Annotated in this window: 50 protein-coding genes and 3 pseudogenes; 21 read left to right on the top strand and 32 right to left on the bottom strand. The window is 72.2% G+C overall.

Annotation, left to right across the window (positions count from 1 at the left end):
- Both NOD94_RS18125 and NOD94_RS18120 read right to left on the bottom strand, forming a co-directional pair.
- A pseudogene (locus NOD94_RS18125) lies at nucleotides 1-310 on the bottom strand (hypothetical protein); the annotation flags it as partial.
- A gap of 66 nt (nucleotides 311-376) precedes the next feature.
- Nucleotides 377-772 (bottom strand): cell division protein SepF, encoded by a 396-nt coding sequence (locus NOD94_RS18120; protein WP_281207004.1) that lies wholly within the window; start codon nucleotides 770-772, stop codon nucleotides 377-379.
- Nucleotides 773-870: 98 nt separating this feature from the next.
- Between NOD94_RS18120 and NOD94_RS18115 the strand changes: the two genes are divergently transcribed.
- The 3 genes from NOD94_RS18115 to NOD94_RS18105 all read left to right on the top strand — a co-directional run bounded on the left by NOD94_RS18115 (nucleotide 871) and on the right by NOD94_RS18105 (nucleotide 3,308).
- Nucleotides 871-1,542 (top strand): TetR/AcrR family transcriptional regulator, encoded by a 672-nt coding sequence (locus tag NOD94_RS18115; protein ID WP_281207003.1) that lies wholly within the window; start codon nucleotides 871-873, stop codon nucleotides 1,540-1,542.
- Nucleotides 1,543-1,582: 40 nt separating this feature from the next.
- On the top strand, nucleotides 1,583-2,317 hold the full coding sequence (locus NOD94_RS18110; RefSeq protein ID WP_281207002.1) for a DUF2470 domain-containing protein: 735 nt from the start codon (nucleotides 1,583-1,585) through the stop codon (nucleotides 2,315-2,317).
- Between the two features lie 70 nt (nucleotides 2,318-2,387).
- On the top strand, nucleotides 2,388-3,308 hold the full coding sequence (locus NOD94_RS18105) for an NADP-dependent oxidoreductase (RefSeq protein ID WP_281207001.1): 921 nt from the start codon (nucleotides 2,388-2,390) through the stop codon (nucleotides 3,306-3,308).
- 130 nt (nucleotides 3,309-3,438) lie between these two features.
- Here NOD94_RS18105 and NOD94_RS18100 read toward each other — a convergent pair whose 3' ends face one another.
- The 8 genes from NOD94_RS18100 to NOD94_RS18065 all read right to left on the bottom strand — a co-directional run bounded on the left by NOD94_RS18100 (nucleotide 3,439) and on the right by NOD94_RS18065 (nucleotide 11,412).
- Nucleotides 3,439-3,792, bottom strand: a complete 354-nt coding sequence (locus NOD94_RS18100; protein WP_281207000.1) for a ferredoxin family protein — start codon at nucleotides 3,790-3,792, stop codon at nucleotides 3,439-3,441.
- Nucleotides 3,789-5,378 (bottom strand): FAD-binding protein, encoded by a 1,590-nt coding sequence (locus tag NOD94_RS18095; protein ID WP_281206999.1) that lies wholly within the window; start codon nucleotides 5,376-5,378, stop codon nucleotides 3,789-3,791. The genes NOD94_RS18100 and NOD94_RS18095 overlap by 4 nt, the downstream gene beginning before the upstream one ends.
- Complete coding sequence (locus tag NOD94_RS18090; RefSeq protein ID WP_281206998.1) at nucleotides 5,375-6,706, bottom strand: LLM class flavin-dependent oxidoreductase; 1,332 nt, start codon at nucleotides 6,704-6,706, stop codon at nucleotides 5,375-5,377. Before NOD94_RS18090 ends, NOD94_RS18095 begins: the two co-directional genes overlap by 4 nt.
- Before the next feature lie 199 nt (nucleotides 6,707-6,905).
- Entirely contained in the window at nucleotides 6,906-7,946 is a 1,041-nt protein-coding gene (locus NOD94_RS18085; RefSeq protein ID WP_348652339.1) for an ABC transporter permease, read from the bottom strand.
- Complete coding sequence (locus NOD94_RS18080) at nucleotides 7,943-8,764, bottom strand: ABC transporter ATP-binding protein (RefSeq protein WP_281206997.1); 822 nt, start codon at nucleotides 8,762-8,764, stop codon at nucleotides 7,943-7,945. The genes NOD94_RS18085 and NOD94_RS18080 overlap by 4 nt, the downstream gene beginning before the upstream one ends.
- Before the next feature lie 10 nt (nucleotides 8,765-8,774).
- Nucleotides 8,775-9,812 carry an ABC transporter substrate-binding protein gene (locus tag NOD94_RS18075; protein WP_281206996.1) on the bottom strand — a complete coding sequence of 346 codons (1,038 nt, stop codon included), beginning with the start codon at nucleotides 9,810-9,812 and terminating at the stop codon, nucleotides 8,775-8,777.
- A gap of 34 nt (nucleotides 9,813-9,846) precedes the next feature.
- Nucleotides 9,847-10,404, bottom strand: a complete 558-nt coding sequence (gene ssuE, locus NOD94_RS18070; protein ID WP_281206995.1) for an NADPH-dependent FMN reductase — start codon at nucleotides 10,402-10,404, stop codon at nucleotides 9,847-9,849.
- Nucleotides 10,405-10,464: 60 nt separating this feature from the next.
- Complete coding sequence (locus NOD94_RS18065; RefSeq protein ID WP_281206994.1) at nucleotides 10,465-11,412, bottom strand: TauD/TfdA family dioxygenase; 948 nt, start codon at nucleotides 11,410-11,412, stop codon at nucleotides 10,465-10,467.
- A gap of 984 nt (nucleotides 11,413-12,396) precedes the next feature.
- On the opposite strand from NOD94_RS18065, the gene NOD94_RS18060 reads away from it, so the two are divergent.
- The 4 genes from NOD94_RS18060 (at nucleotide 12,397) to meaB (ending at nucleotide 18,779) form a co-directional block, all read left to right on the top strand.
- Nucleotides 12,397-13,581: an ROK family protein gene (locus NOD94_RS18060; RefSeq protein WP_281206993.1), complete on the top strand. Its 1,185-nt coding sequence runs from the start codon at nucleotides 12,397-12,399 to the stop codon at nucleotides 13,579-13,581.
- 144 nt (nucleotides 13,582-13,725) lie between these two features.
- On the top strand, nucleotides 13,726-15,594 hold the full coding sequence (locus NOD94_RS18055; RefSeq protein WP_281206992.1) for a methylmalonyl-CoA mutase family protein: 1,869 nt from the start codon (nucleotides 13,726-13,728) through the stop codon (nucleotides 15,592-15,594).
- Nucleotides 15,591-17,777, top strand: coding sequence for a methylmalonyl-CoA mutase (gene scpA / locus NOD94_RS18050; protein ID WP_281206991.1), 2,187 nt, complete (start codon nucleotides 15,591-15,593; stop codon nucleotides 17,775-17,777). The genes NOD94_RS18055 and scpA overlap by 4 nt, the downstream gene beginning before the upstream one ends.
- Nucleotides 17,778-17,789: 12 nt before the next feature.
- Complete coding sequence (gene meaB / locus NOD94_RS18045) at nucleotides 17,790-18,779, top strand: methylmalonyl Co-A mutase-associated GTPase MeaB (protein WP_281206990.1); 990 nt, start codon at nucleotides 17,790-17,792, stop codon at nucleotides 18,777-18,779.
- Between the two features lie 89 nt (nucleotides 18,780-18,868).
- Here meaB and NOD94_RS18040 read toward each other — a convergent pair whose 3' ends face one another.
- Nucleotides 18,869-19,870: an asparaginase gene (locus NOD94_RS18040; protein ID WP_281206989.1), complete on the bottom strand. Its 1,002-nt coding sequence runs from the start codon at nucleotides 19,868-19,870 to the stop codon at nucleotides 18,869-18,871.
- 124 nt (nucleotides 19,871-19,994) lie between these two features.
- Here NOD94_RS18040 and NOD94_RS18035 point away from each other — a divergent pair, with 124 nt between their 5' ends.
- Together NOD94_RS18035 and NOD94_RS18030 are read left to right on the top strand one after the other, a co-directional pair.
- A complete protein-coding gene (locus NOD94_RS18035; protein WP_281206988.1) occupies nucleotides 19,995-20,450 on the top strand; it encodes an Lrp/AsnC family transcriptional regulator in 456 nt (151 codons plus the stop codon).
- Between the two features lie 304 nt (nucleotides 20,451-20,754).
- A complete protein-coding gene (locus NOD94_RS18030) occupies nucleotides 20,755-22,152 on the top strand; it encodes a protein kinase (RefSeq protein WP_281206987.1) in 1,398 nt (465 codons plus the stop codon).
- 42 nt (nucleotides 22,153-22,194) lie between these two features.
- On the opposite strand, the gene NOD94_RS18025 is transcribed toward NOD94_RS18030, so the two are convergent.
- Both NOD94_RS18025 and NOD94_RS18020 read right to left on the bottom strand, forming a co-directional pair.
- On the bottom strand, nucleotides 22,195-22,629 hold the full coding sequence (locus tag NOD94_RS18025; RefSeq protein ID WP_281206986.1) for a DUF2399 domain-containing protein: 435 nt from the start codon (nucleotides 22,627-22,629) through the stop codon (nucleotides 22,195-22,197).
- 49 nt (nucleotides 22,630-22,678) lie between these two features.
- Nucleotides 22,679-23,281 (bottom strand): annotated as a pseudogene (locus NOD94_RS18020) (DUF262 domain-containing protein); the annotation flags it as partial.
- Nucleotides 23,282-23,912: 631 nt separating this feature from the next.
- Between NOD94_RS18020 and NOD94_RS18015 the strand changes: the two are divergent.
- Both NOD94_RS18015 and NOD94_RS18010 read left to right on the top strand, forming a co-directional pair.
- Nucleotides 23,913-24,098 (top strand): annotated as a pseudogene (locus tag NOD94_RS18015) (RNaseH domain-containing protein); the annotation flags it as partial.
- A complete protein-coding gene (locus NOD94_RS18010) occupies nucleotides 24,038-24,535 on the top strand; it encodes an RNaseH domain-containing protein (protein ID WP_281207007.1) in 498 nt (165 codons plus the stop codon). The pseudogene NOD94_RS18015 and the gene NOD94_RS18010, both read left to right, overlap by 61 nt.
- On the opposite strand, the gene NOD94_RS18005 is transcribed toward NOD94_RS18010, so the two are convergent.
- Entirely contained in the window at nucleotides 24,439-25,770 is a 1,332-nt protein-coding gene (locus NOD94_RS18005; protein ID WP_281206985.1) for a class I SAM-dependent RNA methyltransferase, read from the bottom strand. The two genes, NOD94_RS18010 and NOD94_RS18005, sit on opposite strands and share 97 nt — an antisense overlap.
- Nucleotides 25,771-25,896: 126 nt before the next feature.
- Nucleotides 25,897-27,963: an APC family permease gene (locus NOD94_RS18000; RefSeq protein ID WP_281206984.1), complete on the bottom strand. Its 2,067-nt coding sequence runs from the start codon at nucleotides 27,961-27,963 to the stop codon at nucleotides 25,897-25,899.
- 198 nt (nucleotides 27,964-28,161) lie between these two features.
- Between NOD94_RS18000 and NOD94_RS17995 the strand changes: the two genes are divergently transcribed.
- Both NOD94_RS17995 and NOD94_RS17990 read left to right on the top strand, forming a co-directional pair.
- A complete protein-coding gene (locus NOD94_RS17995; RefSeq protein WP_281206983.1) occupies nucleotides 28,162-28,830 on the top strand; it encodes a TrkA family potassium uptake protein in 669 nt (222 codons plus the stop codon).
- Complete coding sequence (locus NOD94_RS17990) at nucleotides 28,827-29,489, top strand: TrkA family potassium uptake protein (protein WP_267011663.1); 663 nt, start codon at nucleotides 28,827-28,829, stop codon at nucleotides 29,487-29,489. The genes NOD94_RS17995 and NOD94_RS17990 overlap by 4 nt, the downstream gene beginning before the upstream one ends.
- A gap of 151 nt (nucleotides 29,490-29,640) precedes the next feature.
- Here the strand turns inward: NOD94_RS17990 and NOD94_RS17985 are convergent, their stop codons facing one another.
- The 7 genes from NOD94_RS17985 to NOD94_RS17955 all read right to left on the bottom strand — a co-directional run bounded on the left by NOD94_RS17985 (nucleotide 29,641) and on the right by NOD94_RS17955 (nucleotide 36,292).
- On the bottom strand, nucleotides 29,641-30,363 hold the full coding sequence (locus NOD94_RS17985; RefSeq protein WP_281206982.1) for a DUF3159 domain-containing protein: 723 nt from the start codon (nucleotides 30,361-30,363) through the stop codon (nucleotides 29,641-29,643).
- 2 nt (nucleotides 30,364-30,365) lie between these two features.
- Nucleotides 30,366-30,785: an OB-fold nucleic acid binding domain-containing protein gene (locus NOD94_RS17980; protein WP_281206981.1), complete on the bottom strand. Its 420-nt coding sequence runs from the start codon at nucleotides 30,783-30,785 to the stop codon at nucleotides 30,366-30,368.
- A gap of 24 nt (nucleotides 30,786-30,809) precedes the next feature.
- A complete protein-coding gene (locus tag NOD94_RS17975; protein WP_281206980.1) occupies nucleotides 30,810-31,496 on the bottom strand; it encodes a response regulator in 687 nt (228 codons plus the stop codon).
- Nucleotides 31,493-34,156, bottom strand: a complete 2,664-nt coding sequence (locus tag NOD94_RS17970) for a sensor histidine kinase KdpD (protein WP_281206979.1) — start codon at nucleotides 34,154-34,156, stop codon at nucleotides 31,493-31,495. The genes NOD94_RS17975 and NOD94_RS17970 overlap by 4 nt, the downstream gene beginning before the upstream one ends.
- A 219-nt stretch (nucleotides 34,157-34,375) precedes the next feature.
- Nucleotides 34,376-35,161, bottom strand: a complete 786-nt coding sequence (locus NOD94_RS17965; RefSeq protein WP_281206978.1) for a DUF3710 domain-containing protein — start codon at nucleotides 35,159-35,161, stop codon at nucleotides 34,376-34,378.
- A 1-nt stretch (nucleotide 35,162) separates the two neighbouring features.
- On the bottom strand, nucleotides 35,163-35,708 hold the full coding sequence (gene dut, locus NOD94_RS17960; RefSeq protein WP_281206977.1) for a dUTP diphosphatase: 546 nt from the start codon (nucleotides 35,706-35,708) through the stop codon (nucleotides 35,163-35,165).
- Nucleotides 35,708-36,292: a PaaI family thioesterase gene (locus NOD94_RS17955; RefSeq protein WP_281206976.1), complete on the bottom strand. Its 585-nt coding sequence runs from the start codon at nucleotides 36,290-36,292 to the stop codon at nucleotides 35,708-35,710. Before NOD94_RS17955 ends, dut begins: the two co-directional genes overlap by 1 nt.
- 58 nt (nucleotides 36,293-36,350) lie before the next feature.
- On the opposite strand from NOD94_RS17955, the gene NOD94_RS17950 reads away from it, so the two are divergent.
- A complete protein-coding gene (locus NOD94_RS17950; RefSeq protein WP_281206975.1) occupies nucleotides 36,351-36,821 on the top strand; it encodes a DUF3093 domain-containing protein in 471 nt (156 codons plus the stop codon).
- Between the two features lie 32 nt (nucleotides 36,822-36,853).
- Here the strand turns inward: NOD94_RS17950 and NOD94_RS17945 are convergent, their stop codons facing one another.
- The 4 genes from NOD94_RS17945 to NOD94_RS17930 form a co-directional block, all read right to left on the bottom strand.
- Nucleotides 36,854-37,786 (bottom strand): hypothetical protein, encoded by a 933-nt coding sequence (locus tag NOD94_RS17945; RefSeq protein ID WP_281206974.1) that lies wholly within the window; start codon nucleotides 37,784-37,786, stop codon nucleotides 36,854-36,856.
- Nucleotides 37,787-37,796: 10 nt separating this feature from the next.
- Nucleotides 37,797-38,093: a DUF4193 domain-containing protein gene (locus NOD94_RS17940; protein WP_249768165.1), complete on the bottom strand. Its 297-nt coding sequence runs from the start codon at nucleotides 38,091-38,093 to the stop codon at nucleotides 37,797-37,799.
- 383 nt (nucleotides 38,094-38,476) lie between these two features.
- The gene (locus NOD94_RS17935; RefSeq protein WP_281206973.1) at nucleotides 38,477-39,724 is read right to left on the bottom strand and encodes a HAMP domain-containing sensor histidine kinase; all 1,248 of its coding nucleotides are present in this window, start codon (nucleotides 39,722-39,724) and stop codon (nucleotides 38,477-38,479) included.
- 5 nt (nucleotides 39,725-39,729) lie between these two features.
- On the bottom strand, nucleotides 39,730-40,383 hold the full coding sequence (locus NOD94_RS17930) for a response regulator transcription factor (protein WP_281206972.1): 654 nt from the start codon (nucleotides 40,381-40,383) through the stop codon (nucleotides 39,730-39,732).
- Nucleotides 40,384-40,637: 254 nt separating this feature from the next.
- Here NOD94_RS17930 and NOD94_RS17925 point away from each other — a divergent pair, with 254 nt between their 5' ends.
- Nucleotides 40,638-40,805: a hypothetical protein gene (locus tag NOD94_RS17925; protein ID WP_281206971.1), complete on the top strand. Its 168-nt coding sequence runs from the start codon at nucleotides 40,638-40,640 to the stop codon at nucleotides 40,803-40,805.
- Nucleotides 40,806-41,000: 195 nt separating this feature from the next.
- Here the strand turns inward: NOD94_RS17925 and NOD94_RS17920 are convergent, their stop codons facing one another.
- Both NOD94_RS17920 and NOD94_RS17915 read right to left on the bottom strand, forming a co-directional pair.
- Nucleotides 41,001-41,801, bottom strand: coding sequence for an inositol monophosphatase family protein (locus NOD94_RS17920; RefSeq protein ID WP_281207006.1), 801 nt, complete (start codon nucleotides 41,799-41,801; stop codon nucleotides 41,001-41,003).
- 22 nt (nucleotides 41,802-41,823) lie between these two features.
- Nucleotides 41,824-42,984, bottom strand: coding sequence for a ferrochelatase (locus tag NOD94_RS17915; RefSeq protein ID WP_281206970.1), 1,161 nt, complete (start codon nucleotides 42,982-42,984; stop codon nucleotides 41,824-41,826).
- 196 nt (nucleotides 42,985-43,180) lie between these two features.
- Between NOD94_RS17915 and NOD94_RS17910 the strand changes: the two genes are divergently transcribed.
- Complete coding sequence (locus NOD94_RS17910) at nucleotides 43,181-44,446, top strand: MFS transporter (protein WP_281206969.1); 1,266 nt, start codon at nucleotides 43,181-43,183, stop codon at nucleotides 44,444-44,446.
- Nucleotides 44,388-45,725 carry a D-arabinono-1,4-lactone oxidase gene (locus tag NOD94_RS17905; RefSeq protein ID WP_281206968.1) on the top strand — a complete coding sequence of 446 codons (1,338 nt, stop codon included), beginning with the start codon at nucleotides 44,388-44,390 and terminating at the stop codon, nucleotides 45,723-45,725. Before NOD94_RS17910 ends, NOD94_RS17905 begins: the two co-directional genes overlap by 59 nt.
- 20 nt (nucleotides 45,726-45,745) lie before the next feature.
- Here NOD94_RS17905 and NOD94_RS17900 read toward each other — a convergent pair whose 3' ends face one another.
- A complete protein-coding gene (locus tag NOD94_RS17900) occupies nucleotides 45,746-46,615 on the bottom strand; it encodes a hypothetical protein (RefSeq protein WP_281206967.1) in 870 nt (289 codons plus the stop codon).
- Between the two features lie 538 nt (nucleotides 46,616-47,153).
- Between NOD94_RS17900 and sepH the strand changes: the two genes are divergently transcribed.
- Nucleotides 47,154-48,179 (top strand): septation protein SepH, encoded by a 1,026-nt coding sequence (gene sepH / locus NOD94_RS17895; protein WP_281206966.1) that lies wholly within the window; start codon nucleotides 47,154-47,156, stop codon nucleotides 48,177-48,179.
- Nucleotides 48,180-48,273: 94 nt separating this feature from the next.
- On the opposite strand, the gene NOD94_RS17890 is transcribed toward sepH, so the two are convergent.
- Nucleotides 48,274-49,110, bottom strand: a complete 837-nt coding sequence (locus NOD94_RS17890; RefSeq protein ID WP_281206965.1) for a sulfurtransferase — start codon at nucleotides 49,108-49,110, stop codon at nucleotides 48,274-48,276.
- A gap of 175 nt (nucleotides 49,111-49,285) precedes the next feature.
- Between NOD94_RS17890 and NOD94_RS17885 the strand changes: the two genes are divergently transcribed.
- Complete coding sequence (locus NOD94_RS17885) at nucleotides 49,286-50,110, top strand: VOC family protein (protein WP_281206964.1); 825 nt, start codon at nucleotides 49,286-49,288, stop codon at nucleotides 50,108-50,110.
- A gap of 62 nt (nucleotides 50,111-50,172) precedes the next feature.
- Here the strand turns inward: NOD94_RS17885 and NOD94_RS17880 are convergent, their stop codons facing one another.
- Together NOD94_RS17880 and NOD94_RS17875 are read right to left on the bottom strand one after the other, a co-directional pair.
- Complete coding sequence (locus NOD94_RS17880; protein ID WP_281207009.1) at nucleotides 50,173-50,334, bottom strand: hypothetical protein; 162 nt, start codon at nucleotides 50,332-50,334, stop codon at nucleotides 50,173-50,175.
- An 82-nt stretch (nucleotides 50,335-50,416) separates the two neighbouring features.
- The gene (locus NOD94_RS17875) at nucleotides 50,417-51,202 is read right to left on the bottom strand and encodes a hypothetical protein (RefSeq protein WP_281206963.1); all 786 of its coding nucleotides are present in this window, start codon (nucleotides 51,200-51,202) and stop codon (nucleotides 50,417-50,419) included.
- Between the two features lie 147 nt (nucleotides 51,203-51,349).
- On the opposite strand from NOD94_RS17875, the gene NOD94_RS17870 reads away from it, so the two are divergent.
- Both NOD94_RS17870 and NOD94_RS17865 read left to right on the top strand, forming a co-directional pair.
- Nucleotides 51,350-51,790, top strand: a complete 441-nt coding sequence (locus NOD94_RS17870; RefSeq protein ID WP_281206962.1) for a DUF6325 family protein — start codon at nucleotides 51,350-51,352, stop codon at nucleotides 51,788-51,790.
- A gap of 4 nt (nucleotides 51,791-51,794) precedes the next feature.
- Entirely contained in the window at nucleotides 51,795-52,115 is a 321-nt protein-coding gene (locus NOD94_RS17865) for an SHOCT domain-containing protein (RefSeq protein WP_348652338.1), read from the top strand.
- Nucleotides 52,116-52,324 lie beyond the last annotated feature (209 nt).

Here is a 52,324-nt window from a genome sequence, read left to right as displayed (position 1 = left end):
CGACGGCCGGGCGCGCCGATCCGTCGGCGGCGGCGGCCGTTCGCGCGCCGGCGTCGGTCGCGACCGCCGAGCGCGTCGGGCTTCCCGTCGCGGCGGCCGGGCCCGCGGGGCCGTCCGTCGCCACGGCAGAACGTGATGAGGTGTGCGTTGCCGCGGCCGAGCGTGCGGGGGCGTCCGACGCGGCGGCCGGGCGCGGCGAGGTGTCAGTCGCCGCCGCCGAGAGCGCGGGAGCAGCGGTCCGATCGGTCGGGCGTGTGGGGGTGTCGGTCGCGGCGGCCGGGGGTCGGCGCGCGTCCAGGGTGACGTCCATGACGGGACGGTACGGGCCGTCGGACCACCCGTGGACGCGGCGAACCGTTCCGTCGCCGTGACCTTCCTACGATCGGGGGACGGCCGCGGCCGCGATTCCCTCGACCTCCGTGCCGACCGGGGCCAGCAGGAAGACGTTCCGGTCGACCCGGTGCATCCCGCTGCCCAGTCCGAAGACCACGCCGCTGCTGAAGTCGAGGATCCGCTTGGCCACTTCGCCGTCCGCGCCCGTGAGGTCCAGCAGGACGGGGATCTGCGCGATCAGGTACTCCGCGACCTCGCGCGCGTCGGCGAAGATCTGGACCCGGATCACCACGAAGCGCCGCTGTTCCGCCGCCGCGGCCCCGGAACCCTTGGGGATGGTGCGGTGGTCCACCCGGGAGGGCCATTCGTTGCGACTGCGCAGGGGCACCACCTGCGCGAGTCCCTCCCACTGTTCGTCCGTGACGTCGTACCTGCTCACCGGGCCGCCTCGGCCGTGCGCTTCATGTGCATCCGCCCATCCTCTCGCGTTTCACCCGTTCAGCCCAACACCGACACGAAGCACGTAGGGTCGCCGTCATGACCAATGGCGACGAGGTCCGTACGGTACGCGACATCGCGGGCGCCGGTGCCGCCCGGCGGCCCGCCTCCCGACCTGGTCCCCGGGCGCCGATCCCCCTTCCCCGGCAGCGGGCCGACGCCGTGCGCAACAGGGCTCAGATCCTGGCGGCCGCCGAGCAGTTGTTCACGGAACGCGAACCCCGCAGCGTGACGATGGATCAGATCGCCAAGGCAGCCGGGGTGGGCCGCGCCACCCTCTACCGCCGCTTCCCCGACCCCGCCTCCATCGCCGCCGCGCTCCTCTACGAGGACGAGCGGATCCTCCAGGAGCGCCTCGCCTACGGTCCGCCCCCGCTGGGCCCGGGCGCACCGCCGGCCCTGCGGCTGGCGGCCTTCTACGCCGCCGCGGTCGAACATCTGGAGCGACACCTTCCACTGACCCTGGGCATCCTGCCGGGACCCGGCCGATTCGCCGCGGCGACGTACGGACAGTGGCGTGCCCACGTGCGGGGGCTGCTCGCGGCCGCGGGAGCCGCCGATCCCGAGGTCAGCGTGGACGTGCTGCTGAGTCCGCTGGCGCCGGAGGTCTACCAGTTCCAGCGGCACACCCTCGGCTTCCCGCCCGAACGGATCGCCGAGACGCTCGGGCGACTCGCCGGCGGGGTACTCCCGGACCACCGAATAGGTTAGGTTAGGCATACCTAACTCGCTTTGAGAGGGAGAGATCCGCATGCGCCTGCCCGGTGCCCCCGCCGCCACGCCCCCCGCCCGGCCGACCGAAGCCGAACGGGTCCGGTCCATCCTGGCCGCCGCCCACTCGATGACGGTGGTCGTCGACGGGGTGCGCAGCGAGGTGCGCCAACTGGACGGCGGCGACGTGCTCGGCCGGTTCCACTTGCATCCGGCCGCTCCGGCCGCCGGACACTCCACCCCCGCGGACGACGACCGCCCCGCCATCCGCCTGGAGTTCACCGACATCGCGCCCACCCCGGTGCGCGACCGGGTCCGGGCCCGCGTCACCGTGCTGGGCCACCTGCTCACCCCCTACGCCGACGAGAACTCGGCCGCCGGGGACAGCACCTGCGTCGAGTACGGCCGGGCGATCCTGGAAACCTCGGAGGGGACCTCGTACATCGGGCTGGAGGAGCTGGACGAGGCCTGGCCCGATCCGCTCGCCCCCTACGAGGCCGGCATGCTCACCCACCTCCTCGACGACCACCCCGAGCTGGTCACCCTGCTGCTGCGGCTGGTCCGGCCGCTGCCCTCGGCCGCCGTCGTGCGCGCCCTGCCCCTCGCCCTGGACCGGTACGGAATCACCCTGCGGCTGGAGGAGCGGCGCGGCCACCGCGACGTCCGGCTGGCCTTCCCCTCGCCGCTGGACGACGTGGAGCAGTCGGGCGCCCAGATCCAGGCCCTGCTCAGCGCCGCCCGCCGGCGCTCCCACCGCAACACGCTGCCCGCCTGAAGGGCGCACGCACGGCTCCGCGCCGGACGGAAAGCGGAATAGCCTCCGTGGCCCCCGGGTTGGGATGACCATGAAGGCAATCACTTATCACGCGTACGGAACCCCCACCCGGTTAGAGCTGGTTGACGCCCCGGAACCGAAGGTCGGCCCCAGCGAGGTGTTGATCCGCGTCAAGGCGGCCGGGGTCAACCCCGTCGACTGGAAGCTCGCCGCGGGATTCCTCGGGCACGTCCTCGAAGTGCGCCACCCCGTCATCCCCGGCTGGGACGTGGCCGGCATCGTCGAGGCCGTCGGCCCGGACACCGACGACTACGCCGTCGGGGACGAGGTCTTCGGCTACGTCCGCAAGGAATGGGTACAGCTCGGCACCTACGCCGAGTTCGTCGCCGCCCCCGTCCGCACCCTCGCCCGCAAGCCGCGCGGGCTGACCTTCGAGCAGGCCGCGGGCCTGCCGCTCGCCGGGCTCACCTCGTACCAGGCCATCACCCGCGCGGGCGTCGCCGCCGGGCAGACCGTCGTCATCCATTCCGCCGCCGGCGGCACCGGATCGCTGGGCGTACAGATCGCGGTCGCCCTCGGCGCCCGGGTCATCGGCACGGCCGGCGCCCACAACCACGACTACCTGCGCGGCCTCGGCGCCGAACCGGTGCTGTACGGGGACGGCGTCGCCGACCGGATCCGCGCGCTCGCCCCCGAGGGCGTGGACGCCGGGCTCGACTTCTACGGCGAGGGCGGCGTCGAACTCCTCCAGTCGGTGGTCCGCGAGGGCGGCCCGGTGATCTCCATCGCCGACAACGACGCCGGGTCCAAGGGCGCCAAGCACATCTGGGCGCGGGCCGACACCGCCCACCTCACGGCCCTCGCGGAACTCGCCGATTCGGGCCGGCTCACCGTCAACGTCGAGCACGCCCTGCCGCTCGCGGAGGCCGCCGAGGCCTGGGAACTGAGCGCCAGGGGCCGGACCCGGGGCAAGATCGTCCTCACCGTCTGAGGCGGAGGGGCCGAGGGGCCGAGGGGCGGGCGGGCGAACGGCCCTCGACCGCGCCCCCACCGCACCCCGACGGTCCGCCGGAACGCGACCGCGCTCCGGCGGACCGCGCTCCGGCGGACCGCGCCGCCCGTCAGGAGATGATCGGCTGCCCGGGGCCGCCCATCGAGGGGCCGACGGCCCGCAGCGCCCCGGGGGTGCGGCCGTGCCCCCAGCCGATCTCCCTCCGGTAGCTGCCGAGCAGGCCGCTGCCCGCCAGCGCGTCCTCGTCCCGTACGGCCGGGTCCTCGGACTGCGGCCGGGTGAGCGGGGACACGAACAGGGCGTCGACCGGGCAGTTCGCCTCGCACAGGAAACAGGTCTGGCAGTCCTCGTGCCGGGCCAGGAGCGGTATCCCGTCCGGGCCGCGCTCGAAGACGTCCGTGGGGCAGACCTCGATGCACTTGTCGCAGGCGATGCATCGCCCGGCGGACACCAGCTCGATCACACCGCCACCCCCGTCCCGCGCCCGGCCGCCGGCCCGGCCCACACCCGGTCGAGCCCGCCCGCCAGGATGCGGTGGTGCTGCGCCGGGTCCTGCTCCGGGTGGTCGAGGCGGCGGGCCATGCCGCGGGACTCGGTACGGGCCAGGGCGGAGGCGTACATCCACCGCGCGTGCGCGGTCATCGCCGCGGCCTGCCGGGCCTTGACCAGCCCGGCACCCTCGCCGTGGAGCCGGGCGCGCAGCTGCGCCCAGCCCGCGTCGAGGGAGCGCAGCGCCTCGCTGAGCCCCTCCCCGTGGCGGAGGTAGTTCTTGTCGTAGGGGAGCACCTCCCCCTGTACGAGTTCCACCGCCTCGCGGTGGTCGAGGGGCGCGGCGGCGTTCCCCGTCGGGCGGAGCCCCGCCCCACCGGCCCCGCCGACCCGCCGGGCGGCGGCGCTGCCCGAGCCGAGGGACCGCGCGTGCCGGGCGGCGCCCCGCCCGGCCCAGCTGCCGGAGGAGATCGCCCAGGCCGCGTTGTGGCTGCCGCCCCCGGTGAAGCCCCCGCAGATCTCCTCGCGGGTGGCCGCGTCCCCGGCGGCGTACAGGCCGGGGACCCCGGTGGCGCAGTCGTCGCCGGTGATCCGGATCCCGCCGGTGCCGCGCACGGTGCCCTCGGCCAGCAGGGTCACGGCGAACCGGTCGGTGAAGGGGTCGATGCCCAGCCGGTCGAAGGTGAGGAAGAAGTTGGGCTGCGCCCGACGCATCGCCGCCCGGGCGTGCTCGTCGGCCCGGTCCAGGCGGGCGAACACCCGGGCTCCGGTCAGGAGTTCGCGGGCGATGACCGAGCGGCCGCCCTGGGAGGCGGCGCCCTCCAGGGCCTCGCCGTCCTCGCGGTAGAAGGTGGCGAAGGAGTAGAACGCCGTCTTGGTGACGGAGGTGCCCTCGGGGGCGATGCCGTAGGCGTTGGAGAACTCCATGCCCGACATCCGCGCCCCGACCTCGGCGGCGAAGAGCGCGCCGTCGCCGGTGTTGGTGTTGGTCCCGAGGGCCCCGCTGAGGAAGGCGCAGCCGCCGGTGGCGAGGACCACGGCGCCGGCCCGGACGCGGTAGTCCTCACCGGCCTGGCGCCGGTGGCCCGCCGCTCCGGCGACGGCCCCGTCCCGGTCGGTGAGCAGTTCGGTGACGGGACTGTGGTCGAGGATCCGGACCCCGGCGCGGCGCACCCGCACGCGCATCCGCCGCATGTACTCGGGGCCCTGGAGGCCGCCCCGCAGCAGCTGTCCGTCGGTGCCGGTGGGGAAGGGATAGCGGCCCTCGACGGCCAGTTCGTTGATCCGGTCGTAGGTCTCGTCGAGGACCCGGGCCATCCAACGCCGGTCCGCGAGGTAGCCGCCGAGGCCCTCCCGGGAGGCCATGGCGGCCTCCCGGGCGGCGGGTTCGGGCGGGACGTACCAGACGCCGGTGCCGCCGGCGGCCGTGGCGCCGCTGGTCCCGCACCAGCCCTTGTCGGCGAGGACGACGCGCGCTCCGTCCTCGGCCGCCTTCAGCGCGGCCCAGGTGGCGGCCGGTCCGCCGCCGACGACGAGGACGTCGGTGAGGAGATCGCTCATACCGTCCCCTTCGCGTACCGGTTGGCGGGCCGGGGCAGGCCGTAGTTCTCGCGCAGGGTGGCGCCGGTGTACTCGGTGCGGAACAGTCCGCGCCGCTGGAGGATCGGCACGACGTGGTCGACGAAGTCGGTGAGTCCGGTGGGCAGCACGGGCGCCATGATGTTGAACCCGTCGGCGGCGCCCTGCGTGAACCACTCCTCCAGCTGGTCGGCGATCTGCTCGGGGGTACCGGCGAACACGCGGTGGCCGCGACCGGCCCCGAGCCGGGCGATCAGCTCGCGCAGGCTGAGTCCGTCGCGGCGGGCGAGTTCGGCGACGAGCGTGAAGCGGCTCTTGTTGCCGTTGATGTCCCGCTCCTCGGGCAGCTCGGGCAGCGGGCCGTCGAGGTCGGCGCCGGTCAGGTCGACGCCGAGCATCCCGGAGAGCTGGGCGAGGCCGTACTCGGGCACCTGGAGGTCGGTGAGCTGCTGCTCCAGGGCCTTCGCCTCGGCCTCGGTGGAGCCGATGACGGGGGCGATGCCGGGCAGGACGAGGAGGTCGCCCTCGGCGCGGCCGTGACGGGCCAGCCGGGACTTGATGTCCTTGTAGAACGTCTGGCCGTCGGCGAGGGTCTGCTGGGCGGTGAAGACGGCCTCCGCGTACTGGGCGGCGAACTCCTTGCCGGCCTCGGAGGATCCGGCCTGGACGAGCAGGGGGTGGCCCTGGGGCGAGCGCGGCACGTTGAGCGGGCCGGCGACGCCGAAGTGCTCGCCGCGGTGGGCGGCCGGGTGGAGCTTGTCGGTGTCGACGTAGATGCCGCGCTCCTTGTCGAGGACGATCGCGTCGTCCTCCCAGCTGTCCCAGAGCTTGGTGGCGACGTCGAGGAACTCGCGGGCCCGCTCGTAGCGCAGGCCGTGCTCCAGGTGCTCGTCCCGGTTGAAGTTGCGGGCCTCGTCGACGGTGCCGGAGGTGACGATGTTCCAGCCGGCGCGGCCGTTGCTGATGTGGTCGAGGGAGGCGAACTTGCGGGCGGTGTGGAACGGCTCGTTGAAGGTCGTCGAGACGGTCGCGATCAGTCCGATGTGTTCGGTGACGGCGGCTATGGCCGAGAGCAGGGTCAGCGGCTCGAAGCCGCCGAGGGCGTTGTAGCGGGCCTTGCCCCAGAGGGCGAGGCCGTCGGCGAAGAAGATGGAGTCGAGCCGTCCGCGCTCGGCGGTGCGGGCCAGTTCCTGGAAGTAGCGCAGGTCGGTGACGCGCTCCGGGGCGCTGTCCGGGTGTCGCCAGGCGGCGTCGTGGTGGCCGGCGTTCATCAGGAAGGCGTTGAGGTGGAGGGTGCGGGGTGCGGACATGTCTGTTCCCTGTGTTCGGTGGTGGGCGCGGGGCGGGGACGCCGGGGCGGGGCGCGGGTGCCGGGACGCGGTCCGTACCCGGTACGAGGGACCGGGTACGGGTACGGGGCGGATGCGGGTGCGGGCTCCGGGAGGAGGGGCCAGGACCGGGGCCGGACCCCGGGGTGCGGGGAGTCCGGCCCCGATCCTGGAGCGCGGGTCAGGCCGGGACGCGCCAGACGCTGAGGCGGCGTTCGATCGTGACCAGGACCTGGTTGAAGGCCACGCCGATGGCGGAGATCGTGATGATCCCCGCATACATCTGCGGGATGGCGAAGTTGTACTGCGAGGCGTTGATCAGGTAGCCGAGGCCCGCCTTGGCGCCGATCATCTCGGCGGCCACGAGGACCAGGATCGAGACCGCGCCCGCGAGGCGGATGCCGGTGAAGATGGCCGGGACCGACGACGGCAGGATCACCTTCTGGAAGAGCCTGGGCGTGGACAGGTCCATCGAGCGGGCCAGCCTGACCAGCGTGGGGTCGGCGTTGCCGACGGCGCTGATGGTGTTCAGCAGGATCGGCCACACGCACGCGTAGACGACGATCGACACCTTCGAGGTCTCGCCGATGCCGAGCAGCAGGACGAAGACCGGCAGCAGCGCGAGCGCCGCCGTGTTGCGGAACAGCTCCAACAGGGGGCCGAGGAAGGCCGCGACGGGCCGGTACCAGCCGATGAGCAGCCCGAGCGGGACCGCGACGACCACGGCGATGGCGAATCCGCCGAACGATCGGGTGAGGCTGGCCCGGGCGTGCTCCCCGAGCTGTCCGTCACCGAGCAACTCCCACCAGGCCACGGCGACTTCGGAGACCGGCGGCAGGAACGTGGCGTCGACCAGCCCGAGCCGCGGCGCCGTTTCCCACACGGCCAGGAGGCCGATGATGGCCGCCGACCGGAGCAGCGCGGCCCGCAGCCACCGGAGCACGGTGGCCGGCCCGAACGACGTCCCGGCGCGGGCCGCGGCCTTGACCGGGGCCGCGTCCCCCCGGGGGGCCGCACCCTCGCCGGAGGACGGCTCCCGGGACCCGCGCTCCTCGGCGGGCGCGGCCGGTGCGGGCGCCTCCGGAACGGGCGCCCCCGACACGGGCGAGTCCGACACCGACGCCGCCCGAGCGGCCGGTACGGGTGCCTCCGCGACGGCCGACGCGTTCGGGGCGGCGGTCTGCGCGGCCGCGGGCGCCGCGGCTTCGGTTCCGGTGCTCATACCGTGGCCTCTTCCTTCTCCAGTTGCTGGGCGCGGGCCACCTCGTCGTGGAGCAGGGTCCAGATCTCGTGGCGGTAGCGGGCGAACTCGGGGCTGGAGCGCAGGTCCTCACCGGTGGCGCCGGCGGCGCGGCCCCCGAAGGAGACCGGGACGACCTCCTTGATCCGTCCGGGGCGGGAGGTGATGACGGCGACCCTCTGCCCGAGGTACACGGCCTCCTCGATGCCGTGGGTGATGAAGACGACCGTCTTGCCGGTGGTCTGCCAGATCCGGCGCAGTTCGTCCTGGAGGGACTCGCGGGTCTGCGCGTCGAGCGCCGCGAAGGGCTCGTCCATCAGGAGGACGTCCGGGTCGTAAGCCAGCGAGCGGGCGATGGCGACGCGCTGGCGCATGCCGCCCGACAGTTCGTGCGGGTGCCGGTCCTCGAAGCCGGTGAGACCGACCAGGTCCAGGAACTCGCGCGCCTTCGCGGCCCGCCGGCGGCGCGGAACGCCGGTGGCCTCCAGGCCGAACTCGACGTTGCCCAGCGCCGTGCGCCACGGCAGCAGCGCGTACTGCTGGAAGACGATGCCCCGGTCCAGGCCGGGCCCGGTGACGGGCTTCCCGTCCAGCAGGATCCGTCCGGAGGTCGGCCGGGTCAGGCCGCCGAGGAGGTCGAGGAGGGTGGATTTGCCGCAGCCGCTGGGGCCCACGACGACCACGAACTCGCCCGCCTCGATCTCCAGGTCGATGCCGTCGAGGGCGGTGAACTCCTCCTTGGCCTTCTTGTCCTTCGTCGGGAAGGTCTTGGTGACCGACTCGAAGACGATCTTCGCCATGGTGGGGTCCTCAGCCCTTTCCGTTGCCGTTGAACTCGTTGGTGAACAGGTCCGCCGCCTTCAGCTGGCCCTTCTTGACCTCGCCCCGGTCGCCGAGCCAGTCGATCCAGAGCTGGAACTCCTTCTCGTCGATCCGGCCGGCGGGCGCCGCGACGCCGTAGGAGCGCCAGTACTGGAGGGTCGAGGTGTCCTCGTTGCGGCCCCGCTTCTTGACGATCTCCGTCATCCTGGCGATGACCTGCTCGCGGGGGGTGGTGCGGGACCACTCGATGGCCTTGCCGACACCGGTCGTGAAGGTGCGTACGGTGTCCGGGTTCTCCTTGATGAAGCGCTGGGTCATCACGTACGTGCCGCCGCTGAAGGCGCCCAGCAGGTCGAAGTCGCTGAACAGCGGGCGGATGCCACCGGCCGCGACGGCCTTGTCGCGCAGCACTCCGCTGAGCACGCCGACCTCGATCTGCTTCTGCCGCAGGGCCTGTTCGGTGTTGACCGGGGGCACGACCAGGGCCTCGACCTTGGCGGAGTCGGCCCGCGAGAGGCCACCGCGGCCCAGGTAGATGTCGAGGAGGGCCTGGGCGTGGGCGCCCAGGGTGTTCATGCCGACCTTCTTGCCGATGAGGTCGCGGGCGGAGCGGATCGGGCTGTCCTCCAGGACGTAGTAGCCCAGGTTGGTCTCCTTGTCGGAGCCGTAGTACGAGATGACGGCCTTGACGGGGGCCTTCCCCGCGGCGAGCTTGACGACGGCCCCGTTGAAGGCCCCGCCGAAGTGGGTCTGGCCGGTCGCGGCGGACTGGATGTCCTGCGGACCGCTGATGGTGTTGCCCACCCAGTCCAGGGTGAGGCCGCCCAGGAATCCGAGGTCGGCGGCGAGTTCGGGCAGCGTGACCGCCCCGACCGCGCCCTGGTACTTGAGCGCGGTGATCTGCTTGCCGGACCCGGACCCGCCGTTGGCGGTGGCCGTGCCGCAGCTCACCGCGGCCGCCGAGATGCCGAGCAGGGTGAGGAACTGGCGCCGGGAGGTGGTCTTCGAGGTGAAGGCTGCGGGCATGGCTGGTCCTTGTCGGTTCGTACGGGGTGCGGGGTTACGGGGCGGCGGTGAGGGCGGCGGCCCCCACGCCGCCGAGGGCGTCGGCGAACTCGTCGACGGCCTGGAAGAGGTCGAGTTCCGCCTCGGGAAGCAGCCGGTCGGGGCCGTTGCCGCGCTCGACGGAGGAGTCCAGGACGAACCGGCCCGCGGTGACGTGCCGGGCGCCGAGGGCGGCGAGCACCGGGCGCAACGCGTAGTCGATGGTCAGGACGTGGGCGAGGCTGCCGCCGGTGGCCAGCGGCAGTACGGTCTTGCCGGCCAGGCCGTCCTGCGGGAGCAGGTCGAGGAAGGCCTTGAGCAGGCCGGTGTACGAGGCCTTGTAGACCGGGGTGGCGATCACCAGGCCGTCGGCCGCGGCGACGGCTTCGAGGGCGCGGCGTATCTCCGGTTCGCCGCGGCGGGCGGCCAGCAGGTCGGCGGCGGGAAGGTCCCGCACCGCGAGGTGCGAGGTCTCGAACCCGGCGTGGGAGAGGCGGCGCAGGACGTGGTCGGCGACGACCGCGGTGCGGGAGTGGACGGAGGGGCTACCGGTGAGGGCGAGCAGTCTGGGCACGTGGGCTCCTTGGCGGCGGTGTACGGGGGCGTCTGCTTCGGCTTCGGCGTCTGCTCCGAATCAGGCGGAAGCGCCGACCTGGGCGTCGTTCGAGGCTCCGGACGCGATGCCGAACGCGGGGTCCGGGACGGACTCCGGGCTGATCAGGCGGGAGGGGACCCCGTCGGGGCCGACCGGGACGTCGCCGTCGACGGTGACGCGGCGCAGGGTGCGCTCGTGGTCGTCGGAGTCGTCGACGCCGTAGTGCTGGGTGGCGCGGTTGTCCCAGATCGCGACGTCGCCGTCCTGCCACTGCCAGCGGACGGTGTTCTCGGGGCTTTCGATGTGGGCCTGGAAGAGGTCCTGCAGGACGCGGGAGTCGCGGCCGGTCAGGCCCTGGATGCGCTGGACGAAGTTGCCGAGGAGCAGGGTGCGTTCGCCGGTCTCGGGGTGGACGCGGACCACCGGGTGCTCGGTCAGGAACTCGGTGGAGGTGAAGACCTCGCGGTATTGGGCGAGCGCCTCGGGAAGTGCGTCAGGCCTCAGCGCTGCGTAGTCGTAGGCGTTGGAGTGGACGGCGCGCAGGCCGTCCGCGAGGACGCGCAGCGGCTCGGGGAGGTGGGAGTAGGCGGTGGCGGTGTTGGCCCAGAGGGTGTTGCCGCCGTACGGGGGGATGGTGACGGCGCGCAGGATGGAGAAGGCCGGGTAGGCCGGGACGAAGGTGACGTCGGTGTGCCACTGGTTGGCGCGGGCGCCGTGGTGGGAGTCGATGCCGAGCGCGTAGCGGCCGTCGGCGGAGGGGACCGTGGGGTGCGCGACGGGTGCGCCGAGGAGCTGGGAGAAGGCCTCGTGGCCGGCCTCGTCGAGGTGGTCCTGACCGCGGAAGAAGACGACCTTGTGGGCGAGCAGCGCGGAGCGGATCTCGGCCACGGTCTCGGGGGCGAGGTCGCCGCCGAGCCGGACGCCGCCGATCTCGGCACCGATGCGGCCGCCGATCTTCGTCACGGTGGTGCGGAGCGCAGTGGTCATGGTAACTCCCTGGTCAGAGGCGTGCGGGGATTATTTCCGCAGCGGAAGAAATGGCGTTACGAGAAGCGTCGAGTGCCACGGGGCGTGGCGGCGGTACGGAACGGGGGACGGCGGGGGCGATCGGTACCGGTGGTGGCGGGGGCGGCGGGTGGTACGCACTCCCCAGGCGGGCGGGCGGCGTCCCGCGCGGCGCTGCGCGGGGTGGATCGCCACCGGGCCCGGACGGGGAGCACCCGCCGCCGGGGAACACCCGCCGCTCGGGGCGGACGGGCCGTACGCGGCGCGCGGAGCCGAAAGGCCCAGCGGGAACGGTGGGCCGCCCGGACCGGAGCCGGCCGGAGCCGGTCGCAGCCGTGCCGGCCGGGATCACACCGGCCGGATCACGCCGGACGGGAACGGAGAGGACCGGATCGGACTCGGCGGGACCGGGCTCGGACCGGGATCAGCCGGACCGGGCTCGACCGGACCGGGCTCGGACCGGGATCAGCCGGACCGGGCTCGACCGGACCGGACCGGACTGAGCCGGACCGCGTCGGATCCGAGCCGACCCGTACCGATCCGACCCGTACCGGTCGGGCCGACCGCCGGGTGGGGCGGCCGGTGTCCCGGCGCTCCGGGCCCGGGCGGGAAGCTCAGGCGCGGCGGTGGGCCGGACAGCGGCCCGGACACCCACCCGGCGCGGTACAGAGGCCGGAGGTGCGGAGCCGCGGGGCGAGGCGTTCGTTCGCGGACATGTCCCGGAGCCTGTCAGCGCCCCCGCCCCCGGTCAACCCCCGGCCCCGGGCGGCGAAACCGACCCGCCCCGAACCCCCGCGACCCGATCTGACCAGGTCTTTCACCGCCTCCACGAAGTCCGCGCGGCACCCCTCGGCGGCTGGAAACGGTGGCCTGATTTCACGGTCCCGCAATGCGGCCGCCACGGACCGCCCGGTACCCGGTCCGGCATGATCGGGGAAACGGACAGTCCCGCCCCGAGGAGGCCCCGTGACAGACAGGACCGGCGACCGGCGCGGGGCCGCCAACGCCGCCACCGTGCTGCGGACCGTGCTGGAGCACGGGCCCGTGGCGCGCAGCGGGATCTCCGAGCTGTGCGGGCTGAGCCCCGCCGCCGTGTCCCGGCAGACCACCGGGCTGCTGCGCGGCGGCCTGCTGCGCGAGCTCCCCGAACCCGTCGGCCCGACCGCCTCGGGGCGGCCGCGGATCCCGCTGGACCTGCACACCGGGGCCGTGGGCGGGCCGGTGGCGGCGGGGCTGCACATCGGGGTGCCGTCCTCCACCTTCAGCCTCGTCGACCTGCGCGGGCAGGTCCTCGCCCGGCGCGCGTTCCCCTACGCGGACCCCACCGATCCCCGGCTCGCGGCCCGCATCGCCCACGAACTCGCCGGTTTCCTGGCACGGTTCGACACCGGCCGTCCGCTGATCGGGGTCGGCGCCGCCCTCGGCGGCTGGGTCCGACCCGACACGGGGACCGTCGTACGGCATCCGGCGCTCGGGTGGCGGGGCATGCCGCTGGCCGCGGACCTGTCCAGGGCACTCGGTCTGCCGGTGCGGGTGGACAACCACGCCCGGGCCGTCGCGCGCGCCGAGATCCTCTACGGGCCGCCGGCGGCCCGCCGGAGCCTGGTCCACCTCTTCATCGGGAACGTGGTCGACGCCGCGTTCGGGATCGAGGGCACCGTCCACCAGGGCCCCGGGTCCGCCGCGGGCGACGTGGCCCACCTCCCGGTGCCCGAGTCGCGGGCGGCCTGCGCGTGCGGACGTACGGGCTGTCTGCAGGCGACCGCGTCCGACACCGCGCTGGGCGCCGAGGCCGTACGGCGCGGGATCGTCCCCGATCCGTCCGTCCCGATGCTCGTGGACGCCGCCGCCGCCGGCGACCCGCGCGCGGACGGGCTGCTGCGCGAGCGTGCCCGGGCCGTGGGGCGGGCGGCCGCCCTGCTCCTCGACGTGTTCAACCCGGCCGTCATGGTCGTCACCGAACTGTCCAGCGTCCTGCACGAGGGCTACCTGGACGAGATCCGCGGGGCGGCCACCGACCGCTCCCACGTCTGCGACGAGCCCGGGCGCATCATCGCCCCGCACGCCGGACCGGCCGTACTCCCCCAGGCCGCCGCGACCGTCCTGCTGAGTCCGCTGTTCCAGGACCCGGGCCGCGTCACCTCCGGCTGACGGGCGTCCCGCAGGTGGCCGGAACCCGCCGGAACCCGTTCCGGACGCGGCCGCGCGCCGCACCGACCCCCGTCTGACCTGGGAGTGCGAGATCACATCCGGCGGTTATGGTCTCGCCTGAGCGGCCCCCCTAGCATTCGAGCCATGACGGTCCAGCCTGACGACGGGCTCTCCCTGGCCGCCGAGTTTCCTGACGCGACACATGAGCAGTGGCAGCGCCTGGTTGAAGGCGTACTGCGCAAGTCGGGCAAGGAAGTATCCGGCGAGGCGGCGGAAGCAGCCCTTTCCACGAAGCTAGAGGACGGGCTCATCACCCGCCCGCTGTACACGGCGCCCCCGGACGACGGGGACGGCGACGGCACCGGCTTCCCCGGCTTCGCGCCCTTCGTCCGCGGCGGCACCCCGGAGGGCACCACGGCCTCCGGCTGGGACGTGCGCCAGCGGATCGCGGGCGGCGACCCCGTACGGGTGAACGAGGCGGCCCTCGCGGACCTGGAGAACGGCACCACCTCCCTGTGGCTGACCGTCGGCCCGGGCGGCCTGCCCGCCGAGGACCTGGGCCGGGCCCTGGACGGGGTCTACCTCGACCTCGCCCCGATCGCCCTGGACGCCGGCGCCGAATACCCGGCTGCCGCCCGCGCGTTGTTCGCCCTGTACGAGGAGCGCGGCGTCGCCCCGCAGGACGCCCGCGCCTCGCTCGGCATCGACCCGCTGGGCCACGAGGCCCGCACCGGTGAGGCCCTGGACCTGCCCGCGGCCGCCGCCCTGGCCCTCGGGACGGCCGCTTCCTGGCCAGGCGTCCGCGCCCTGACCGTCGACGCCCTGCCCTTCCACGAGGCGGGCGGCAGCGCCGCCGAGGAACTCGGACTGTCGCTGTCCACCGGCGTCGCCTATCTGCGGGCGCTGACGGAGGCCGGCCTCACCGCCGACGCGGCGTTCGGACAGATCGAGTTCCGCTACGCCGCGACCGCCGACCAGTTCCTGACCATCGCCAAGCTGCGCGCCGCCCGTCGCCTGTGGGCCCGGGTCGCCGAGGCCTGCGGCAGCCCCGAGGCGGGGGCGCAGCGGCAGCACGCGGTGACCTCGCCCGTGATGATGACCCGGCGCGACCCGTGGGTGAACATGCTGCGCACCACGGTGGCCTGCATGGCCGCCGGCGTGGGCGGCGCGGACTCCGTCACCGTGCTCCCCTTCGACAGCGAGCTGGGCCTGCCGGACGCCTTCGCCCGACGGATCGCCCGCAACACCTCCACCGTGCTGGTGGAGGAGTCCCACCTGGCCCGGGTGATCGACCCGGCCGGCGGTTCGTACTACGTCGAGACGCTGACCGACGAACTCGCGCACGCGGCCTGGGAGTTCTTCCGGACGGTCGAGAAGGCGGGCGGCCAGGAGGCCGCGCTGCGCTCGGGTCTGGTCGCCGAGCGGCTCGCCGCGACGTGGGCGGCCCGCTCGAAGAAGCTGGCGACGCGCCGCGAACCCATCACCGGCGTCAGCGAGTTCCCGCTGCTGTCGGAGAAGCCCGTCGTGCGCGAGCCGCTGCCGGCGGCCCCGACGGGCGGTCTGCCGCGGGTCCGACGCGACGAGGCGTACGAGGCGCTGCGCGCCCGCAGCGACGCCCACCTGGCCGCGACCGGTGCCCGCCCTCGGATCTTCCTCGCCGCGCTCGGCCCCGCGGCCGCGCACACGGGGCGGGCCACCTTCGCCTCCAACCTGTTCCAGGCGGGCGGCATCGAACCCGTCCACGACCCGGTCTCGGTGAATCCGGATACGGCCGCCGCGGCCTACGCGGCGAGCGGCGCCGACGGCATGGCGGTGCTCTGCTCCAGCGACGCGCTGTACGAGGAGCAGGCGGAAGCGGTGGCCGCCGCCCTGCGCTCGGCGGGCGCGACGACCGTGTTCCTCGCGGGCAGGCCCGGTACCGCCGAACAGGCCGTGGACGAGTACGTCTTCGCGGGCTGCGACGCGGTCGCCGTGCTGTCCTCCGTACTCGACCGGATGGGAGTCTCGTCATGAGCATCCCCGATTTCTCCGAACTCGCGCTCGGCGGCGGACCGTCCACCGGGATCACCGAGGACCGGTGGCGCGCCGCGGTGAAGGAGTCCACCGGCAACGCCACGGGCGACCTGCTGTGGGAGACCCCCGAGGGCATCGGCGTGAAGCCGCTGTACACCGGGCGGGACCTGGAGGGCCTGGACTTCCTCGGGACCTACCCGGGCGTGGCCCCGTACCTGCGCGGGCCCTATCCGACGATGTACGTCAACCAGCCCTGGACGATCCGTCAGTACGCCGGTTTCTCCACGGCCGAGGAGTCGAACGCCTTCTACCGGCGCAACCTGGCCTCCGGCCAGAAGGGCCTCTCGGTCGCCTTCGACCTGCCCACGCACCGCGGCTACGACAGCGACCACCCGCGCGTCACGGGTGACGTCGGCATGGCGGGCGTGGCGATCGACTCGATCTACGACATGCGCCAACTGTTCGACGGGATCCCGCTGGACAAGATGTCGGTGTCGATGACGATGAACGGCGCGGTGCTGCCGGTCCTCGCCCTCTACATCGTGGCGGCGGAGGAGCAGGGCGTCTCCCCCGACAAGCTCGCCGGGACCATCCAGAACGACATCCTCAAGGAGTTCATGGTCCGCAACACCTACATCTACCCGCCCAAGCCCTCGATGCGGATCATCTCGGACATCTTCGCGTTCACCTCGCAGAAGATGCCCCGCTACAACTCGATCTCCATCTCCGGCTACCACATCCAGGAAGCCGGGGCGACGGCCGACCTGGAACTCGCCTACACCCTCGCCGACGGCGTGGAGTACCTGCGGGCCGGGCAGGCCGTCGGGCTGGACGTGGACGCGTTCGCGCCGCGCCTGTCGTTCTTCTGGGCGATCGGCATGAACTTCTTCATGGAGGTCGCGAAGCTCCGCGCGGCCCGCCTGCTGTGGGCGCGCCTGGTCAAGCAGTTCGACCCGAAGAACGCCAAGTCGCTCTCGCTGCGCACCCATTCGCAGACCTCCGGATGGTCGCTGACCGCGCAGGACGTCTTCAACAACGTCACCCGTACCTGCATCGAGGCGATGGCCGCGACCCAGGGGCACACCCAGTCCCTGCACACCAACGCCCTCGACGAGGCCCTCGCGCTGCCCACCGACTTCTCGGCCCGCATCGCGCGCAACACCCAGCTGCTGCTCCAGCAGGAGTCGGGCACCTGTCGCTCCATCGACCCGTGGGGCGGCAGCGCCTACGTGGAGAAGCTGACCTACGACCTCGCGCGGCGGGCGTGGCAGCACATCGAGGAGGTCGAGGCCGCCGGCGGCATGGCGCAGGCCATCGACGCGGGCATCCCGAAGCTGCGCGTCGAGGAGGCCGCGGCCCGTACGCAGGCCCGCATCGACTCCGGCCGTCAGCCGGTGATCGGCGTGAACAAGTACCGGGTGGCCACCGACGAGGAGATCGACGTCCTCAAGGTCGACAACTCCTCGGTCCGCAGCCAGCAGATCGCCAAGCTGCGTCGACTGCGCGAGGAACGCGACGAGGCCGTCACCCAGGACACGCTGCGCGCCCTGACCAACGCGGCCGAGCGGGGCGACGGCAACCTGCTGGCCCTGGCCGTGGACGCGGCGCGCGCCAAGGCCACGGTGGGCGAGATCTCCGACGCCCTGGAGAAGGTGTACGGACGTCACGCGAGCCAGATCCGTACGATCTCGGGTGTGTACCGCATGGAAGCAGGCGAGTCCCCGTCCGTGGAGCGCACCCGTGCGCTCGTCGATCGGTTCGAGGAGGCGGAGGGACGGCGTCCGCGCATCCTGGTCGCCAAGATGGGCCAGGACGGCCACGACCGCGGCCAGAAGGTCATCGCGACGGCCTTCGCCGACCTGGGCTTCGACGTGGACGTCGGCCCGCTGTTCCAGACGCCGGCGGAGGTGGCCCGGCAGGCCGTCGAGGCGGACGTCCACGTGGTGGGCGTGTCGTCGCTGGCGGCCGGTCACCTGACCCTCGTACCGGCGCTGCGGCAGCAGCTCGCCGAGGAGGGGCGCGAGGACATCATGATCGTCGTCGGTGGGGTCATCCCGCCCGCGGACGTCCCGACCCTGCTGGAGATGGGCGCGACGGCGGTCTTCCCGCCGGGCACCGTGATCCCGGACGCGGCCCACGACCTGGTGACGCGGCTGGCCGCGGAACTGGGCCACGAGCTGTAAGCGGCCGCGCGGATGCCCCCGAAGATCGACATCGACGTGTACGTGAAGGGCGTGCTCGACGGGAAGCGCGCGCACATCGCGCGCGCCATCACCCTCGTCGAGTCCACCCGGGCGGACCACCGCGCCCTGGCCCAGGGCCTGTTGACCCGTCTGCTGCCACACGCCGGGCACGCCCGGCGGATCGGCATCAGCGGGGTGCCCGGGGTCGGCAAGTCCACGTTCATCGACGCGTTCGGCACGATGCTCACCGGGCTGGGCCATCGCGTGGCCGTCCTCGCCGTGGACCCGTCCTCGACCCGGACGGGCGGATCCATCCTCGGTGACAAGACCCGGATGGAACGCCTCTCCGTCGATCCGGCCGCGTTCGTGCGCCCCTCCCCCTCGGCGGGCACGCTGGGCGGGGTCGCCAAGGCCACCCGCGAGTCGATGATCGTGATGGAGGCGGCTGGCTACGACGTGGTCCTCGTCGAGACGGTCGGCGTCGGCCAGTCGGAGACCACGGTCGCCGGCATGGTCGACTCCTTCCTCCTGCTGTCACTGGCCCGGACGGGCGATCAGCTCCAGGGCATCAAGAAGGGCGTCCTGGAACTGGCCGACGTCCTCGCCGTGAACAAGGCCGACGGCCCCCACGAACGGGACGCGAAGGCCGCCGCCCGCGAACTGGCGGGCGCGCTACGGCTGATGCACCCGGCCGACGCGGCGTGGACCCCGCCGGTGCTGACGTGCAGCGCGCGGGAGTCGATCGGCCTGGACGAGGTGTGGAACCGCCTCGAACAGCACCGGACGCTGCTGGAGGCGGGTGGCCGGTTGGCGGCCAAGCGGGCCGCGCAGCAGGTGGAGTGGACGTGGTCGATGGTCCGCGACGCGTTGCTGGAGCGGCTCCGCGCGGACCCGGACGTACGGGAACTCGCGCCGGCCCTCGAAGCCGAGGTCAGGGCGGGCACGGTGACCGCCACCTCGGCGGCGGACCGCATCCTGGGCGCCTTCGGCAATCGGGCCTGAGGGCGGCCGACGGCCCGAACGCCGGCCATCGGGCCGCGAGCCGCCGTCGATCCCCGTGTTCCGGGGTCGGCGGCGGCTCGTTCGTGCGCTCAGGCTGAGGTGAGGGCGGGGTTCTCGACGGCCAGCGTCCGACGCAGGATCCGGTTCTGCTCGGCCGGGTCGGAACCGGCGAGCAGGGCGGACAGCACGGCGATCCGCGCCTGCCCGGCCCGCAGCGTGCCGGTCGGGACGGCCCCGACGGCGACGAGGTCGACGGCGCCGCCGTGCGTGTAGATCTCGGTGACGGGGCCTGCCGCGACCCGCGTGGTCAGCGCGACCAGCACGCCCCGGGCGATGGCCGCGGCCACGGCGTCCACGATCTCGGGGGTCGCGTTGCCCGCGCCGGTGCCCACCAGGACGATGCCCCGGGCGCCCGCCTCGACGGCGGCGTTCAGCAGCAGCGGGTCACCGTCGGCGTGGTGCATCACCATGTCTACGCGCGGCGGCAGCTCCGGCATCGCGGGCAGCGCGAGCGGCGCCGGCCGCTGCGGTTCGCGCAGCATGGTGACCTTGCCGAAGCCGATCTTCCCGAGGAGTTCCTTCGAGGGGTCGGCGAAGGCGTCCAGGTCGACGGCCTGCGTCTTGACGGTGCCGCGGGCGGCGTGCACCCGGCCCGCGAAGCTGATGAGGACGCCGAGTCCGCGCGTGGTGGCGGCGGTCAGCAGGGCGTCGTAGAGGTTCCCGGGACCGTCCCCGTCGGCGGAACCCATGGGCAGCTGCGAGCCGGTGAACACGACGCTGCGGGCGTCGTGGTGGTGGAGGTCGACGAGGAAGGCCGACTCCTCCAGGGTGTCGGTGCCGTGCGTGACGACGATGCCGTCCACACCGGGGTCGGCGAGCACCTCGTGGACGGTGCGCAGCAGGGTGAGCTGGTGGGCGGTGGTGAGCCGGGGACTGTTCACCCGGAACAGGTCCACGACCTCGACGGTGATGCCCTCGGGCAGCGGCGCGGTGGCCATCACCTCGCGCCCGTCGGCCTCCGCGGCGAAGCCCGAGCCCTTCCAGCGGCTGGCTATCGTTCCGCCGGTGCTGATGACGACGATGCGTGCCATGGCCACCCTTCCCTCACGAGATCTCGCACAGACATTCCATTCACGGCAATGATAGTGAGATCTACGCGCAATGAGATTGCCTCTTCACCCGCTCTCGCAACATTCGATGGGTGATAATTGCGCCATGGACGCGATCGACCGAGAAATCCTGCGCGAGCTTCAGAAGGACGGCCGGCTCAGCAACCAGGAACTCGCCCAGCGGGTGGGACTGACCCCCTCCCCCTGCATGCGCCGGGTCCGGCAGCTGGAGGAGGACGGGGTGATCCAGGGCTACCGCGCCGTCATCGACCCCGAGGCGGTGGGCCGCGGCTTCGAGGTGCTGGTGTCCGTCGAGGTCCGCCGCGACCGCGCGGCCGTCGAGGCCTTCGAGGCCGCGCTCCAGGACATCCCCGACGTCATCGAGGCCTACCGCCTCTTCGGCAGCCCCGGCTGCCTCCTGCGCATCGCGGTCGCGGACCTCCGCGCGTACGAACGCCTGTGGATCGAGCAACTGACGGCCCTCTCCGGCGTCACCGAGGTCAACTCCCAGATCATCATGAAACGCATCAAGGAACCGACGGGCCTCCCCGTGGACCGCTGAGACCCAAGCCATCTGACCTTCACTGCCATCGGACGCCCACGGCCCAACCGAGGCGGATACCCTCACCACACGGACTCGTGGATCTTCCGCGAAGTTCCGGCGCGGCGAGGGCGAACGCAGGATGTCGACCTGCCCTTCGCCTCCCATCACAGCCCTCGGCATCCACGTACCGGCCCCGGGGCCTCATCCCTGATGACCGCGCAGCCTGGATAGGAGGATGCCGCGCCATAGGCTGTGGCAAGCACGGCTAGCGGGTGACGGCTGGAGCCGCAAGCTCCGATATTCCGGACATTGGGAACGGGGCATGAACAAGAAGATTCTGGGGCGTTACGAGCTGATCAGCATGCTCGGCCGTGGCGGCATGGGTGAGGTGTGGGCCGCCCATGACCACTTCCTCGACCGGAACATCGCCATGAAGTTCCTGACCTCTTCCGGGCCGGAGGACACCGCTCCCCATTTTGAGGAGCGCTTCCGCCGGGAGGCCCGTTACACCGCCCGGCTACGGCACTCGGGCGTCCCCGAGATCCACGACGTGGGCAAGCTTCCCGACGGCAGGTTGTACCTGGTCATGGAACTCGTCGAGGGGCGGACCCTCACCCAGATCCTCACGGAGCACGGCATCTGCCCCGTGGACCAAGCCCTTTCCATCGCCGGACAGATCGCCGCAGTGCTCGCCCACGCCCACCGTTGCGGGCTCGTCCATCGCGACCTGAAGCCCTCCAACCTGATGCTGACCACCCACGGCAAGGTCAAGGTCCTCGACTTCGGCATCGCCGCCGCACTCGCTCCGACCGCGGAGGAACCCCGCCTGACCCTAAGCGGCGCCGTCTTCGGCACCCCCGGCTTCATCTCCCCCGAGCAGGCGGTCGGGAAGCCCGCCACCGACCGCAGCGACCTGTACGCCCTGGGCTGCGTCCTGTATGAGATCCTCACCGGCCGCCCACCGTTCACCGCCGAAAGCCCAGTCGCCGTCGCGTACTTGCATGTAAACGAAGAGCCGCGTTCGGTAGCCGCGTTGCGCCCGGAGATGCCGGGCGAGTCGGCAGACCTGGTCATGCGGCTGCTCGCCAAGGAACCGGAGTCGCGCCCGTCGGCCGAAGCTACGGTCGCCGCCTTGAAGGCACTGGTCTCGGAGGCGGACGCCGCTGCCCGGAGAGCGACGGTCCAACTGCCCGAACAGACCGCGCCTGAGCCTAGGAGTCCTGCCACATCCCCCGACGAGCGCAAGGGCGCCAAGCAAGCCGAGGAGCTCCGGGAACTGACCTCCCGGTGCGACGATGCCTGCCGCGCCGAGAACTACGCCGAGGCGTACGAGGGCTACCGCAACCTCATCGACGCGCTCGCTCGCCTACCGATCCCGGCGGAGAAGGCGATCCTCCACTGCCGGGCCTCTCTCGCCCTCTGTCTCTCCAAGCTCGGCCGCGAAGCCGAGGCACAGGAGGAATACCAGACTCTGGTGCCCCTCCTACTGGAGCTCTACGGACCGACCCACGACCTGGTGCTGACCCCGCGCTTCAACCTCACAGTTGCCATGGCCCAGTGTGGGCAATTCGCCGAATCACGGGAGTCCGCCGCCCTCCTACGAGCCGATCTCCGAACGCATCGCCCCGGCCACCCCGCCATCGTTCTCCTCGACGACCTGATCTCCCGCCTGGGCCGGCACCTGCTCGCGGCACTGCGCTCGCAGCAACCAACCACTTGATCGATCCGAAGCTGCTTTCGGGCACCGGGAGCGTCACACCGGCTACCGAAGAATTCGTGACCCCGATGATCCCTTGAGATCCTTCAGCAGCACGTCCAGGATGGCCTCCTCCTCCACACGCACCGCGTGCTCGGCAAGGGCCCGCGTCAGATCCGGGTCCCAGGGCGACGGCGTCGGCTTCCCGACCAATGGGCACTGATCAGCTCCGACAGCTGCCACCGCCGCACGGTAGTCGTGCGCCGTGTAGCGCCAGGGCCGCCACGGTACGTGCGCCAACAGCGTCGTGGCGATGCGCAGACCGCCCCAGTCGAAGTCGCCGTGGTAGCGGAGGGCGGCGCCGTATTCGTGCAGACGGGTGAGCAGGGTCAGGGCGGCGGCCGAGGGCTGGCCCTGGACGCAGACCAGTGGGCGGGCATCCGGGCCGTAGGCGTCCGCCGCAGCGGAAAGGACCGCGGGGTTCTCACAGATGTGGACCACGGGCGGTGCCGCCCGCGGCGGACGGTGGGCGAGCTGACGCAGGGTGAGTATCGCCCTCGGCGGCAGTGATCGCAACGATCGAGAGGCAATCGCCCAGAACGGACTCGACCGCGTCCACCCAGGCCTCACCACCGCTCTCCGGCCCGTCGGCCAGGGCAGCGAGGAAGAAGCGGTAGGCGGCGCCCACGTTCCCGGCCCCACCTGCCCTCGGGAGGCTGTCCACGCAGGCCGTGTAGGCCTCACGGTCCGCCTGCGTCGGCAACAACCGGTAGCTGTCGTGCCCGTCCTGATACGTGTTGACCAGGATGAGGTCGTTGATTCGGGCCGCCTTCTTCACCGAGCCCCGGTCCCGGTGGTGGTCCCGCAGAGCCGTGAACGCGAGCATCAAGGTCGTCATCCGCTGCTGACCATCGACGACGAGCCAGCGCTGCATCCCGCCCGCGACGACGCGCTCGGGGGCCAGCACGACCGAACCGAGGAAGTGCCCGGAGCCGGACCGCCCTTCCCGCCGGTCCTCGACCAACTCCTGTACGTCGTCCCACAACTGCTGCAGCTCGTCGCGCTGCCAACTGTAGGTGCGCTGGTAGAGCGGCACTTGGAACTGCTGCTCCCCCTGGACCAGCTTGCTGAACGTGGTCTCCTGAGCGTGCACGCCCGTCCTCTCACCAAACCCTCGACGCCGAGCCGCCATTGTCGCCCCATACCGTACGGTGATCAGCCGAAGCGTCGGCACTCGCACGACCCGGGGGCACCCATGGCGACACTCGGAATCCACAAGGACTTCCTCCTGGAGTTCGCCAAACTGGAGAAGCCCGTCCAGAAGCGGGTCCACAAGTTCTTCGACAAGTTCCGCGAGCACCACCATGCCGGGCTTCACCTGGAAGAAACTGGAGAATCCGACGGGGATTCCGTGATCGACCTGACCGGCGACGAGCCCGACTCACTGTCCGGCTACCGGTCCTGCTGCACGGTGAGCGGCCCGTGTGCAAGGGGCACGGGACGGAGTCGGCCGAGGCCGAGGCCGACACTGCCGTCCGGCGGCTGCCCGACTGGGTGGCGCCGGGGGTCGCACCCTCGGAGATCGCGGTCATTGCCCGGTTCCACACCGCAGACCGCGCGGATCGGGCGGCAGCTCGTCGAGGCCGGTCGGCCGGTGGTACGGGTCAAGGACGGCGGGTCCGACGACACGGCCGGGGTGCGACTTTCGAGCCTGCACAGCCTGAAGGGACCTGATCAAGGCGGGTCACGCCCCGGCAGGCAGGCTCGACGACGAACTCCGCCTCGTGTGCGTACGAGGGTGCGGCGGCCGTGAAACCGCACAGTGGTGGGGCCTGGCCGAAGCCGGCAAGCCGCACGGAAAGCCGGCTGGCTTCTGGACGCAGTCCCCCCAGCCGCATGACGGGGCACCATCAAGCGCGCGAGTCTTCTACAGCGCCACCGAGCGTCCCGGAACCCATGCGGTCTCGCCCGCCTCGATCGCCTTGCCACCCGGGTCAACGCAGCAGGCAACCTCACTTCGCAACCAGGCACCAACGCCTGGAACCCGACCCTGGTCGAGATCGTAGTTCTGGGCTGCCACGGCGACGACAACCCGACCGCCACCGTACCGGGCCCCGACGACGCCGGGGCTCTAGCACTTGCCGTACACCGGCTGCGCCAGGCACCGGACTACGCTCTGATGACGACAATCGACAGAGCATCGACCCTGTTAAATCCGCAGGTCAGGCGGCTGCAAGAGGAACCGCCTGACCTTGACTGTTCGCACGCCCGGAAGAGGTCAAGAGGACGGCCAGCCCACAAAACAGCAGGTCAGGCGTCCTTCGCCACGCGCTCCAGGATCGCCACGCACTCCACGTGGTGGGTCATCGGGAAGAGGTCGAAGACGCGCAGGGTGCGGACCTTGTAGCCCTGGTCCTTGAAGTAGCCCAGGTCGCGGGCCAGGGCTGCCGGGTCGCACGCCACGTAGGCGATGCGGCGCGGGGTGAGGCCTGCCACCTGGCGGACCGTCTGCTTGCCGGCGCCGGCACGGGGCGGGTCGAGGACGACCAGGTCGCATTCGGTGATGCCGGTCTTCGGGAGGATCTGCTCGACCTTGCCCTGCTCGATCCGGACCCGGGGGAAGTCCGCCAGGTTGTGGCGGGCGTCCTCGACGGCGCGCTTCGTCGACTCGATGCCGAGGACGGCGCCGGTCTCGCCGAGGCGCTCCGCGAGGGCGCCGGCGAAGATGCCGACGCCGCAGTAGAGGTCGAGGGCCATCTCGCCCTTGCGCGGCATCAGGCCCTGCATGACGGCCTTGATCAGGGTGTCGGCGGCCTGCGGGTGGACCTGCCAGAAGCCGCCCATGCCGACGCGGTACGTACGGCCGTCGGCGCGCTCGCGCACGAAGGGGCGGCCGTGGACGCGGTGGACGCCGCCGTCCTTCTCCTCGACGCGCAGGACGGAGACGGGCTGGTCCAGCTCGACGAGGGGCAGGCGGCCGCCGGGGCGGGGGGTCAGGACGACCTGGCGGTCGTTGGAGCCGGAGGCGGCGATGGCCTCCACCGACGCCATCTGGGGCCAGTCCTGCTTCTCGATGCCGAGTTCCGAGACTCCCGGCGCCGCGATCATGCAGTGGTCGACGAGCTCGATGTCGTGCGAGCGGTGCTTGCGCAGGCCCGCGTTGCCGTCGTCGTCGATCGCGAACTGGACGCGGGTGCGCCACTGGGGGACCTGTCCGGCCGGGAGCTTGTCGCCCTCGGCCGGCATGACGGTGCCGTCCCAGCCGGCCTCTTCCGGGGTGAGTCCGGCGAGGCGCAGCAGTTGTTCGGCGACGACCTCGCCCTTGAGGCGGCGCTGGGCGCCCGGCTTGGCGTGCTGCCAGTCGCAGCCGCCGCACTTGCCGGGGCCGGCGTACGGACAGGGTGCCGCGACCCGGTCCTTGGAGGCGTCGAGCACGGTGATGGCGTCGGCGCGCAGGAAGCGGGAGTCGACGTCGCCCTCGGTGACCTTCGCGATGACCTTCTCGCCGGGCAGCGTGTGGCGGACGAACAGGACCCGGCCGTCCGCGTTGCGCGCGATGCAGTGGCCTCCGTGCGCGACGGGCCCGACCTCGACCTCGAACTCCTCCCCGACCAGTGACTGCTTCTCGTTCTGCTCGGTCATGGTGGGGAGGCTCCAGGAGATCAATGAAAAGCGAAAGGAAAACGGCCGGACGACCGACCCACCAGTTTACGTGGATCTCGTCCGGCCGTTCACCACCCTCGGGGAACCCCCGCCGCCCCGCCGGCGCTACTTCCCCGCCGGGTTCTTCGGCCTCGGCGGGCGCGGCGGCCGCGGCGTGTCGACCGGTCCGCGGCGGACGGCGCCCGGGGCGTTCCAGTCCTGCCGCTTCTTGGCCCGCCGCTTCGCGAGCTCGGAGGACTCCAGCTGGTAGGGCACGGAGGTCACCATCACGCCCGGCGTGAACAGCAGCCGGCCCTTGAGCCGCAGCGCGCTCTGGTTGTGGAGGAGGTGCTCGTACCAGCGGCCGACGACGTACTCCGGGATGTAGACGCTGACGGCGTCGCGCGGGTTCTCGCTGCGCAGGCCCTTCACGTACTCGACGACCGGCCGGGTGATCTCGCGGTAGGGCGAGTCGAGGATCTTCAGCGGGACGTTGATCCCGCGCCGGTCCCACTCCGTGCGCAGGGCCTTGGTCTCGACCGGGTCGACGCTGATGCTGAGCGCTTCGAGGGTGTCGGAGCGGGTCAGCTTGGCGAAGGCGAGGGCGCGCAGCGTGGGCTTGTGGACCTTGGAGACCAGGACGATGGAGTGGACGCGCGAGGGGCGGACGCTGTCGTCGCTGGGGCCCTCGGCCGCGGCGATCTCGGCGGAGACCCGGTCGTAGTGCTTGCGGATCGCGCTCATCGTTCCGTAGAAGATCACCATGCCCAGCAGGGCGACCCAGGCGCCGTGGGTGAACTTCGTGGCGAGGACGACGACCAGCACCATGCCGGTGAAGAAGGCGCCGAAGGTGTTGATGGCCCGGGAGCGGTGCATGCGGCGGCGGGCGGCGGGGTCGCGCTCGGTGCGCAGGTGGCGGTTCCAGTGCCGGACCATGCCGATCTGGCTCAGCGTGAAGGAGACGAAGACTCCGACGATGTAGAGCTGGATGAGCTTGGTGGAGTCGGCGTCGTAGAGCCACACCAGCAGCATGGCGGCGCCGGCGAGCAGGACGATGCCGTTGGAGAAGGCGAGCCGGTCGCCGCGGGTGTGCAGCTGGCGCGGCAGGTACCGGTCCTGGGCGAGGATCGAGCCGAGCAGCGGGAAGCCGTTGTAGGCGGTGTTGGCGGCCAGGAAGAGGACGAGCGCGGTGGCCGCCGCGAGCACGATGAAGAGGAAGCTGCCCTCGCCGAAGACGGCCTCGCCGACCTGGGAGATCACCGGGTGCTGGACGTAGTCGGGGCCGACCGGCACGCCGTCCTGGATCAGGTCGGTGGCGGGGTTCTCCGCCATCCTCACGTTCGTGGCCATGGCCAGGCCGATGATGCCGCAGAACATCGTGACGGCCAGGGCGCCCATCAGGGCCAGGGTGGTGGCCGCGTTCTTGCTCTTGGGCTTGCGGAAGGCGGGGACACCGTTGCTGATGGCCTCGACGCCGGTGAGCGCGGCGCAGCCTGAGGAGAAGGCGCGCAGCAGCAGGAAGACGAGGGCGAATCCGGCCAGTCCCTGGTGCTCGGGTTTGATCTCCAGGTCGGCCGTGGGGGCCTTCATCGTCTCGTCGAGGACGATGCCCCGGTAGGCGCCGTAGGCGATCATGACGAAGACGGCTCCGACGAAGATGTACGTCGGAATCGCGAAGAAGTTTCCGGATTCCTTGACTCCGCGCAGATTCATCAGCGTGAGCAACAGAATCATGATCATCGCCGAGAGCACCTTGTGCTCGATGACGAAATCGACGGCCGAGCCGAGGTTCTCGACTCCGGAGGAGATCGACACGGCCACGGTGAGGACGTAGTCGACGAGCAGGGCGCTCGCCACCGTGAGTCCGGCCTTGGGTCCGAGGTTGGTGTTGGCGACCTCGTAGTCACCACCGCCGCTGGGGTACGCGTGGACGTTCTGCCTGTAGGAGGCGACCACGGTGAACATCAGGACGACGACGGCGGCCGCGATCCAGGGGCTGAAGTGGTACGCCGACACACCCGCGATCGACAGGACCAGCAGCACTTCACCCGGGGCATATGCCACGGAGGAGAGCGGGTCGGATGCGAACACGGGCAGGGCGATTCGCTTGGGGAGGAGCGTTTCCCCGAGGCGGTCGCTGCGTAGCGCCCGGCCGATCAGGATCCGTTTGGGCACGTCGGTCAGTTTGGACACGCAGAGGATCGTAAGCGTTCGAAATCGGGCTGACGAACCCCCTGCCCGTTCTCGGGGCAATGAGGCACCGCCTGGACCCCAAATGGTCACACTGGTGACCGCCCGTGTGTAGCTTGGGCCATGGTCTGAGACCCTGTTTAGCCAGAGCATGCAATGAGGCTGGAAACCAGCGAGTCGCTGTCAGCCGGAAGGACGGCCGTGCACATCGTCATTATGGGCTGCGGAAGAGTGGGCTCTGCCCTCGCGCAGACCCTGGAACAGCAGGGGCATACGGTCGCTGTCGTCGACCAGGACCCCACCGCATTCCGCCGGCTCGGAGCATCGTTCGGCGGTCGTCGCGTCACCGGTGTCGGCTTCGACCAGGACACGCTGCGAGAGGCCGGGATCGAGGACGCCGGAGCCTTCGCGGCCGTCAGCAGCGGTGACAATTCCAACATCATCGCCGCGCGCGTGGCCCGCGAGATGTTCGGCGTCGAGAACGTCGCCGCCCGCATCTACGACCCCAAGCGCGCCGAGGTGTACCAGCGACTCGGCATCCCCACCGTCGCGACCGTACGGTGGACCGCCGACCAGATGCTCCGCCGGCTGCTGCCGTCGGGCGCCGAGCCCCTGTGGCGCGACCCGAGCGGCGGTGTGCAGCTCGCCGAGGTGCACGCCTCCACCGCCTGGATCGGTCACAAGGTGAGCCGGCTCCAGGAGGAGACCGGCGTCCGCGTCGCGTTCCTCACCCGGCTGGGCGAGGCGATCTTGCCGACTTCACAGACCGTCCTCCAGGAGGGCGACCTCGTCCACGTGATGATGCGCACGGACGAGATCGACAAGGTTGAGGCGGCCTTCGCCGAAGGGCCCGAGGAGGCACACGCATGAGGGTCGCGATCGCCGGAGCCGGCGCCGTGGGACGCTCCATCGCGGGCGAACTGTTGGAGAACGGCCACGAGGTCCTCCTCGTGGACAAGGCGCCGACCGCCATCTCGGTGGAGCGGGTGCCGCAGGCGGAGTGGCTGCTGGCCGACGCCTGCGAGATCACCTCGCTCGACGAGGCCGCGTTGCAGCGCTGCAACGTGGTCATCGCCGCCACCGGTGACGACAAGGTCAACCTCGTCGTCTCCCTGCTCGCCAAGACCGAGTACGGGGTCCCCCGGGTCGTGGCGCGCGTCAACAACCCGAAGAACGAGTGGCTCTTCAACGAGTCCTGGGGCGTCGACGTGGCCGTCTCCACGCCCCGCCTGATGTCCGCGCTCGTCGAGGAGGCCGTCAGCGTCGGCGATCTGGTGCGCCTGCTGCGCTTCAGCCACGGCGACGCCAACCTGGTCGAGCTGACCCTGCCGCCCGACTCCTCGGTCGCCGGCACCCAGATCAGCGAGATCGCCTGGCCCGAGGACACCTCGCTCGTCACCATCATCCGCGGCAACCGCGTCCTCACCCCGCACGGGGAGGAGACCCTGGAGCCCGGCGACGAACTGCTGTTCGTGGCGGCGCAGGCCCGTGAGGAACAGCTGGAGGACCTCCTCCAGGCCCGGAACTAGCGCCCGGAACCAGTACCCGGAACCGGCGCCGGAGCCGAAGCCCGGCACCGGTACGCCGAAGGGGTGGAGCAGCCTGATGGCCGCTCCACCCCTTCGGCGTTCGCCTGCCGATCGGGCCCGGAACATCGGGGCCCGGGTCAGAAGGCCCGGGTCAGACCCCGCGCTCCCGCGCGGCGGCCTTCTCGGCCGCCTCCTGGGCCTCGTACTCGGCGATGACGTCGATCGGCGCCGGGGCGTTCGCCAGGAACAGCCAGGTGAAGTACACGGCCAGCACCATCGGCGGGAGCTTGAGCGCGATGAGCACCCATCCCAGCTGGGTCGCGTCGCCCCACCAGTACAGCGGGAAGAGGATCGCGTACTTGGCCAGGAAGATCAGGCCCCAGGCCAGGCTGGCCTTCGTGTACGCCTTCTTGCGCCCGGGGTTGCGGGTGCGCCAGGACAGGTTCTCCTTGAACACCGGTCCGAGCACCACGCCGAGCAGCGGGAAGCCGAGCAGCGCGGAGACGGTGAACGCGACGCCCAGGCCGGCGCCGTAGATCATGCCGGGCAGGTAGAAGCCCTTGGCGTCACCGGTGAAGAGGGCGAAGGCCACGCCCACGCCGACGCCGAACACACCGCTGAAGGCGTGCTTGACGGTGTCCTTGCGCAGCAGCCGCACGATCACCAGGAGGACGGCGACCGCGCCCGCCGCGATGGCGGACGACTTCACGTCCTTGTTGATCGTGTAGATCATGACGAACAGCAGGCCGGGGAGCATCGTCTCCACGGTCCCGCGGATGCCGCCGAAGGCGTCGAACAGCGCCGCCTGGGTCACGGCCTTCTGGTCGTCCCCCACCGGGCCCTCGGGCGTGGTGGGTTTGTCGAGTGACGTCACCGTCAGTGCTCCTGTCCGAGCGGTCGGAGTTCGTACTTCGGGTTGAAGAGCACCCGGCGCCCATGACTCATCGAGATCCGCCCGGAGGCGATCATGCGCCGCCCGGGCTCGATTCCCACGATCGAGCGACGTCCGAGCCACACCACGTCCAGCGCGGCCGAGCCGTCGAACAGTTCCGCTTCCAGTGCGGGTACGCCCGCGCGCGGCCGCAGGGTGACGGTCCGCAGGGTGCCGGTGACCTTGACTATCTGGCGGTCGTGGCAGTCGCAGATCCGCGTACAGCCCGCGGCCTCTGCGTCCTCCTGCAGCTCCGCCGAATGCAGCTCCTCCTGGGAGGTGGACAGCCGCTCCATCATCCGGCGGAACCGGCCCGCCGGCCTGGCCGGCTTCGGGGGCTTGTCTGGACGCGGTTCAGCACTCATACAGGAAGCGTACCGGCGCCCCAGCTACCTCTCGAAGCGGTATCCCATGCCCGGTTCGGTGATGAAGTGCCGCGGGTGCGAGGGGTCGGCCTCCAGCTTGCGGCGCAGCTGGGCCATGTAGACCCGCAGGTAGTTGGTCTCCGTGCCGTAGGAGGGCCCCCAGACCTCCTGGAGGAGCTGCTTCTGGCTGACCAGCTTCCCGCCGTTGCGCACCAGCACTTCCAGCAGGTGCCACTCGGTGGGGGTGAGGCGTACGTCGTGCCCCGCGCGCACCGCCTTCTTCGCGGCGAGGTCCACGGTGAACCCCTCGGTCTCCACGATCACCTCGTCCCCGCCCGCCCCGGCCGCGGGTTCGGCCCGGCGGACGGCGGCGCGGAGCCGGGCCAGCAGCTCGTCCATGCCGAAGGGCTTGGTGACGTAGTCGTCGGCGCCCGCGTCGAGGGCCTCGACCTTCTCGTCGGAGGTGTGGCGGGCGGAGAGGACGAGGATCGGTACCCGGGTCCAGCCGCGCAGCCCCTTGATCACCTCGATGCCGTCCATGTCGGGCAGGCCGAGGTCGAGGACGACGACGTCGGGGTGGCGGGCGGCCGCGAGCTCCAGGGCTCCCGCGCCGTCGGAGGCGGCGTCGACCTCGTACCGGCGCGCCTTCAGGTTGATCACGAGGGCTCGGACGATCTGCGGTTCGTCGTCCACCACGAGCACCCGGGTCATTGGGGTCCTGCTTTCTGTCGTTCGGGGTGTTCCGGCGTGTCCACGCGTTCGGGGCGTGCTGCCGTGTCCACGCGTTCGGGGTGTGCCGCCGTGTCCACGCGAAGGGATCCGGCTCCGGTTCCGGCCCGCGCCCCCGGGCCGGCCGGCGGCGGCCGGTCCCGGCCGGCCGCGCGCAGGGTGAGCACCATCGTCAGCCCTCCGCCGGGCGTGTCCTCGGCGGCGAGGCTGCCGCCCATGGCCTCGGCGAACCCCCGGGCCACCGCGAGACCGAGGCCCACTCCGGCGCCGCGGGGGGCGTCCCCGTACCTCTGGAAGGGGGCGAAGATGCGGTCCTTGGCCTCGTCCGGGACGCCGCGCCCGCGGTCGACGACCCGTACCTCGACCCGGTCGCCGAGGAAACTGGCGGCGACGAGCACGGGTTGCCCGGCCGGGCTGTACTTGACGGCGTTCTCCACGACGTTGGCCACGGTCCGCTCCAGCAGCCCGGGGTCCACCGCCACCATGGGCAGGGTCTCGGGCACGTCGAGCAGCACGCTGTCCTCCGGTACGCCGCCCAGCGCCATCGGGACCACCTCGTCGAGGTCGATCTCCCTGATGAGCGGGGTCACCGTCCCCGTCTGGAGCCGGGACATGTCGAGCAGGTTGCCCACCAGGTGGTCGAGCCGGTCGGCGCCGTCCTCGATCCCCTCCAGCAGTTCCGCCCGGTCCTCCTCGGACCACTCCACGTCGTCGGAGCGCAGGGAGCTGACGGACGCCTTGATGGAGGCGAGCGGCGTGCGCAGGTCGTGGCTGACGGCGGCGAGCAGCGCGGTCCGGATCCGGTTGCCCTCGGCCAGCCGGCGGGCCTCCTCCGCCTCGCCGACGAGCCGCTGGCGGTCCAGTACGACCGCCGCCTGGGCGGCGAAGGCGCCGAGCACCCGGCGGTCCTCGGCGGGCAGGACCCGCCCGGACAGGGCCAGCGCCATGTGGTCCCCGATCGGCATGTCCACGTCGGCGTCCTCGGGCCGGGCCGCCGGGTTGGGACCGACGCTGCCGGCCCGGGTCCAGGGTTCGACGTCGCCCTGCCGCTCCAGAAGGGCGACGGACTCCATCCCGAAGGTCTCGCGCACCCGCTCCAGCAGCGCGCCCAGGGCGGTCTCGCCGCGCAGCACGCTCCCGGCGAGGAAGGAGAGGATCTCGGACTCGGCGCGCAGTCGGGCGGCCTGGTGCGTGCGCCGGGCGGCGAGGTCGACCACGGAGGCGACGGACACGGCGACTCCGAAGAAGACCGCGATGGCCATGATGTTCCGGGGGTCCGAGACGGTGAGCCGGTGCAGCGGCGGGGCGAAGAAGTAGTTCAGCAGCAGCGAGCCGATGGCGGCGGACGCGAGGGCCGGCCAGAGGCCGCCGAGCAGCGCGGACGCCACCGTCAGCGCCAGGAACAGCAGCATGTCGTTGGCGAGGCCGGGGTCGGCGTCGATGTGCGTGAGCAGGAGGCACAGCAGGACCGGGCAGAGCGCTCCGACGAGCCATCCGGCCACGATGCGGGGCCGGCCGAGGCGGGCGGCCGAGCGGACCACGGGCAGTCCGCGCCCCTTGGCGACCTCCTCGTGGGTGACGATGTGGACGTCCAGGTCGGGACCCGAGTCGCGGGCGACGGTGGCGCCGACCCCGGGACCGAGGACGTACTGCCAGGCCTTGCGGCGGCTGGAGCCGAGGACGATCTGGGTGGCGTTGACCCCGCGGGCGAAGGCGAGGAGGTCCGCGGGGATGTTGTCCCCGATCACATGGTGAAACGTTCCGCCAAGGTCTTCGACCAGGGTCCGCTGGACCGCGAGTTCCTTCGGGGAGGCCGAGGTCAGACCGTCGCTGCGGGCGATGTAGACGGCGAGGATCTCGCTGCCGGAGCCCTTCGCCGCCATCCGGGAGGCGCGGCGGATCAGCGTGCGGCCCTCGGGCCCGCCGGTGAGCCCGACGACGATCCGCTCGCGCGCCTGCCAGGTGGAGCGGATGTCGTGCTCGCCCCGGTACTGCTGGAGGTACTCGTCGGCCCGGTCGGCCACCCACAGCAGCGCGAGCTCGCGCAGCGCGGTGAGGTTGCCCGGGCGGAAGTAGTTGGACAGGGCCGCGTCGACCTTGTCGGGCTTGTATATGTTCCCGTGCGCCATCCGTCGGCGCAGGGCCTGCGGGGACATGTCGACGAGCTCGACCTGGTCGGCCCGCCGCACCACCTCGTCCGGTACGGTCTCCCGCTGCCGGACGCCCGTGATCGACTCGACGACGTCCCCGAGGGACTCCAGGTGCTGGATGTTCACCGTGGACACGACGTCGATGCCGGCCCGCAGGAGTTCCTCGACGTCCTGCCAGCGCTTGGCGTTGCGGGAGCCGGGCACGTTGGTGTGGGCCAGCTCGTCGACCAGCGCCACGGCGGGACGGCGGGCGAGCAGCGCGTCCACGTCCATCTCCGTGAAGGCGGCGCCGCGGTGGACGAGATCCCTGCGCGGGACCTGTTCGAGGCCGTGCAGCATGACCTCGGTGCGCGGTCGCCCGTGGTGTTCGACGAAGCCGACGACGCAGTCGCCGCCCCGTTCCACCCGGCGGTGGCCCTCCGAGAGCATGGCGTACGTCTTGCCCACGCCGGGCGCCGCGCCGAGATAGATCCTTAGCCTGCCGCGTCCCATGCGCCCATTCTCGGGGACGGGCACGAGGTTCACGCACCGATGGGCCGCCGTCCACCCATCCCTGACGCATCCCTGACGCGAACGCGCCCCTCCGCACGGCCCCGCCACGGCCCGCGGCGACGCACGCCATCGGGCGGGCGCGCCACCGGCAAACACGCGCGGGCGGGCCCGCCCCCGGAGGAGCGCGACCCGCCCGTCGTCAACGGACTGCTCGTGCGGTCAGCGGACCTCGGTGATCTCCGGGCCGCGCTCCAGCTGGCCCATGCCGCCGGAGAAGCGGGAGCCCTCCTGGTCCTCGGCCGTCTGCACGCCGTCCGGCACCATCTGGGCGTCGTTCGGCAGCTTCAGGACGATGGGGTCGCGGGGGGCCATCGGGCCGTCGCCGCGCAGGACGACGGTGTCCCGGAAGATCTGCTCCAGCACGCCTGCCGACTCGGGGCGCACCGCGCCCTGGCCGGAAATGACACCGCGCAGGAACCAGCGGGGACCGTCGACGCCGATGAAGCGCACCAGCTGGGCGCCGGTCTGTCCGTCCGGCAGGGGCACGGGCACCTGGGCCCGCAGTTCCCAGCCGAGGGGGCCCTCGACCTCGTCGATGATGCCGCCCTGCTGGGTGATGCCCGTGGCGATCTCGTCGCGGACCTCGCCCCAGATGCCCTCCTTCTTGGGGGCGGCGAAGGCCTGCAGCTGCACCGCGCTGTCCCCGAGGACGACGGTGGCGGCCACGATCGCGTCACCGGCGACCTCGACGCGCAGTTCCATGCCCTCGACACCGGGCACGAGGATGCCGCCCAGGTCGACGCGGCCGTCGGTCGGGTCGCCGAGCACCTCGGCGACGTCCCACGGGCCGTCGGGCCGGGGGGCCGGGGGCAGGTTCATCCTGCGCGGCTTGGCGGTACCGAGCTCGCCCGCGTCGTCGTCCGGCTCATCGGCGCGCACGCCGTCGACCTGCTCGGCCGCGCCGCCGTCCTTGACGGAGTCGTTCTTCTTGCGACGTCCGAACACGTCACTGTCCTTCCCGGTCGGTTACGACCGAAGCGTAGCCATTCCCACCCTGCTGACCAGCGCCGGATCCGGCCACGGCCGCATGACCGCCGGTGGAGCCGAAACCCCCGTCGGCCCGGGCCGAGCCGGGAAGCTCCTCCACCTCGTGGAAGCGCACCTTCTCGACCCGCTGGACAACCAGCTGGGCAATGCGGTCGAAACGCTCGAACCTGACGCTCTCGCGAGGGTCGAGATTGACCACGATCACCTTGATTTCCCCACGGTACCCGGCATCCACCGTCCCCGGGGCATTCACGAGCGCGAGCCCGCAGCGTGCGGCCAGGCCGGAGCGGGGATGGACGAACGCGGCGTACCCGTCGGGCAGGGCGATGGAGACGCCGGTGGGCAGCACGGTCCGCTCGCCGGGCTCGAGTTCCGCGGCCACGGTGGTGACCAGGTCGCAGCCGGCGTCACCGGGGTGACCGTAGGCGGGCAGGGGCACCTCGGGGTCGACGCGACGGATCAGCACGTCGACGTCATGGCGGGGCGCATGGGTGTTCTGGGACATCAGGGGTTCACCTCGAAGGCGCGTGTGCGCCTGACCTGGTCCGGGTCGGCCATCGCCGCCCGGATCTCCTCGGGCCGACCGTTGTCGATGAAGTGGTCGACCTTCACTTCGATGAAGAGGGCGTCCGCGCGGACCGCGATCGGGCCCTGCGGGCCGCCGATGCGACCCACGGCCGTGGAGTAGATCTTCCGCCCGGCCACGGCGGTGACCTCCGCCTCCAGGTACAGCACGGTGTCCACGGGGACGGGCCGCAGGAAGTCGGTCTCCAACCGGCCGGTGACGGCTATGAGCCGCAGCAGCCAGTTCAGGGAGCCCAGCGTCTCGTCGAGCGCGGTGGCCAGTACGCCGCCGTGGGCGAGGCCGGGTGCGCCCTGATGAGCGGTACGGACGGTGAACTCGGCGGTGACGCGCACGCCCTCGCCGGCGCGGGCCTCCAGGTGGAGGCCGTGCGGCTGTCCGCCGCCGCAGCCGAAACAGTGTTCGTAGTGCGCGCCGAGGAGTTCACCGGGTGCCGGCGCGTCGGGGTGCCGGACCGGTGCGGCGGCATCCGCCGGGGGCGTCAACGCTGTGTTTCGTCCACTCACAGCCGCAGACCTTACCCGCGCGGCTACCCGCCGGTCGCCTCGTGGCAGGCTTGCCCGTATGCAGCTCTCCTCCGCGCACCACGACGAACGCCTGTCCGCCCCCCGCTCCTGGTGGGGCATCGTCGTGCTGGCGGGCATCGCGTGCGCGCTGATGCTCTTCCCGCTCGGGACGACGCCGCTGCTCGCGGGTCTGATCGGCGGTTCGGCGCTGACGGGGCTGCTGGTGAGCTCGTACGGCTCCGCGCGCGTGCGCGTGGTGAACGGTTCGCTGGCGGCGGGCGACGCCCGGATCCCGGTGACGGCCCTGGGCGAGCCCGAGGTCCTGGACGCGGAGGAGGCCCGTGCCTGGCGCACGTACAAGGCCGACACCCGCGCGTTCATGCTGATGCGCAGTTACGTACCCACGGCGGTCCGCGTCGAGGTGACGGACCCGACGGACCCGACCCCGTACGTCTACGTCTCCACCCGCGAGCCGCAGGCCCTGTCGGCGGCGATCCGCGCGGCGAAGGGCGGCCCCGCCGGGGCCTGAGGGAACTGGCCGGCGCCCTTCGGGGGCCGGCCTCAGTCGTCGCCGCGTGTCGGGCGGCCTTCGAGGGCGATCCTGGCAGCCTCGGGAAGGGGCTCAGAGGGCCGCTCCAGGGGCGGCAGGGCCGTGAGGGCACTCCAGGGCACGGCGCGGCCGCGCAGGTCCGCACGCACCTTCTCGGCGAGTTTCCTGGTGTCCTTGCGGTTCATGACGGCGCCGACGGCCGCTCCGACCATGAAGGGCATCAGGTTCGGCAGGTTGCGGAACATCCGCTTCATGATCTGTTGGCGCAGTTCGCGCTTCATCTGACCGCCCAGCGCCACGTTGAGCGTCGTCGGCTTGGTCAGGTCGACCCCGCGTTCCTCCGTCCAAGACGTGAGGTAGGCGAGGCTGCGGTCCTTCACGTTCCCCGGCGGGCGGAGTCCGTAGACCTCGTGGAGTTCGGCGACGAGCTTCAGCTCGATCACCGCCACGCCGGTGATCTCCGCGGCCAGTTCCGCCGGCATGGCGGGCGGAACCGGCAGCATCGCCGCGGCCCCGATGCCCGCGCCCACCGTGGACGTGGCGTTGGCGGCCCCGGCGATCAGCTTGTCGGCAAGCTGATCGGGACCCAGGCCCGGGAACTGCGCGCGCAACGTCGCGAGGTCCCGTACCGGAACGCGCGGTGCGTTCTCGATGACGCGGTCGCTGATGTACAGGGCGACGGCCTTCGCGCTCTCGCCGCCCTTGCGCACACCGTTCTTGACGGCTTGCACCGGACGCACCCCGGACAGACGCCGGGGCTTGTCGTCGACGTCCGTGTCCGACGGCACCGCGGGGGCGGTGTCGCTGGGCACGGCAGTCCTCTCGATGGCCGAGCCGCCGGAGGCCCCAGGACCCGTTACCGGGTCCGTGGCTGCCGCCTGCGTCTCCGCCTGACCACCGGATTTACGAAAGCGTCGCTTCCGAAATGGCGTCGAGCCCGTCACGGCCGAGGCCTCAGTCGCAGTCGCGGCAGATCGGCTGACCGTTCTTCTCGCGCGCCAGCTGGCTGCGGTGGTGCACCAGGAAGCAGCTCATGCAGGTGAACTCATCGGCCTGCTTGGGAAGGACCCGGACGGCCAGTTCCTCGTTGGAAAGGTCCGCGCCGGGCAGTTCGAGGCTCTCGGCCCCGTCGAAGTCGTCGACGTCGACGCTGGACGAGGACTTCTCGCTGCGCCGGGCCTTCAGCTCCTCGATGCTGTCGTTGTCGACGTCATCGTCGGTCTTGCGTGGGGTGTCGTAGTCCGTTGCCATTTTTTCGCTCTCCCCCTCTGGGATTTAGCGGTGTCTCAGCGCACGTAACGCGCGAGAGGCCGGACTTGTGCCCGACCTGAGGCGGAGATTTTGCCTCACATCAAGGTCTGTTACTCAATCGACACCCAGCCGCACGCCCGAAGGGCTTGTAGCTGGGATGACGACCGGGACCGTACACGGTCCGGGGGGCGTCTTGCACAAACGCCACCCCGTGTATTTCCCGCCATCAGGGGGGCCGGAAACCCGGACTTCCCGGGCTTTCCGGCCGCCCATGGGTCACCGAACGCACATGACCCGACACTCGACAATGTGATCGATCACACAACTACCATCCATCATCCCTCCAGGCCGTTCCGCTCACAGCGAACGCGACCCCGAGTGGATCAAAGGGGCAACGTGACACGCATCACCAGGCCACCACCCTCGCGGGGCGTCGCCTGGATGCGGCCGCCGTGGGCGCGGGCCACGGAGCGCGCGATCGACAGACCGAGCCCCACACCCTTGTCGCTGCCCGTTCGCTCCGTACGCAGCCGCCTGAAGGGCTCGAAGAGGTTGTCCACCTCGTACGCGGGAACAACGGGACCCGTGTTCGATACGAGGAGCACCGCCCGGCCGTGCTGGGCCTCGGTCGTGACCTCCACCCAGCCGCCCTCCGGGACGTTGTACCGGACGGCGTTCTGCACCAGGTTGAGGGCGATCCGCTCCAGCAGGACGCCGTTGCCCTGGACCACGGCCAACGCGCGCTCGCCGCGGATCTCCACGCCCTTCGCCTGGGCCTCCCCGCGCGCCTGGTCGATGGCGCGCGAGGCGACCTCCGCCAGGTCCACGGGCTTGCGCTCGACGATCTGGTTCTCGCTGCGGGCCAACAGCAGCAGGCCCTCGACCAGCTGCTCACTGCGCTCATTGGTGGCCAGCAGCGTCTTGCCCAGCTGTTGGAGCTCCACCGGCGCCCCGGGATCGGAGAGGTGCACCTCCAGCAGCGTCCGGTTGATGGCCAGTGGGGTCCTCAGCTCGTGCGAGGCGTTGGCCACGAAGCGCTGCTGCGCCGTGAAGGCCCGTTCCAGGCGGTCGAGCATCTCGTCGAAGGTGTCGGCGAGCTCCTTCAGCTCGTCGTCCGGCCCGTCCAGCTCGATCCGCCGGGTCAGGTCGGACCCGACGACCCGACGGGCGGTACGGGTGATCTTGCCCAGCGGCGAGAGCACCCGGCCGGCCATCGCGTAGCCGAAGGCGAAGGCGATGATGCTCAGACCGAGCAGGGCCATCAGCGACCGGCTCAGGAGGTCGTCCAGCGCGTGCCGGCGCTGTTCGAGGATGCACTTGCCGATGGCGGCGTTGAACTGGTCGAAGGACTGGTCGATGCCCACCACACCCGGGCAGGTGCTGCTGGAGACCTCGACCTTCTGCCCGCCGACGATCTTGAACGGGAGCGCGTTGCCCTCCCGAAGGGCCTGCGCGGCCAGCAGGTAGATGATCGACAGCAGCAGGATGCCCGCGATCAGGAACATGCCGCCGTACAGCAGCGTGAGGCGTATCCGGATGGTCGGGCGCAGCCACGGGAAGGGACCCTCGGGCTGGCCGGGGTCCCAGGTCGGTTTCGGTGGCGCCGCCGGTGGCGCCGGGGTCGCTGCCACCCGCGTCAGATCCGGTATCCCGAACCGGGGACGGTCACGATGACCGGCGGCTCGCCGAGCTTGCGGCGCAGGGTCATCACGGTCACCCGGACCACGTTGGTGAAGGGGTCGGTGTTCTCGTCCCAGGCCTTCTCCAGGAGCTGCTCGGCGGACACCACGGTCCCCTCGCTGCGCATGAGGACCTCCAGCACCGCGAACTCCTTGGGCGCCAGCTGCACCTCCCGGCCGTCGCGGAACACCTCGCGCCGGTTCGGGTCGAGCTTGATCCCGGCCCGCTCCAGCACGGGCGGCAGGGCGACCGTCGTACGCCGCCCGAGGGCGCGCACGCGGGCGGTCAGCTCGGTGAAGGCGAAGGGCTTGGGCAGGTAGTCGTCGGCGCCCAGCTCCAGTCCCTCGACCCGGTCGCTGACGTCGCCGGAGGCGGTCAGCATGAGCACCCGGGTGGGCATGCCCAGCTCGACGATCTTGCGGCAGACGTCGTCGCCGTGCACCAGCGGAAGGTCCCGGTCGAGCACGACGACGTCGTAGTCGTTCACCCCGACGCGCTCCAGGGCGGCGGCGCCGTCGTACACGACGTCCACGGCCATGGCCTCCCGGCGCAGGCCGGTGGCCACCGCATCGGCGAGCAGTTGCTCGTCCTCGACGACGAGTACGCGCACGTCGTTTCCTTCCTTCGAGCCCGGCTGGGCACACGTGTATGGCCCGCCCATCCTGCCGGTTTCATCCGTAAACCGGCTGTAAGGCGGCCTTGCGGGGGCGCGCGCGGGCGGAGTGGACGTGAGGATTCCCTCGTCTTACGAGGTTTCTGCGCCCAGGGTGCCGGGGAGGACCTCACCACACCCCAACCATTCCTTGACGGCGGATTGACACGCGCTCATCCGTCGCCGGCCCACGAAGAGGGGGCGCACCCATCATGGACGCATTCAGCGCGGGTCTCCTGCAGCGCATCAGGAACACCCAGTCGGACCTCAGCAAGGCCCGGGAGACGGGCGACGACCACCTCGCGGACGTGGAACAGGCCGAACTGGAAGATCTCCAGCGGCTCGCGGCGGAGCACGGCGTCTCCGTCACGGCGGCCTGACCCCCGCGGCACCCCGACACCCCGGGGCACCCGCCCCACGGACCAAGGAACCCCGCACCACTTCAGTACGCACCATCGAGAGCCGCGGTACCGCACCACCTCGTGACCCAGAGCTTCCGGCCCCGGCCGCCGCGTTCGGCGACCGGGGCCGACTCGTTCCCCGGTCGCGTGCGGGGCCGTCCGTCGTACGGGGCGTCAGTCGTGCCAGGCCCCGGCCTCCTCCAGCAGCGGCTGGAGCGAGGCGAAGACGGCCGGCGTGGCCACCAGCGCCAGTTCCCCGGAGGCCCGTTCGCCCGGCCGGCCGCCGCTGAGGGCGCCCGCCTCGCGGGCGATCAGGTCGCCCGCCGCCAGGTCCCAGGGGTTCAACCCGCGCTCGTAGTGCCCGTCCAGGCGTCCGGCGGCCACGTCGCACAGGTCCAGGGCCGCCGAGCCGCCCCGGCGGATGTCGCGCACGCGCGGGATGATCCGCGCCGCGACCTCGGCCTGGTGGGCCCGCCGGGTCTGGACGTAGCCGAAGCCGGTCCCGATCAGCGCCTGGTCCAGCGGCGCGTCCGCCCGGCAGGCCAGCCGGGCGGTGCCCAGCCGTGCGCCGCCGCCGAGGACGGCCTGGAACGTCTCCCCGCGCATCGGCGCCTCCACGACGCCCACCACGGTCTCGCCCCGGTACTCGGCCGCGATGGACACGCCCCAGCTGGGCAGCCCGTAGAGGTAGTTCACGGTGCCGTCGAGGGGGTCGATGACCCAGCGCACCCCGCTGGTGCCGGGGCTGTCGGCGCCCTCCTCGCCCAGCAGCCCGTCCGCGGGCCTGCGCTCCGCGAGGATGCCGGTGATCAACTTCTCGGCCGCGATGTCCATCTCGGTCACCACGTCGATCGGACTGCTCTTGGTGGCGGCCACCGACAGGTCGGCCGGGCGGCCGTCCCGCAGGAGTGCCCCGGCCCGCCGGGCGGCCTCCAGGCCCACGTCGAGCAGTTCGGCCTTGAGCTCTTCGGAAATCAACGTTTCTCCCCTGAGTCGTCTACGCGTAAGGGCTGTCGGCGCCCGCGGCCGCCGGCCGCGGTGCCCGCGCGGGGCAGCAGCCCACGGCGCACAGGTCGTGGCCGGCTCCCAGCAGGCCGAGCGCGCACCGCTCGACGCTCTCGCCGCGTTCGCCGGCGGCCCGTTCCAGCAGGAGGTCGCGCACCGCCGCGGCGAACCTCGGGTCGGCGCCGACCGTGGCCGAGCGGGCGACCGGCAGGCCGAGTTCGGCCGCCTTCGCCGTCGCCTCGGTGTCGAGGTCGTACAGGACCTCCATGTGGTCCGACACGAAGCCGATCGGCACCATCACGGCCGCCGGGGCGCCCGCGCCGTGCAGCACTTCCAGGTGGTCGCAGATGTCCGGCTCCAGCCAGGGGATGTGCGGGGCGCCGCTGCGGGACTGGTAGACCAGCTCCCAGGGCAGTTCGAGGCCCGTCTCCGCCCGCACGGCGTCCGCGATCACCTTCGCGACGTCCAGGTGCTGCTTGACGTAGGCCCCGCCCCCGCCGTGCTCCGCGGTCGGGCCGGAGGCGTCGGCCGCCGCGGTGGGGATGGAGTGCGTGGTGAAGACGAGGTGGGCCCCGTCGCGCACCTCGGCCGGCAGCCCGGCCAGCGAGGTGAGCACCCCGTCGATCATCGGCTGGACGAAGCCGGGGTGGTTGAAGTAGTGCCGCAGCTTGTCCACCCGGGGCAGTTCGCCCACGCCCTCGTCGGCCAGCGCGGCCAGGGCGTCGGCCAGGTTCTCCCGGTACTGCCGGCAGCCCGAGTACGAGGCGTACGCACTGGTCGTGAGGACCGCGATGCGGCGACGGCCGTCGGCGGCCATCTCCCGCAGCACGTCGGTCAGGTACGGCGCCCAGTTGCGGTTGCCCCAGTACACCGGGAGGTCCAGCCCGTGCTCGGCGAAGTCCTTGCGCAGGGCGTCCAGCAGTTCGCGGTTCTGCCCGTTGATGGGGCTGACCCCGCCGAAGCCGAAGTAGTGCTGCCCGACCTCCTTCAGCCGCTCGCGCGGGATGCCGCGCCCGCGCGTGACGTTCTCCAGGAACGGCACGACGTCGTCGGGTCCCTCGGGGCCGCCGAAGGACAGCAGCAGGAGGGCGTCATAGGGGGCGGCGAGGCCTTCGGCCACGGGCGCTTCGGGGGCACGGAGCTGGTCTGACATGCCTCGAATCCTGCCACCACGCCTTCGCCGACGAGAAGCTGCCGCGTCCGCATCTCGGACGCGGCGCAGGTAAGGTGACCCTAAGTCGCATCGAGTCGAGCCCGTCCCGGTCTCCGGTCCGAGGGCGGTCCCCGTGCGGGCCCCGCGCCGCCGCCCGTAACCTGTAGGGGCGAATGACGTCCCTTACGGAGATCCCTTGCCCAGTCCCTACCGCGCGATCTTCGCTGCCCCCGGCACCAAAGGGTTCAGCATCGCGGGCCTCATAGGCCGCCTACCGCTCTCCATGGTGGGCGTCGGCATCCTCACCATGATCTCCGAGATCACCGGTCGCTACGCGATGGCCAGTGCGCTGACCGGCGCGCTCGCCCTCTCGGCCGCCGTCCTCGGCCCCCAGATATCCCGCCTCGTGGACCAGTACGGGCAGCGCCGCGTACTGCGCCCCGCGACGCTGATCTCCGTACTGGCCGTTGCCGTCATGCTGCTGGCCGCCGCCAACGGTTGGCCGGACTGGACCCTGTTCGTGTGCGCCGTCGTCGCGGGCTGCGTCCCCAGCGTCGGCTCGATGGTCCGCGCCCGATGGACCACGATCTACCGGGACTCCCCGCGCGAGCTGCACACCGCGTACTCCTTCGAATCCGTGGTCGACGAGGTCTGCTTCATCTTCGGCCCGATCGTCGCCATCGGGCTGTCCACCACCTGGTTCCCCGAGGCCGGCCCCCTGATCGCCGCCGTCTGCCTGCTCGTCGGCGTGTGGCTGCTCACCGCGCAGCGGGACACCGAGCCCGAGCCGCACCCGCGCGGCGAGCACACCGACCGCGCCTCGGCCCTGCGCTCCCCCGGCCTCCAGGTGCTGACGGCCACGTTCGTGGCCACCGGAGCGATCTTCGGCTCCATCGACGTCTCGACCCTGGCCTTCGCCGAGGAGCAGGGCAGCAAGTCCTCGGCCAGCCTGATCCTGGCCGTCTGGGCCCTCGGCTCCTGCCTCGCCGGAATCGTGTTCGGCCTGCTCCATCTCAAGGGGCGGACCGAAGTGCGCTGGGTACTGGGCGTATGTGCGATGGCCGTGAGTATGATCCCCCTCCTACTGGCCGGGAACCTTCCGTTTCTGGCCGCGGCGCTCTTCGTCTCGGGCCTCGCCATCGCACCCACGATGATCACCACGATGGCCCTGATCGAGGCGCACGTACCACGCGCGAAGCTCACCGAGGGCATGACCTGGATCAGCACCGGGCTCGCGGTCGGCGTCGCCGTCGGCTCGTCGGTGACCGGTCTGGTCATCGACGCGGCCGGCGCGCAGCGGGGGTACGTCGTCTCCATCGCGGCGGGAACGGCCGCGGCGGCGGTGGCGTTCGCGGGTTACCGCCGGCTGACCAGGCCGGCGCAAGGGGAGGAGCCCTCTAGCGATGGCGCAGACACCGACAGTGCGGACGGCGGGGAAGAGCGGGCCGGCCGAGTGGCGTAACTGGGCGGGCAACGTCCGGGCCAGACCCACCCGCGTGGTGACGCCGGCCTCGGTCGGGGAGCTCCAGGAGGCGGTCCGTCGGGCCGCCGAGGAGGGGCTGCGGGTCAAGGCGGTCGGCACCGGCCACTCCTTCACGGCGGCGGCCGCGACCGACGGCGTCCTCGTGCGCCCGCAGGCGCTGGCCGGCGTCAAGGAGGTCGACCGGGCGGCCGGCACGGTCACGGTGGCGGCCGGCACGGTACTGAAGGACCTCAACCTGGCCCTCGCGGCGCAGGGCCTGTCGCTCACCAACATGGGCGACATCATGGAGCAGACGGTCTCCGGCGCCACCAGCACCGGCACGCACGGCACCGGCCGCGACTCCGCCTCCATCGCCGCGCAGATCCGCGCCCTGGAGCTGGTCACCGCCGACGGCAGGTTGCTGCACTGCTCCGACAAGGAGAACCCCGAGGTCTTCGCGGCCGCCAGGCTCGGCATCGGCGCGCTCGGCATCGTCACCTCGCTGACCTTCGCCGTGGAGCCGCTCTTCTTCCTGACCGCCCGTGAGGAGCCCATGGGCTTCGACCGGGTGACCGCCGAGTTCGACGAGCACGTCGCCGAGAACGAGCACTTCGAGTTCTACTGGTTCCCGCACACCGGCAACTGCAACACCAAGCGGAACAACCGCAGCCAGGGCCCCGCGGCCCCGCCCGGACCGGTCAGCGCCTGGATCGAGGACGAGCTGCTGTCCAACGGCGTCTTCCAGGCCGTCAACTCCCTCGGACGCGCCGTCCCCGCGGCCATCCCCGGCATCGCCAAGGTGGCCAGCCGCGCCCTCTCCGCCCGCACCTACACGGACATCCCGTACAAGGTGTTCACCAGTCCGCGCCGGGTGCGGTTCGTGGAGATGGAGTACGCGCTGCCGCGCGAGAACGCGATGGCCGCGCTGCGCGAGTTGAAGGCCACGGTCGAGCGTTCCGGGCTGCGGATCAGCTTCCCCGTGGAGGTGCGCACGGCTCCGGCGGACGACATCACCCTGTCGACGGCCTCCGGGCGCGAGACCGCCTACATCGCCGTTCACATGTACCGGGGCACCCCGTACCGGGCCTACTTCACGGCGGCCGAGCGGATCTTCACCGAGTACGGCGGGCGGCCGCACTGGGGCAAGGTGCACACCCGGGACGCGGAGTACCTCGCCGGGGTCTACCCGCGCTTCGGGGAGTTCGCCGCGCTGCGCGACCGGCTCGACCCGGACCGGCTGTTCGGCAACGACTACCTGCGGCGCGTGCTGGGAGCCTGACCGGATCGGCCGACGGGCGGTCAGGAGCCGCTCGGCGCCCCGGCCCCCCGTCCGGAATCGGCTCCGCCCGTGCCGCCGCCGGGCGTCGGCGTCGGGGCGACCGACGAGGACGGCTTGCCGCTCGGCGTGACCGGCGGGGACGGGGACGCCGGCGGCGACGGGGTCCCGGAGGGGGATGTGCCGGGGGCGGGGCTGCCGCTCCCGTCGCCGTCCGGGAGGGAGGGGCTCGGGGAGCTCCCGGGCCCGGGGGTCGGCCCGTCCCCGGTGCCCTTCCCGTCGTCGGCACCCTTGCCGCTCTTGCCGTCGTCGCCGTGCCCGCCCCGCTCGCCGCCCTTCTCCCCCGCGCCCGGCCCGGTCCCGGGCGGGGCGGGGCGGTGGTCGGCGGCCTTGCGGGTGCCGGCGGACCAGAGCGTGTCGCCGCCCCTGCTCACGGAGGTGCCGGCGACGGCCTCGTACGTCCCGAGTCCGCCGATGGCGACGGCGAAGGCGGCCGCCGATGCCGCCGCCGTGCGCTTCCAGCCCCGTACGCGGGTGCCGTGCACGGTGGCGTCGCCGAACTCCCCCGACGGCCCGGCGGCGGCCGGCGGCACCGTCGTCCCGGTGTCCGGCCCCTGCCGCGGCGGGACCTGACGGACCCTGGGCCGGGCGCCCTCGCGCAACTGGTCGCCGGTGCGCCGGAAGACGTGCTGGATGACGGGCCCGCCCGCGGTGGCGACCACGCTGACCACGCCGGCGCCGACGATGGTCCCGTAGACGCCGAGCTGCGAGGCGAGCAGCGCCGCCCCGACCGTGGCGAGCGAGGTCCCCGCGATCTGGGCGACGCTCAGATCGAGCTTCTTGCCCTCGTCCGCCCGCTCCGGTCCGGTTTCCGCTGCCGCCTTCTGACCCATCGCCATCCCCTGTGTGTCACGCCTCTCGCGCTCGTCGTCCGTCAGCAGTTACTGACACCTGAGCGAAAGGGAAAGTTCCATTTCTGGGGATTCTGTGAAGCACAACACCCGAAATCGGGCGCGCCCGCAGGTCGGCCCGGATTCGGACCCGATTTCGGGCAGCCCAACTCCCGCCGCCCGGGACAACTTCGGCGGCGCGGCGGTCCACCCAGGTGGCCCGAATGGAGTACTGTGGCGAGCCCTGGGGCCGTCCTTCCTTACGGATGTCCGGGCTCGGGAGAGGGAGCCGACTAATGAAGAAACGGCACTCAAGACCGGTGATGCCGCGGTATTGCACGGGTTCCTGCTGCGCACAGTAATCAATCGGTCACTGTGCGTGCCCAACAGGTAACCGTGCCATAACGTCGATCAAGGGCGCTTGCCCGACACGCCGGTTTAACACGGCAAGGTTGTGGCAGGCTGCACCCGGGCAGGCCACACTCGACTAGCGGAAGCAGCGACGCACGTGACGTCGGCAGGCACCACCCGGGAGGTCCCCATGCCCGAACTGCGTGTCGTGGCCGTCTCAAATGACGGCACACGACTGGTGCTCAAGGCTGCGGACAGCACGGAGTACACGCTTCCGATCGATGAGCGGCTGCGGGCTGCCGTGCGCAATGACCGCGCGCGCCTGAACCAGATCGAGATCGAGGTGGAGAGCCACCTCCGCCCCCGAGACATCCAGGCCCGCATACGAGCCGGTGCCTCCGCGGAGGAGGTCGCCCAGCTCGCCGGCATCCCCGTCGACCGGGTCCGCCGCTTCGAGGGTCCCGTACTCGCCGAGCGCGCCTTCATGGCGGAGCGCGCCCGCAAGACGCCCGTCCGCCGCCCCGGCGAGAACACCGGACCTCAACTCGGCGAGGCCGTACAGGAACGACTCACCCTGCGCGGGGCCGACAAGGAATCCGTGCAATGGGACTCCTGGCGCCGCGACGACGGCACGTGGGAGGTCCTCCTCGTCTACCGGGTGGCCACCGAGATGCACTCGGCGAGCTGGACGTACGACCCGCCGCGCCGGCTGGTCGTGGCCGTCGACGACGAGGCCCGTTCCCTGATCGGCGAGTCGGACGACCTGCCGGCGACGCCGGAGCCGAGCTTCCCGTTCGTGCCGCGGATCGCCCGACTGCCGCGGGACCGGCCGCTGGACCGGGCCCTGGACCGCCAGTTGGAACGGCCCGACACCCGGACCCCTCCTCCGCCGGAGCCCGAGGAGGAACGGGACACGCTGACCAGCCTGCTGGAAGCCGTCCCGAGTTTCCGCGGCGACATGGTCGTCCCGGAGCGCCCCGAGGCCCCCGTCGAGGAGATCGAGGCGGAGGAGCCGCCGGCCCCGGCGGCGTCGGCGGGCGCCGGTTCGGCGTACGCGGACGTGCTGATGCCGCGCACGGTGGCGGGCCACCGCGACCGGCTCACCGGTACGACGGACCGCCAGGCCGAGGCCGACGGCGTCCGGCCGGGCCGCCGCGCGGCGGTCCCCAGCTGGGACGAGATCGTCTTCGGGACCCGGCGCAAGAAGCAGGAGTAGCGCGGCCCGTGCCGTGGCGCCGCCCGCCCGGCGACGTCACGGCACGACCGCCCTTCGTTCCCACCGGCCTCGCCCCACCGGCCGGCGCACCGGTCTACTGCGGGTCCGGTCCCGTCGCCACGGGCCGCTCCGGGTCCGAGGACCACTGCGACCAACTGCCCGCGTACAGGGCCGCCGGGATTCCGGCCACCTCCAGGGCCAGCACCTCGTGCGCCCCGGAGACCCCCGAGCCGCAGTACACGCCCACCGGCGTGTCCCCGGTGGCGCCCAGCTCCGCGAACCGCGCGCGCAGGGCCCCTGCCGGCAGGAACCGGCCGTCGTCCGTCACATTTTCCGTGGTCGGGGCGGACACCGCGCCCGGGATGTGACCGCCGATCCGGTCGATCGGTTCGACCTCGCCGCGATAGCGCTCCCCGGCCCGCGCGTCCAGGAGGAGTCCCTCCCGGGCCAGGGCGGCCGCGCCGTCCGCGTCCAGCAGACCCAGGGCCCCCGGGTTTGGCTTGAAATCGCCTTCCGCGGGGTTCGGCGTGTCGGAGGTCACCGCTCCGCCCGCCGCGGTCCAGGCGGCCAGGCCACCGTCCAGGACGCGCACGGCCGGGTGACCCGTCCAGCGCAACAGCCACCAGGCACGGGCCGCGGCCCAGCCCTGCCCTCCGTCGTACACGACCACCGCCGTGTCGGAGCCCACGCCGGCACGGCGCATGACCGCCGCGAAGGCCTCCGGGTCCGGCAGCGGGTGGCGCCCGCCCGACCCGGGCGGACCTGCCAGTTCGCGGTCGAGGTCGACGTACACGGCGCCGGTCAGGTGGCCCGCTTCGTAGGCGGGGCGCTGGTCGGGGCCGCCCAGTTGCCAGCGGACGTCCAGGAGCACCGGCGGCCGGGGTCCGGCCAGCTCGTCCGTCAGTTCGGAGGCCGAGAGAATCGCAGTCATGGGCCCATCTTGCCCCCGCCCCGGGGGCCGCGTAACGAGCCCGACACCAGCGGGCCGCCGGGATTCGGTCATCTCTCCTCCGGGCCCGGACGACCCGGCCCGGTCGGGGCGCGCCGCGTGTCCCGGGGTGCAAGCATCGGGCGGGTACGGGGACGAGACGGAGGAGACTGCTGACATGACCGAGGCAGCGCGGGCTTCGCGGCGCCCGCCCGGCACACCCTGTTGGGTGAGCCTCATGGCGCACGGTCTCGGGAGTACCGAGGCCTTCTACGCCGACCTCTTCGGCTGGGAGTACGAGCCGGGGCCGCAGCACCTCGGCCCGTACGTCCGGGCGTTCCTCGACGGTGAAGAGGTGGCGGGCATCGGCCAGCTACCGCCGGACCGGGACCTTCCGGTCGCCTGGACCACGTACTTCGCCACCGACGACGCCGACGCCACCGCCGAGGCCATCCGGTCCTGCGGCGGCACGGTCGCGGTGGGCCCGCTGGACGCCGGGCCGGTGGAGCGGATGGCGATCTGCTCCGACCCGCTGGGCGCGATCTTCGGGATCTGGCAGGCCGCGGACCGGCCGGGAGCACGACCGTTCGGGATGCCCGGCACGCCCGTGTGGAACGAGCTGCTCACCCAGGAGAGCGTGGCGGTCGGCACGTTCTACTCGTACGTCTTCGGCCACGAGGCGGAGGAGTACAAGGGCCCCGACGCCGAGCTGTACGCCGACGGCCCCGGCGGCCTGGACTACCTGACGCTGCTGCTGGCGGGCCGGCCGGTCGCCGCCGTGCACGGGGTCGGGCGGGCGCTGCCCCGTGACCGGGGGCCGCACTGGATGACGTACTTCGAGGTGGCCGACCCGGACGGGGCCGCCGAGCGGGTGGTGGACCTGGGCGGACGGATCGTCAGCCCGGCCCGGGACCGGATCCGCGGGCGGCTGGCCACGGTGGCGGACCCGGAGGGGGCGGTGTTCTCCCTGATCCGCTCCTACGGCGAAGGCGGCCCGGCGTGAGGTGACCCCGATGCGCCGCACCGCCGGGGTCCGTCCCCGGCGGTGCGGCGCGCGGGGTGCCGTCACCGGACCATGAGCACGATCGCCGACCCCCACACGGTGAGCAGGACGTTGCCGAGGGCGTACGGAACGGTGCGGCCCAGGCCCGGGATCTGGCTGCGGGCGCGCTCGTTGACGAGGAGCTCGGGGTACGGCTCGAAGACGTGCTGTCGTAGCCGGTCCATGCGCGCTCCCCCTCGATCGGGCCGGTGCCCGATCCCTGCCCGGGGACGCGGGGCCCGGCAACGCCCGCCCGGGCCGTTCTCCCTATCGGCCGAGCGCGGAGCGCAGGGTGAGCCCGTACCGGACGCGCAGGCGGCGCAGTTCCCACACCGACAGCCCGGTCACCGACAGCGGCGGTCCGATCAGGAAGAGGAGCCGGACGGCGAGCGGGGCGTGGACGGGCGGCGCGTCGAAGACCTGGACCGCGCACATCGCCCACACCAGGGCCGGCGATATCAGCGGCGGGAGCACCTCGTGGACGTCGGCGGTGCGGAAGGTGTGGTGGACGCCGTACATCACCGAGGCCAGGCCGAAGGGCAGCGCGAACAGGTAGACGGCGCCGAACACGATGCTCAGGAGGAACCCGGCGGCGCCCATGTGGTCCGCTGTCATCAGGGTGCCCGCGGGCCCGGCCAGCAGGAGGAGCAGGACGGTTCCGAAGAGCGCCCCTAGGGCGGTGAGCGGGCCGCGCAGCCGGGCCCGGTAGAAGGCGGGGCCGGGTCGTCGGGCGCTCAGGACGAAGGTGGCCAGCGCGATCGGTACGAGGACCAGCAGCACGCCCGCGCTGAGGAAGAACTCGACGAACTTGTCCTGCAGCACCGAGCCCGCGGACCGGCTCAGCGGGTAGGAGTAGAGCAGCCATCCGGTGGCCGCGGCGCCGATGGCGGTACGGGCGACCTTGGCGGCCTCGATCTGCGGATCGATCAGCCGCCCGGTCCGCGCCGGGCGTTGCACCCGGGCGGCGAAGACGAACGGCAGCATGAGGAAGCCGACGCAGCCCGAACGGCCCTCGCTCCGCGGTCTCCTGGTACTTCGCGCGTACGTGCGCACGACATCGCCCCCCTGACGATCATGAACACCGCATCATAAGGGCCGGCCCGGGGCCGCCGGCGGCGGGATCGGATCACAGGGACGGGGCCGGTGGCGGGATGGGGATGGGTGGGGTCGGATGGGGTCGGATGGGGATGGGCCGGGCTCGTGGGGCCGGGGACACCGGAAGGTCGGCAGGGCTCCCCGCCCTGCCGACCTTCCTTCGACGGCAACCGGTTCAACGGCGACGTCGCCCCGGCCCTGCGCGAGCTGCAGGAGAGCGGGGTGGTCCGGATCCTCGACCTGACGTTCGTCAACAAGGGACCGGACGGATCCGTCGCCGTGGTGGAACTCGACGACGCCGTGGTGGACGAAGCGTTCCGGCGGCTGACCGGCGAGGGCTTCGACCTGATCAGCGACGAGGGCCTCACCCGGGTGGCCGAGCACCTGCCGGACAACTCGTCGGCGGTCGTCCTCGTCCGGGAGAACACCTGGGCGTCCCGACTCGCCACGGCGTTGCGGGAGTCCGACGGGCAGGTGGTCCTCATGGAGCGGATCCCCCGCGCCGAGGTCGTACGGGCGATCACCGCCCTGGACGAGGAGGGCTGACGACATGGTGATGCGTCGACGGATGGGACGGCCGGGCCTGCTCGGCACCATGGCCCGGACCGCGGTCGTGGCCGGCACGGCCACCGCGGTGTCGGGCCGGATGCAGCGCGCGGCCGCGGAGCGCGGCGCCGACCAGCGGACGGCCGCCGACGCCGGGGAACAGGAGCCGGTGGACCGGACGGCCGCCCAGGTACCGGTCGCCGCCCCGGCGCCGCCCGCGGTGGACCGGGTCGGTCAACTGACCCAACTGGCCGAGCTGAAGGCACAGGGCGTCCTCACCGAAGCCGAGTTCGCGGCGGAGAAGGCCCGGATCCTCAGCGGCTGAGGCCCGTCAGCCGGCTCCGTCGGCTCCGTCGGCTCGGGAGGCGCGGACGGCCGGCCGCGGGGGCGCCGGCGGCCCCGGCGCCCGCGGGGCGCCCGCCGGCCCGCCGTCCCCGCGGCCGGGGGCGGCCCGCCCCCGGGCGCGTCGGTCTCCTACGAGCGGGGTCCGGACGGGCCCCCCTCGTCCGGGGCGTGCGCCTCCAGGAACTCCAG

The sequence above is a fragment of the Streptomyces sp. Isolate_45 genome (assembly GCF_024721315.2).
Classification (GTDB): domain Bacteria; phylum Actinomycetota; class Actinomycetes; order Streptomycetales; family Streptomycetaceae; genus Streptomyces.
Note: the sequence above shows the minus strand (reverse complement) of the source record. Positions and strands in the feature narration are given on the sequence as shown.

Excerpts from the sequence above, each read along its gene's own strand:
- NOD94_RS18115 (WP_281207003.1), top strand. The coding sequence starts at position 871 with ATGACCAATGGCGACGAGGTCCGTACGGTACGCGACATCGCGGGCGCC.
- NOD94_RS18110 (WP_281207002.1), top strand. The coding sequence starts at position 1,583 with ATGCGCCTGCCCGGTGCCCCCGCCGCCACGCCCCCCGCCCGGCCGACC.
- NOD94_RS18105 (WP_281207001.1), top strand. The coding sequence starts at position 2,388 with ATGAAGGCAATCACTTATCACGCGTACGGAACCCCCACCCGGTTAGAG.
- NOD94_RS18095 (WP_281206999.1), bottom strand. The coding sequence starts at position 5,378 with ATGAGCGATCTCCTCACCGACGTCCTCGTCGTCGGCGGCGGACCGGCC.
- NOD94_RS18090 (WP_281206998.1), bottom strand. The coding sequence starts at position 6,706 with ATGTCCGCACCCCGCACCCTCCACCTCAACGCCTTCCTGATGAACGCC.
- NOD94_RS18085 (WP_348652339.1), bottom strand. The coding sequence starts at position 7,946 with ATGAGCACCGGAACCGAAGCCGCGGCGCCCGCGGCCGCGCAGACCGCC.
- NOD94_RS18080 (WP_281206997.1), bottom strand. The coding sequence starts at position 8,764 with ATGGCGAAGATCGTCTTCGAGTCGGTCACCAAGACCTTCCCGACGAAG.
- NOD94_RS18075 (WP_281206996.1), bottom strand. The coding sequence starts at position 9,812 with ATGCCCGCAGCCTTCACCTCGAAGACCACCTCCCGGCGCCAGTTCCTC.
- NOD94_RS18065 (WP_281206994.1), bottom strand. The coding sequence starts at position 11,412 with ATGACCACTGCGCTCCGCACCACCGTGACGAAGATCGGCGGCCGCATC.
- NOD94_RS18055 (WP_281206992.1), top strand. The coding sequence starts at position 13,726 with ATGACGGTCCAGCCTGACGACGGGCTCTCCCTGGCCGCCGAGTTTCCT.
- scpA (WP_281206991.1), top strand. The coding sequence starts at position 15,591 with ATGAGCATCCCCGATTTCTCCGAACTCGCGCTCGGCGGCGGACCGTCC.
- meaB (WP_281206990.1), top strand. The coding sequence starts at position 17,790 with ATGCCCCCGAAGATCGACATCGACGTGTACGTGAAGGGCGTGCTCGAC.
- NOD94_RS18040 (WP_281206989.1), bottom strand. The coding sequence starts at position 19,870 with ATGGCACGCATCGTCGTCATCAGCACCGGCGGAACGATAGCCAGCCGC.
- NOD94_RS18035 (WP_281206988.1), top strand. The coding sequence starts at position 19,995 with ATGGACGCGATCGACCGAGAAATCCTGCGCGAGCTTCAGAAGGACGGC.
- NOD94_RS18030 (WP_281206987.1), top strand. The coding sequence starts at position 20,755 with ATGAACAAGAAGATTCTGGGGCGTTACGAGCTGATCAGCATGCTCGGC.
- NOD94_RS18005 (WP_281206985.1), bottom strand. The coding sequence starts at position 25,770 with ATGACCGAGCAGAACGAGAAGCAGTCACTGGTCGGGGAGGAGTTCGAG.
- NOD94_RS17990 (WP_267011663.1), top strand. The coding sequence starts at position 28,827 with ATGAGGGTCGCGATCGCCGGAGCCGGCGCCGTGGGACGCTCCATCGCG.
- NOD94_RS17980 (WP_281206981.1), bottom strand. The coding sequence starts at position 30,785 with ATGAGTGCTGAACCGCGTCCAGACAAGCCCCCGAAGCCGGCCAGGCCG.
- NOD94_RS17975 (WP_281206980.1), bottom strand. The coding sequence starts at position 31,496 with ATGACCCGGGTGCTCGTGGTGGACGACGAACCGCAGATCGTCCGAGCC.
- NOD94_RS17970 (WP_281206979.1), bottom strand. The coding sequence starts at position 34,156 with ATGGGACGCGGCAGGCTAAGGATCTATCTCGGCGCGGCGCCCGGCGTG.
- dut (WP_281206977.1), bottom strand. The coding sequence starts at position 35,708 with ATGTCCCAGAACACCCATGCGCCCCGCCATGACGTCGACGTGCTGATC.
- NOD94_RS17950 (WP_281206975.1), top strand. The coding sequence starts at position 36,351 with ATGCAGCTCTCCTCCGCGCACCACGACGAACGCCTGTCCGCCCCCCGC.
- NOD94_RS17940 (WP_249768165.1), bottom strand. The coding sequence starts at position 38,093 with ATGGCAACGGACTACGACACCCCACGCAAGACCGACGATGACGTCGAC.
- NOD94_RS17925 (WP_281206971.1), top strand. The coding sequence starts at position 40,638 with ATGGACGCATTCAGCGCGGGTCTCCTGCAGCGCATCAGGAACACCCAG.
- NOD94_RS17915 (WP_281206970.1), bottom strand. The coding sequence starts at position 42,984 with ATGTCAGACCAGCTCCGTGCCCCCGAAGCGCCCGTGGCCGAAGGCCTC.
- NOD94_RS17905 (WP_281206968.1), top strand. The coding sequence starts at position 44,388 with ATGGCGCAGACACCGACAGTGCGGACGGCGGGGAAGAGCGGGCCGGCC.
- NOD94_RS17900 (WP_281206967.1), bottom strand. The coding sequence starts at position 46,615 with ATGGGTCAGAAGGCGGCAGCGGAAACCGGACCGGAGCGGGCGGACGAG.
- sepH (WP_281206966.1), top strand. The coding sequence starts at position 47,154 with ATGCCCGAACTGCGTGTCGTGGCCGTCTCAAATGACGGCACACGACTG.
- NOD94_RS17890 (WP_281206965.1), bottom strand. The coding sequence starts at position 49,110 with ATGACTGCGATTCTCTCGGCCTCCGAACTGACGGACGAGCTGGCCGGA.
- NOD94_RS17885 (WP_281206964.1), top strand. The coding sequence starts at position 49,286 with ATGACCGAGGCAGCGCGGGCTTCGCGGCGCCCGCCCGGCACACCCTGT.
- NOD94_RS17880 (WP_281207009.1), bottom strand. The coding sequence starts at position 50,334 with ATGGACCGGCTACGACAGCACGTCTTCGAGCCGTACCCCGAGCTCCTC.
- NOD94_RS17865 (WP_348652338.1), top strand. The coding sequence starts at position 51,795 with ATGGTGATGCGTCGACGGATGGGACGGCCGGGCCTGCTCGGCACCATG.